The 57,532-nt window shown below is 70.7% G+C and carries 45 protein-coding genes and 2 pseudogenes (1 of these 47 running past the window's edge); 26 read left to right on the top strand and 21 right to left on the bottom strand.

Going from position 1 to position 57,532, the window contains the following annotated elements:
* The first annotated feature begins 109 nt into the window (after nt 1-109).
* A complete protein-coding gene (locus E0F75_RS24240) occupies nt 110-1,132 on the top strand; it encodes a LacI family DNA-binding transcriptional regulator (RefSeq protein WP_187624681.1) in 1,023 nt (340 codons plus the stop codon).
* On the opposite strand, the gene E0F75_RS24245 is transcribed toward E0F75_RS24240, so the two are convergent.
* Nucleotides 1,129-2,211 carry a mechanosensitive ion channel family protein gene (locus E0F75_RS24245; protein WP_229312812.1) on the bottom strand — a complete coding sequence of 361 codons (1,083 nt, stop codon included), beginning with the start codon at nt 2,209-2,211 and terminating at the stop codon, nt 1,129-1,131. The two genes, E0F75_RS24240 and E0F75_RS24245, sit on opposite strands and share 4 nt — an antisense overlap.
* A gap of 175 nt (nt 2,212-2,386) precedes the next feature.
* Here E0F75_RS24245 and E0F75_RS24250 point away from each other — a divergent pair, with 175 nt between their 5' ends.
* Nucleotides 2,387-2,611, top strand: coding sequence for a DUF6458 family protein (locus E0F75_RS24250; RefSeq protein WP_187624683.1), 225 nt, complete (start codon nt 2,387-2,389; stop codon nt 2,609-2,611).
* 127 nt (nt 2,612-2,738) lie between these two features.
* On the opposite strand, the gene E0F75_RS24255 is transcribed toward E0F75_RS24250, so the two are convergent.
* Complete coding sequence (locus E0F75_RS24255) at nt 2,739-4,643, bottom strand: glycoside hydrolase family 5 protein (RefSeq protein WP_187624684.1); 1,905 nt, start codon at nt 4,641-4,643, stop codon at nt 2,739-2,741.
* 212 nt (nt 4,644-4,855) lie between these two features.
* Between E0F75_RS24255 and E0F75_RS24260 the strand changes: the two genes are divergently transcribed.
* The gene (locus E0F75_RS24260; protein WP_187624685.1) at nt 4,856-5,794 is read left to right on the top strand and encodes a RimK family alpha-L-glutamate ligase; all 939 of its coding nucleotides are present in this window, start codon (nt 4,856-4,858) and stop codon (nt 5,792-5,794) included.
* A 227-nt stretch (nt 5,795-6,021) separates the two neighbouring features.
* Nucleotides 6,022-6,849, top strand: coding sequence for a RimK family alpha-L-glutamate ligase (locus E0F75_RS24265; RefSeq protein WP_194481627.1), 828 nt, complete (start codon nt 6,022-6,024; stop codon nt 6,847-6,849).
* 65 nt (nt 6,850-6,914) lie between these two features.
* On the opposite strand, the gene E0F75_RS24270 is transcribed toward E0F75_RS24265, so the two are convergent.
* The 3 genes and pseudogenes from E0F75_RS24270 to E0F75_RS24280 all read right to left on the bottom strand — a co-directional run bounded on the left by E0F75_RS24270 (nt 6,915) and on the right by E0F75_RS24280 (nt 9,039).
* The gene (locus E0F75_RS24270) at nt 6,915-7,181 is read right to left on the bottom strand and encodes a hypothetical protein (protein WP_187624858.1); all 267 of its coding nucleotides are present in this window, start codon (nt 7,179-7,181) and stop codon (nt 6,915-6,917) included.
* Between the two features lie 159 nt (nt 7,182-7,340).
* Nucleotides 7,341-7,853, bottom strand: a pseudogene (locus tag E0F75_RS24275) (DUF5994 family protein); the annotation flags it as partial.
* Between the two features lie 187 nt (nt 7,854-8,040).
* Nucleotides 8,041-9,039 (bottom strand): hypothetical protein, encoded by a 999-nt coding sequence (locus tag E0F75_RS24280; protein WP_229312813.1) that lies wholly within the window; start codon nt 9,037-9,039, stop codon nt 8,041-8,043.
* A 161-nt stretch (nt 9,040-9,200) separates the two neighbouring features.
* On the opposite strand from E0F75_RS24280, the gene E0F75_RS24285 reads away from it, so the two are divergent.
* The 8 genes and pseudogenes from E0F75_RS24285 to E0F75_RS24320 form a co-directional block, all read left to right on the top strand.
* Nucleotides 9,201-9,569, top strand: coding sequence for a low affinity iron permease family protein (locus E0F75_RS24285; RefSeq protein ID WP_187624687.1), 369 nt, complete (start codon nt 9,201-9,203; stop codon nt 9,567-9,569).
* Between the two features lie 139 nt (nt 9,570-9,708).
* Nucleotides 9,709-11,334, top strand: a complete 1,626-nt coding sequence (locus E0F75_RS24290) for a phospholipase D-like domain-containing protein (protein ID WP_187624688.1) — start codon at nt 9,709-9,711, stop codon at nt 11,332-11,334.
* Nucleotides 11,335-11,676: 342 nt separating this feature from the next.
* The gene (locus E0F75_RS24295; protein WP_187624689.1) at nt 11,677-12,339 is read left to right on the top strand and encodes an HAD family hydrolase; all 663 of its coding nucleotides are present in this window, start codon (nt 11,677-11,679) and stop codon (nt 12,337-12,339) included.
* 133 nt (nt 12,340-12,472) lie between these two features.
* Nucleotides 12,473-12,646, top strand: a complete 174-nt coding sequence (locus E0F75_RS24300; protein WP_187624690.1) for a CsbD family protein — start codon at nt 12,473-12,475, stop codon at nt 12,644-12,646.
* Nucleotides 12,647-12,795: 149 nt separating this feature from the next.
* On the top strand, nt 12,796-13,917 hold the full coding sequence (locus tag E0F75_RS24305) for a glutamate--cysteine ligase (RefSeq protein WP_187624691.1): 1,122 nt from the start codon (nt 12,796-12,798) through the stop codon (nt 13,915-13,917).
* A 262-nt stretch (nt 13,918-14,179) separates the two neighbouring features.
* Nucleotides 14,180-15,022, top strand: a complete 843-nt coding sequence (locus E0F75_RS24310) for a hypothetical protein (RefSeq protein ID WP_187624692.1) — start codon at nt 14,180-14,182, stop codon at nt 15,020-15,022.
* 357 nt (nt 15,023-15,379) lie between these two features.
* Nucleotides 15,380-16,903 (top strand): MFS transporter, encoded by a 1,524-nt coding sequence (locus E0F75_RS24315; protein WP_187624860.1) that lies wholly within the window; start codon nt 15,380-15,382, stop codon nt 16,901-16,903.
* A gap of 54 nt (nt 16,904-16,957) precedes the next feature.
* Nucleotides 16,958-17,389, top strand: a pseudogene (locus E0F75_RS24320) (GNAT family N-acetyltransferase); the annotation flags it as partial.
* Between the two features lie 7 nt (nt 17,390-17,396).
* Here the strand turns inward: E0F75_RS24320 and E0F75_RS24325 are convergent.
* From E0F75_RS24325 to E0F75_RS24335, 3 genes are read right to left on the bottom strand one after another with little or no spacing between them, the layout of a single operon-like run.
* Entirely contained in the window at nt 17,397-20,213 is a 2,817-nt protein-coding gene (locus E0F75_RS24325) for an ATP-binding protein (protein WP_187624693.1), read from the bottom strand.
* The gene (locus E0F75_RS24330) at nt 20,206-21,285 is read right to left on the bottom strand and encodes an effector-associated domain EAD1-containing protein (RefSeq protein ID WP_187624694.1); all 1,080 of its coding nucleotides are present in this window, start codon (nt 21,283-21,285) and stop codon (nt 20,206-20,208) included. Before E0F75_RS24330 ends, E0F75_RS24325 begins: the two co-directional genes overlap by 8 nt.
* Nucleotides 21,286-21,292: 7 nt before the next feature.
* Nucleotides 21,293-22,327 carry a trypsin-like peptidase domain-containing protein gene (locus E0F75_RS24335; RefSeq protein ID WP_187624695.1) on the bottom strand — a complete coding sequence of 345 codons (1,035 nt, stop codon included), beginning with the start codon at nt 22,325-22,327 and terminating at the stop codon, nt 21,293-21,295.
* 126 nt (nt 22,328-22,453) lie between these two features.
* On the opposite strand from E0F75_RS24335, the gene E0F75_RS24340 reads away from it, so the two are divergent.
* From E0F75_RS24340 to E0F75_RS24365, 6 genes are all read left to right on the top strand, one after another.
* Entirely contained in the window at nt 22,454-23,302 is an 849-nt protein-coding gene (locus E0F75_RS24340; RefSeq protein ID WP_187624696.1) for a serine/threonine-protein kinase, read from the top strand.
* Entirely contained in the window at nt 23,187-26,837 is a 3,651-nt protein-coding gene (locus tag E0F75_RS24345; RefSeq protein WP_229312814.1) for a serine/threonine-protein kinase, read from the top strand. The genes E0F75_RS24340 and E0F75_RS24345 overlap by 116 nt, the downstream gene beginning before the upstream one ends.
* A gap of 280 nt (nt 26,838-27,117) precedes the next feature.
* Nucleotides 27,118-27,873, top strand: coding sequence for a (5-formylfuran-3-yl)methyl phosphate synthase (locus tag E0F75_RS24350; protein WP_187624861.1), 756 nt, complete (start codon nt 27,118-27,120; stop codon nt 27,871-27,873).
* Nucleotides 27,874-27,881: 8 nt separating this feature from the next.
* Complete coding sequence (locus E0F75_RS24355; protein WP_187624698.1) at nt 27,882-29,291, top strand: aldehyde dehydrogenase family protein; 1,410 nt, start codon at nt 27,882-27,884, stop codon at nt 29,289-29,291.
* Entirely contained in the window at nt 29,288-30,400 is a 1,113-nt protein-coding gene (locus E0F75_RS24360) for an NAD(P)-dependent alcohol dehydrogenase (RefSeq protein WP_187624699.1), read from the top strand. The genes E0F75_RS24355 and E0F75_RS24360 overlap by 4 nt, the downstream gene beginning before the upstream one ends.
* Entirely contained in the window at nt 30,397-31,356 is a 960-nt protein-coding gene (locus E0F75_RS24365) for a class I SAM-dependent methyltransferase (protein WP_229312815.1), read from the top strand. Before E0F75_RS24360 ends, E0F75_RS24365 begins: the two co-directional genes overlap by 4 nt.
* Nucleotides 31,357-31,423: 67 nt before the next feature.
* On the opposite strand, the gene E0F75_RS24370 is transcribed toward E0F75_RS24365, so the two are convergent.
* Entirely contained in the window at nt 31,424-31,957 is a 534-nt protein-coding gene (locus E0F75_RS24370) for an EF-hand domain-containing protein (protein WP_187624700.1), read from the bottom strand.
* 298 nt (nt 31,958-32,255) lie between these two features.
* Between E0F75_RS24370 and E0F75_RS24375 the strand changes: the two genes are divergently transcribed.
* On the top strand, nt 32,256-32,915 hold the full coding sequence (locus tag E0F75_RS24375; RefSeq protein ID WP_187624701.1) for a hypothetical protein: 660 nt from the start codon (nt 32,256-32,258) through the stop codon (nt 32,913-32,915).
* 9 nt (nt 32,916-32,924) lie between these two features.
* Here E0F75_RS24375 and E0F75_RS24380 read toward each other — a convergent pair whose 3' ends face one another.
* The 5 genes from E0F75_RS24380 to E0F75_RS40100 form a co-directional block, all read right to left on the bottom strand.
* The gene (locus E0F75_RS24380; RefSeq protein WP_187624702.1) at nt 32,925-33,674 is read right to left on the bottom strand and encodes an amino acid ABC transporter ATP-binding protein; all 750 of its coding nucleotides are present in this window, start codon (nt 33,672-33,674) and stop codon (nt 32,925-32,927) included.
* Entirely contained in the window at nt 33,671-34,579 is a 909-nt protein-coding gene (locus E0F75_RS24385; protein ID WP_187624703.1) for an amino acid ABC transporter permease, read from the bottom strand. The genes E0F75_RS24380 and E0F75_RS24385 overlap by 4 nt, the downstream gene beginning before the upstream one ends.
* Before the next feature lie 10 nt (nt 34,580-34,589).
* Nucleotides 34,590-35,465: an ABC transporter substrate-binding protein gene (locus E0F75_RS24390; RefSeq protein WP_187624704.1), complete on the bottom strand. Its 876-nt coding sequence runs from the start codon at nt 35,463-35,465 to the stop codon at nt 34,590-34,592.
* Nucleotides 35,466-35,664: 199 nt separating this feature from the next.
* Entirely contained in the window at nt 35,665-36,501 is an 837-nt protein-coding gene (locus E0F75_RS24395) for an SAM hydroxide adenosyltransferase (protein WP_187624705.1), read from the bottom strand.
* Between the two features lie 247 nt (nt 36,502-36,748).
* Nucleotides 36,749-37,045, bottom strand: coding sequence for an SUMF1/EgtB/PvdO family nonheme iron enzyme (locus E0F75_RS40100; protein WP_374115429.1), 297 nt, complete (start codon nt 37,043-37,045; stop codon nt 36,749-36,751).
* Between the two features lie 211 nt (nt 37,046-37,256).
* Between E0F75_RS40100 and E0F75_RS40445 the strand changes: the two genes are divergently transcribed.
* A complete protein-coding gene (locus E0F75_RS40445) occupies nt 37,257-39,056 on the top strand; it encodes a S8 family serine peptidase (protein WP_187624706.1) in 1,800 nt (599 codons plus the stop codon).
* Between the two features lie 113 nt (nt 39,057-39,169).
* On the opposite strand, the gene E0F75_RS24420 is transcribed toward E0F75_RS40445, so the two are convergent.
* Nucleotides 39,170-40,174, bottom strand: a complete 1,005-nt coding sequence (locus tag E0F75_RS24420) for a LuxR family transcriptional regulator (protein ID WP_187624707.1) — start codon at nt 40,172-40,174, stop codon at nt 39,170-39,172.
* A 951-nt stretch (nt 40,175-41,125) separates the two neighbouring features.
* On the opposite strand from E0F75_RS24420, the gene E0F75_RS24425 reads away from it, so the two are divergent.
* The gene (locus E0F75_RS24425) at nt 41,126-42,373 is read left to right on the top strand and encodes a geranylgeranyl reductase family protein (RefSeq protein ID WP_229312836.1); all 1,248 of its coding nucleotides are present in this window, start codon (nt 41,126-41,128) and stop codon (nt 42,371-42,373) included.
* Nucleotides 42,374-42,410: 37 nt separating this feature from the next.
* On the opposite strand, the gene E0F75_RS24430 is transcribed toward E0F75_RS24425, so the two are convergent.
* Nucleotides 42,411-43,655 carry a PP2C family protein-serine/threonine phosphatase gene (locus E0F75_RS24430; RefSeq protein ID WP_187624708.1) on the bottom strand — a complete coding sequence of 415 codons (1,245 nt, stop codon included), beginning with the start codon at nt 43,653-43,655 and terminating at the stop codon, nt 42,411-42,413.
* Between the two features lie 200 nt (nt 43,656-43,855).
* On the opposite strand from E0F75_RS24430, the gene E0F75_RS24435 reads away from it, so the two are divergent.
* Both E0F75_RS24435 and E0F75_RS40105 read left to right on the top strand, forming a co-directional pair.
* A complete protein-coding gene (locus tag E0F75_RS24435) occupies nt 43,856-45,985 on the top strand; it encodes a SpoIIE family protein phosphatase (protein WP_187624709.1) in 2,130 nt (709 codons plus the stop codon).
* 215 nt (nt 45,986-46,200) lie between these two features.
* Nucleotides 46,201-46,335 carry a hypothetical protein gene (locus E0F75_RS40105; protein WP_267499539.1) on the top strand — a complete coding sequence of 45 codons (135 nt, stop codon included), beginning with the start codon at nt 46,201-46,203 and terminating at the stop codon, nt 46,333-46,335.
* Nucleotides 46,336-46,759: 424 nt separating this feature from the next.
* Here E0F75_RS40105 and E0F75_RS24440 read toward each other — a convergent pair whose 3' ends face one another.
* Complete coding sequence (locus E0F75_RS24440) at nt 46,760-49,432, bottom strand: SpoIIE family protein phosphatase/ATP-binding protein (protein WP_187624710.1); 2,673 nt, start codon at nt 49,430-49,432, stop codon at nt 46,760-46,762.
* Nucleotides 49,433-49,775: 343 nt separating this feature from the next.
* On the opposite strand from E0F75_RS24440, the gene E0F75_RS24445 reads away from it, so the two are divergent.
* Nucleotides 49,776-49,976 (top strand): DUF5988 family protein, encoded by a 201-nt coding sequence (locus E0F75_RS24445; RefSeq protein ID WP_187624711.1) that lies wholly within the window; start codon nt 49,776-49,778, stop codon nt 49,974-49,976.
* An 868-nt stretch (nt 49,977-50,844) separates the two neighbouring features.
* Here E0F75_RS24445 and E0F75_RS24450 read toward each other — a convergent pair.
* Complete coding sequence (locus E0F75_RS24450; RefSeq protein WP_229312816.1) at nt 50,845-52,194, bottom strand: M64 family metallopeptidase; 1,350 nt, start codon at nt 52,192-52,194, stop codon at nt 50,845-50,847.
* Between the two features lie 138 nt (nt 52,195-52,332).
* On the opposite strand from E0F75_RS24450, the gene E0F75_RS24455 reads away from it, so the two are divergent.
* Nucleotides 52,333-53,673, top strand: coding sequence for a helix-turn-helix transcriptional regulator (locus E0F75_RS24455; protein ID WP_187624712.1), 1,341 nt, complete (start codon nt 52,333-52,335; stop codon nt 53,671-53,673).
* A 360-nt stretch (nt 53,674-54,033) separates the two neighbouring features.
* Here the strand turns inward: E0F75_RS24455 and E0F75_RS24460 are convergent, their stop codons facing one another.
* From E0F75_RS24460 to E0F75_RS24470, 3 genes are all read right to left on the bottom strand, one after another.
* Complete coding sequence (locus E0F75_RS24460) at nt 54,034-54,534, bottom strand: hypothetical protein (RefSeq protein WP_187624713.1); 501 nt, start codon at nt 54,532-54,534, stop codon at nt 54,034-54,036.
* 29 nt (nt 54,535-54,563) lie between these two features.
* Nucleotides 54,564-55,790, bottom strand: a complete 1,227-nt coding sequence (locus E0F75_RS24465; RefSeq protein WP_187624714.1) for a hypothetical protein — start codon at nt 55,788-55,790, stop codon at nt 54,564-54,566.
* 147 nt (nt 55,791-55,937) lie between these two features.
* Nucleotides 55,938-56,438, bottom strand: a complete 501-nt coding sequence (locus tag E0F75_RS24470) for a hypothetical protein (RefSeq protein ID WP_187624715.1) — start codon at nt 56,436-56,438, stop codon at nt 55,938-55,940.
* A 160-nt stretch (nt 56,439-56,598) separates the two neighbouring features.
* On the opposite strand from E0F75_RS24470, the gene E0F75_RS24475 reads away from it, so the two are divergent.
* A protein-coding gene (locus E0F75_RS24475) for a LysR family transcriptional regulator (protein WP_187624716.1) crosses the window boundary here: on the top strand, nt 56,599-57,532 show its 5' portion. 56 nt of this gene lie beyond the right edge of the window; 934 of the gene's 990 nt are visible here — the first part of the coding sequence; it begins with the start codon at nt 56,599-56,601; its stop codon lies beyond the right edge, outside the window.

Below are 57,532 nucleotides of genomic sequence, written 5' to 3' on the forward strand. Positions count from 1 at the left end.
CACTGCCGTCGGACGCTAAAGTTGGCGCGGTGAGCCGGTCAACCCTCCGGTGGAGGGTTATCAAAGCGTGACCATGTCGATGGGGGGAGCGGTGCTTTATGCTGCTCAGATGCGAGATGGCGAGGAGAGCAGGCGAATCACGCTGGCGGAAGTAGCGCAGCAGGCCGGAGTGTCACTTTCGACAGTTTCGAAAGTTCTCAACGGCCGGCAGGACGTATCGTCGGCCACCCGCGTCAAGGTGGAGCAGCTCCTCGAAACGCATTCGTACCGGCGGACCACCCGCGTCGCCAGGGAGGCGCCGCTCGTCGAACTCGTCTTCCACGAGCTCGACAGCGTGTGGTCGATGGAACTGATCCGTGGGGTGGAGAACCTCGCCAAGGCGCACCAGGCGAGCGTCGTGCTGACCGAGAGCGGCACTCGTCACGCCCCGGCTCCGGACTGGATCGAAGGCGTGTTGCAGCGCCGGCCGATCGGCGTGGTCCTCGTCTTCTCCTCCCTCCCCGACGCCGTCAAGCGGCAGCTCGACGCGCGGTCGATCCCCTTCGTGATCGTCGACCCGGCGGGTGACCCCGAACCTGACGTGCCGTCCGTCGGTTCGGCGAACTGGTCCGGCGGCGTCGCCGCGACCCGTCATCTCATCGACCTCGGGCACCGGCGCATCGGCATCATCACCGGCCCCGAGGACATGCTGTGCTCACTGGCCCGGCTCGACGGCTACCGGTCCGCGCTGAACATGGCCGGCCTCGCCCACGACCCCTCCCTCGTCCGCTTCGGCGACTTCCACGTCGAGGGCGGATACGCATGGGCCATGGAGCTGTTGCAGCTGCCGGACCGGCCCACCGCCGTCTTCGCCGGAAGCGATCTGCAGGCGCTCGGCGTCATGGAGGCAGCCCGGGTGTGCGGGCTGCGCGTGCCCGAGGACCTGTCCGTCGTCGGTTACGACGACGTGATGATCGCGCGCTGGTCGAGCCCACCGCTCACCACGATCCACCAGCCGCTGCGGGAGATGGGCGAGGAAGCGGTGCAGATGCTGCTCCGCCTGCGCGCGGGGGAGCCCTCGGTGACCCGCATGGAGCTGGCGACCAGCCTCGTCGTCAGGAAGAGCACCGCACCGCCACCCGCACGTCGCTAGGGCCTGTCCGACCGCGCAGGCCGCGGCCGGTCGAAGGGATCGGCGGCGGGAGCGGTGACCACCTTCGGGAGGGCGCCCGGGTGCTCCCGCGCGAGCCAGCCGACGAGTTCCTCCCGTACGGCGCAACGGGTCGTCCACAGGTCGTCGGCGTCCTTGGCGGTCACGATCGCCCGCACCGTGATGCCGGTCGGCGAGGTGTCGGTGACGGCGAGGTCCCAGCCCCGCCCGTCCCAGGTGCCGCAGGTGGCGAGGAACTCCTGGAGGTGCGCCCGTACGAGCGCGACCGGTGTCGTGTGGTCGCAGTGGACGAACACCGAACCCGTCATCTCCGCGCCGCCGCGCGACCAGTTCTCGAACGGCCGCGAGGTGAAGTACGAGACGGGGAGCGTGACGCGGCGCTCGTCCCAGGTCCGGACCGTGAGGAAGGTGAGGGTCACCTCCTCCACGACACCCCATTCGCCGTCCACGACGACGGTGTCGCCGATGCGGACCATGTCGCCGAACGCGATCTGGAACCCGGCGAAGAGGTTGCTCAGCGTCGACTGGGCCGCCACGCCGGCCACGATGCCGATGATGCCGGCCGAGGCGAGCAGGGACGTGCCGAGGGTGCGGAAGGACGGGAAGGTGACGAGGGCCGCGGCAGCGGCGAGCACCCCGACGGCGACGGACACCACCCGCATGATCAGCGTGACCTGGGTACGGACCCGGCGGAGCCGGGCGGCGTCGCGTGAACGTCCGGCGTACCGCGCGTACGAGGACTCGACGACGGCCGCGACCGTCCGCACCGCCAGCCAGGCTCCGCCGCCGATGAGGCACAGCAGCAGGACGCGGCTCACCGCCTCCACGTGCTCTTCGAGCGGCCCCCGGCCGGGCGCCGCTACCGGGTAGGCCCATCGGAGCAGGGCGGCCAGCACGACGACGTACAGCGGTGTGCGGCAGCGGCGCAGCAGCCCCCACAGCGGGGTTTCCGGATGCCTCGCGTCGGCGAGGCGTGCCAGCAGGTCCGCCGCGCGGCAGACGACGAACGCCGCCAGCGCCGAGCCGCCGACGGAGATCGCCAGGCGGACTACGGTCTCCATGTGCTCCCCAGAGGATGAGTCGAACGGGCTCGTCCCGTACGCCTCACCGCCGGCGAGCCCGCCAAACATCCGCTGCCCCGGGCCCCCGGCCGCTCGCCGCGGAGGGGGTGAGAGTCACGGACCGGGGTACGCGAGGAACATCCGACCCCGCAAGGGCGGAGACTAGGGAGGAAACATGGGCCTGGGAGTCTGCATCATCCTGATCGCCGTCGGAGCCATACTCACCTTCGCGTCCGACTGGGAGGTCGAGGGGGTCAACCTCGATCTGGTGGGGCTGATCCTCATGGCCGTCGGCATCATCGGTACCGCCGTGTACACGAGCATCCTGCGCCGCCGCCGGGTCGTCGTTCCCCCGGTCGCCCCGACGGTGACCGAGGACGAGCGGCGGGGCCTGTACTGAGACGGAGGACCGGGGCGGCCCGGACCTGGCACGGCTGCCGGTGCCGGCGGGCGCGGACGTGTTCGTCCGGTGTCCGCCGGCACCGTGCCACCGTCCGTGTGGACGCCGGACGACGACCGACCGGCCCTCAGAGGGTCCGGCAGAGCAGGGCGGCGGGCTTGTCGCCCCTCGCCCAGGCGCCGCTGTGCGCGACGCCGGCCGCGTACTCGTCGCTGCCGCACTGGCCCTTGTAGGTGCCGAGGGCGAACTCGCCGCCGGGCGCGCCGGCGGGACGGTTGTCGCCGCGGTCGAACCAGAGCGTGCGGCCGGTCTTCGGCAGGGCCCGGGCGGCCTCGGCGCACAGCACGGCGGACACGGCCCGGCCGCGGAGGCTGTAGCCGACCATGAACTGGTTCGTGGGGCACTGGAATTTGGTGTAGCCGCTGGCCCAGTCGCCGTCGGTGACGTGTCGCTCGTCGGTCACGACGGTGAACGCGCCGGCGGGCGCGGCGAGTCCGCGTGCTCCGGTGTCGGTGCACAGACCGCGTCCGCCGTCGTGGGAGAGCCCGACGATCCGCTCGCCGTCGGGGCAGGCCGCCTTGCGGGCGCCGTGGTCCCAGTCGCCCTTCGCGCGGGCGCGGAGGGACTGGACGAAGTCGGCGTGGTCCGTGGTGAGCATGTCCCAGGAGTCGGCGACGGGTACGGCGCCGGACCTGCCGGAGGCGTCGACGAGCCGCTGCCAGTGCGGGGTGCGCCAGTCGTCGCCGTCGAGGACGCCTGAGCGCCGGCCCTGGCTGTCGTAGTCCAGCAGCTTCCACCGTCCGTGGCCGGTGAAGCCCACCGCCGGCCAGTAGGCGAAATCGACGTCGTGCTCGATGAGGTAGTCGACGAAGTTCGCGAACCAGGTCCGGCCCTGCGGGTTGGTCTCGTCGGCGCCGATGCCGAACTCACTGATCCAGACGGGCGCGGTGTAGTGACGCCGGGTGTCGTCGGCGACGAAGAGGGCCTGGCGCTGGAGGGTCTGGAAGAGCTCTTCACGGGGGAGCTCCTGGTAGCGCCAGTCGCTGGTCTCGCCCGTGCCGGTCGCGCCGGTGTGGTGGGGGCCGGTGTAGCCGTAGAAGTGGGCCGAGTAGACGAGCTTGTTCGAGGCGACCAGGGTGTGGGACAGCTCGCGGGCCGGTTCGAGGGTGGGCCGTCCGTGCGGGGTGAGATCGGTGGGTATGCCCTGCCAGTTGATGCCCTCGACGATGACGAGGAGGTCGGGGTTGGCCTCGGTGAGCAGCCGGTCGCCGACCCGCTGGGAGGCGGCCCACCAGTCGTGGTCGTTGCCCCAGCCCCAGTTGGCGTCGTCCATGACCGTGCGGCGGACCTCGTTGTAGAGGTCGGCGCCGACGACGCCCTTGTCGTCCTTGTAGCGCTTGGCGAGGAAGAGCCAGTCGGCCTCCCACTGGGCGGTGGACTGGCTGGTGTTCCAGCGCTCGTTGCCGTCCAGTCCGCAGCACCAACGGGAGGTGTTGGTGTGGTTGTTGAGGATGACCGCGAAACCTTCCGCGGTGGTCGCCGCGATCACCGAGTCGAAGACCTGGAGCGGGGTCTTGCCCTTGAGGGCCGGGTTGGCCGCGACGGCGGCGTCCGGCACGGCCCGCTGGTCGTGCAGCATCTCGTTGGAGAAGGGCAGCCGGATGCTGTTGGCGCCGAGCCGGTGGAAGTCGGCGAGGATGTTCGAGAGCGGGGCACGGTCGAGCCCCAGGGGCACCTGGTCGGACTTCTCGGCGTCGTGGTGGCCGGCGGGGTCGTTCACGTCGCCGGTGCCGTTGTACGAGCCCTGGGCGCCGTGCCAGTTCACGGACTTGAGCTTGAAACGGTCGCCACGGGCGTCCACGACGTAGCGGCCGCGGGTGCTGAGCGGCGGCTGCCAGCTCTCGGCGAGCAGGGAGCCGGCGGACGAGGGCGGGGAAGTGGGCGCGCCTGCCCGGGCCGGCGCGGCGGTGGCCGGTGTCCCGGCGACGATGAGGGCCGCGGCGAGCGCGACTCCCAGCAGTGACTTCTTCATGACGGCCTTAGGTGGGTGACGGGTGGGAGCCGTGCCGCAGTATGTTCGCGTAAACACCCCGTGGCTGACAAGACTCCGTACCCACAAGTAACCGCCGTCGGCGGTCCGTTCCCCGGTGTGGTCGTCGTGACCACCGTGAACACCTTCCGGTGGACGCTCGCCCTATGATCAGTCGGGACCGGCAGAGGGCGCCCGCGAACGAAGGGACCGGCATGTCGTCCGTGATCGAAGCACGTGCCTGGCTGCTCCTGTGCCCGGGGCTCAGCCGGGGCACGGACGGTGCTGTCGGCGGAACCCCCGGTCCGGTCACGTCGGCGCTCATGGCCGCCTTCGCCGCGGAGCTCGGGCACCAGGCCGTGGTGGTCCACAGCAGCCGGCTGGTACTCGGTGTGGAAGGCGGACGGCTCACACTCGCCGACACCAGCGGGCAACCCGTCCCCGCGCCGGCCGTGGCCTACGCCCGCCTGTCGACGCCTCAGCTGTCGGCCGACAGGGAAGTCACCCTGCTGCGACACCTGGCTGCGATGGGCACGCAGCTGATCAACCCCGCCGAGGCGGTCCTCGCGGCGGTGAACAAGTTCTGGCACCTGCAACAGCTCGCTGCCGCAGGTATCCCCGTCCCCGACACCCGCACCCACACCGACGCGCCCCTGGAGCACGTACTCGATGGGGGTGTACCGCAGCCGTGCGTGGTGAAGGCCGTACGCGGCCATCGTGGCCGACGGGTCTTCCTCGCCGCTGACGCCAAGGGGCTGCGCGCTGTGGCGGGCAGTCTGGACGACCGGCACCCCTATCTCCTCCAGCGGTACGTCGCCCACTCCCACGGCCGGGACCTGCGCGTCATCGTGGTCGACCGCCGGGCCGTGGCCGCCGCCGTGCGCACAGCCGGTGACGACCGTCTCGTCTCCAACCTGGCGCAGGGCGGCACCCACACCGTCTGCACCGGCCGGTATCCGGACGCGGAGGCGCTGGCCGTCGAAGCGGCGAATGTCATCGGCCTGGGCGTCGCCGGCGTCGATCTCCTCTTCGAAGCCGACGGTTCCTTCACCGTGTGCGAGGTGAACTGCAATCCCACCTGGCGGCCCGACATGCCCGGGATCGAGGAGGCCATCGCCGTCGCCTGCCGCAGCCGTCTCGAAACAGCAGGCTGAGCGCGCCGCCGCATCCGGCGCACGATCGCGACGGCGTCAGCTGCGCTGCTTGACCGCAGCAGACGGCGGCGCGCCAAGGGCGACCGCCTCCCCGTGCACACCACCCGGGCCCCTCACGTCGGCGTCGGCCGCACGTGCCGACGGCGTGGTTCACCCGAGACCCGGCGTCCTTGAGGTAGGGAGGGGCGGTGAGGGTTGGTGTGATCAGCGGGGATCCAGGTCATCCGTTGCTGGCTGCGACCGCGCGGGTGTTGCGGCCGGAACACAGCGTCGAGTTCATCGATCCGGAAGCCGCCCGGTCCGGTGGCGGGACGGTGAGAGGAGGCGGGGCCGGCGGCACCGGCCGTCGCGCCGACGTCGTCCTCCTCAAGACGCAGACGTCCCGGGCGGTGGCGCTGGCGGCCCGGCTGGAAGCGTGCGGGGTGCCGGTGATCAACTCGGTCCGGGCGACCGTCCTTTGCCAGGACCGGTTCGAGGTGGCAGGGGCCCTGCGGGCGGCCGGGCTACCGTTCGCGCGGACCGTGTGCGCGACCACGCTGGGCAGACTGGTGGAGCTCTGCTCGGCGAGGGGCACCTCGTCCCTGCCGGGCTTTCCGCTGATGGTCAAGAGCCAGGACAGCCGTCGGCACGATCTGGTGGTGCGGGTGGACACCCCGGACCGATTGGCCGAACTGGCCTCCGTACGGCGGCCGGGGGAACCGGTGATCGTCCAGGAATTCGCCCCCAACACCGGCTGGGACCACAAACTGTGGGTCGTGGACGGCCGTCTCTTCACGGCTCGCCGCCGCTCCCCACTGGCCGGATCGAGGTCACCCGACCTCCCTGTGCCGATCGCCGCCCTGCCGGCGGAGTGGCCCGCTGCCGCGCTGCGCACCGGCGAGGTGCTGGAACTCGACGTGTACGGAGTGGACATCCTCGACACCGGCGGTGGTGCCGCTCTGATCGTGGACGTCAACGCCTTCCCAGGGGGTGTCGCCTCCTGTGCGGGCGCTTCAAGGGCACTGGCAGCCCTGGCGCTGCGCACGGCTGACAGGGCGCAGGGGACTCTCATGTGACGCACGCTCGGCGGCGAGCCCCTTCCCGTGTGTGAGGGGCGGCCGATGCACCTCACATCTCGACCTCACACCTCGTCGACGTGCGTGGCGGTGCAAGCGCACGGTCTGCTGGTGGCGAGCCAGGGGAGGGCGGGTTCCGCGGCGGATCCGGTGTCGACGGTGAGGTGGAGCCGTGTGCCGCCTTCGGGTACGGGGTAGCTGCGCTGTTCCGCACCGGCGAAGGAGCGGCGGATCACCTCGGCGACCGCGCGGGCGGCTTCGGGGGTGGCGGCGACGATGCGGATCTCGGCGTGTCCGGCCGAGGGCAGGAGCGCGGTGTCGATGGGATGCAAGGTGTGTGGTCCCTTCACGGGTGAGCGAGAGGCCTGGCGGGTGGGTTGTCCCGGGTGTCGGGTGCCCCACCCGCGGCCTTCGGTCGGAGGAGTGGTCTTTGGGGGGATCAGGAGGTGATCAGGGGGGCGGTCAGGGGCGGCCAGGGCCAGGTGCCCGTGAACCGGTGGGGGCCGCAGCGGCGGCTGAGCGGCCCCGCCGTCGGTCTCCCGGGCGTTCGCGCTGTTGCGGGCGTCTCGCATGCGGCGGCCGGTCGCGGCCTCGTCGGACATCAGGACACCGGCGGCCAGGATGCTGCCGGGGACGGCGGCGGCGGTCATGAGCCGGGCGGCTGCGGCGGGTTCGGTGTCGGGCGGGATGACCAGCAGGTCGCAGCGGCCGACGGCGTAGGAGAGCAGGATCATCCTGTCGGGATCCTGTTCGGTGAACCAGCCGACGTGAACGGTGTGCCCGGTGACGACAACCTCGTGCGGGACGACGAGCCAGCGGGTGGGGTTCACGGTGACGCGTGTGATGCGTCCACAGTGCCCCTCGACTGCGTCGACCAGGGGCGGGATCTCGGCGGTGAGGTCACGTGAACGAGGCCACCACGCGCCGTCCAAGAGGCCGGCGGGGGTGGTCTTCGGTGTCAGCGATAGGCGCGCCGAAAGCGTGGGTGCGAGGGCGCTGGTCATGGTCGCGGACCCGTCTCCGGGCCGTCCTGCAGGGCGGCCCAGTGCCTTGATCGCCGGAAACGACGTCCGCGTGGGAGCGGGTGTTCGGGTTACTCCCGGTACGTTCAGCGTACTCCGCCCGGCGGCCGGAACACGCACGCCCTACAGGCCTACGGCACGCGGCACGCCGCACACGGCAAGCGGCGTGTCAGCGTCGCAGAGCCGTTCGGAGCGTGAGTCCGTGGTCGCGCCGCAGCCGGTACAGCTCCCAGCACGACAGGGCCGTCACCGTGACGGGGGCGCCGAGGATGAAGATCACCCGGGCACCCGTCGGGACCTGGTCGTAGGATCCGGTGATCACGTCGACGAGGGCCATCTCCCACACCAGGACACCGGCGAGGATCGGCGGCAGCACTTCATGGATGTCGGCGGTGCGGAACACGTGCACCAGTGACAGTCCGATGCCGTAGAGCGCGAAGCCGAGTGACCACAGGCACAGCACGACGATGATGACCCTCCCGGGGAGCCCCACGGCGTCCCGCAGGCCCGCCAGCTCCGGGGCCATGGCGAGGGCGGAGGTGCCCATGGACGCCATGATGGCCAGCACCGAGCCGAGGGGGCGCAGGGTCCGGCGCAGGTACACCCGGCGCAGACCGTCCCGTGCGGCTGCCACGAAGGCGCCGACCACTACGGGAAAGGTGCAGACGAGCACCAGGACACTTGACCAGCTCTGGTCGAGGCGTTCGCTCGCCACGCCCTGGACGTCGTCGGCGCTCGCGATGGCGTTGTAGGTGACCATCAAACCCACCCAGGCGACGAGTCCCAGCCCGGTCCGCCACAACTGGAGCTTGCGGACCTCCGGGTCGTTGACGATCCCGGGGCGTGAGGGACGGAAGGTCCGCTGGGCGGCGTACAGGGGGTTGTAGAGGCCGCGCAGGATGTTCCGGGCCCGCGAGGGCTCTGCGCGCGGACGCGGGACCGGTGCGTAGATCGGCGGGTACGAGTATCCCGGCGGAGGGCCGGACTGCGGGTACGGGTAAGCGGGCGGAGGGCCCGACTGCGCGTACGGGTATCCCTGCGGCTGACCGGGCGGGGAGTTCGGGTGTCCCGGCGGAGGCACCGGAGGAGCGTAGGGGTGTCCCTGCGGCAGGTTCGCGCCGCTGCTGCCCGCCGCGTCACCGTACCCACCGCTGCCGTAACCGCTCATGCCACGCACCCCCGATGTCCTGCACGTTCGAACCCAGGCATCCTAGGTCCTGGACGCCCTGCGGCGGGTCGCCGGCCAGGGATCGTTCCACGGAGGCCGGCAGCCACTCGGGGGAGATCTGGCGAGGTGCGGTCCGGGTCCCGCTGCGGTACTCACGGAGTATGACCCTGGAGCATCCTTCCGAACGGGTAAGCAAAGGGCGAGGCCTGTTCGAACGCCTCGCGGAGCGAGCGTCGAATCTGACGAGTTCCCCTTTGTTCTTCTCGTTCTGCCTGCTACTCGTCGGAGCCTTCATCGGGGTCCATGCAGCGGGTCTGTCGGTGAGCTGGCAGCTTCTGGTCGGGGACACCATGGTGTCGGTGAGCCTGCTGCTGTTGGCTCTTCTCAAGAATGCCGAGCGGCGGGCAGACCGTGCTGTCCAGCGCAAACTCGACGCGATCGCGCTGGCGCTGCTGGAGGAACGCCGACGTGCCACCGGTGAGGTGTTCGACTCGCTCGAGGAGGCCATCGGCATGGAGGAGGACTGCTGAGATACGCCGTGACGTCGCAGGCCGCCCTGGAGTGGGAGGCTGGAAGACGAGGGTGCCGACGCGGTTCGGGAGGGCCGTACGGGATTCGACATCCCTTCTGCCGCAGCCGGCGGCAGGAGGGCCTTGGAGGGCCGACGACGTGACGCGTGCAGAGTGGCTTCTGACACCCGGCGAACGTGGCAATTCCGCGACGCGCCTGGACGTGCGCCGCCGGGACGGGAAGGCCTGGTCCGAGGGCAATCGGGCGCACGCCCTGGTTCACGGTGCCGCGTACTTCACGGAGCTGCTGGAGGCCATCCGTGTCATGCGCTCCGGCGACCTGCTCCTGTTCACCGACTGGCGCGGTGATCGCGACGAGCGGCTCGCCGGTCCGGGCACCGAGATCGGCACGGTTCTGCGCGAGGCGGCCGGCCGTCACGTCGTCGTGAAGGGGCTGTTGTGGCGCTCCCACCTGGACAGTCTCCGGTTCAGCGAGAAGGAGAACCGCCGCCTCGGCGCGGAGATCGAGGAGGCGGGCGGCGAGTGCCTGCTCGACATGCGGGTGCGGCCCGGAGGCTCGCACCACCAGAAGATGGTGGTGCTGCGTCACCCCGGCCGCCCGGAGCTTGATGTGGCGTACGTCGGAGGAATCGATCTCTGCCGCAATCGGAACGACGACGCCGCGCACTCCGGCGACCGTCAGTCTCTGCCCCTCGCCTCCGCCTACGGTCCGCACCCGCCGTGGCACGATGTACAGCTCGCCCTTCGCGGCCCGGTCGTCGGCGACGTCGAGGCAGTGTTCCGCGAACGGTGGCAAGACCCCTCTCCGCTCAGTCGCAGCCCGGCCACCCGCCTGCGTGCGTTGATGCACCGGGAGGACGCCGACGCGGGCAGACTGCCGCCGCAGGCCCCCGATCCCGTTCCGTGCGGCACGCACACCGTGCAACTGCTCCGCACGTATCCGAACCGACTGTTGCGCGGCTATCCCTTCGCCCCCGACGGAGAACGGAGCATCGCACGGGGGTACCTCAAGGCGCTGCGACGGGCAAGGGCCCTGATCTACGTCGAGGACCAGTACCTGTGGTCCCCGAGGGTGGTGGCCTGCTTCGCCCAGGCTCTGGCCAGGCACCCCGGACTCCTGATGATCGGAGTCATCCCCGCGTTCCCGGAGCAGGACGGCAGGCTCACCCTGCCCATGAACCTGGTCGGGCGGATCACGGCTCTCGACGAGTTGCGTCGCGCCGGCGGCGACCGGGTCGCGGTCTACGGACTGGAGAACCACGCCGGGACCCCCGTGTACGTACATGCCAAGGTGTGCGTGATCGATGACGTGTGGGCCTCCGTGGGCTCCGACAACATCAACCTCCGCTCGTGGACCCACGACTCCGAGCTCAGCTGCGCCGTCATCGACGAGAGCCTGGACCAGCGGCGACCACGCGACCCCGGAGGACTCGGGGACGGCGCGCGTGTCTTCGCCCGAGAGCTGCGCCTGGGGCTGATGCGTGAGCACCTGGACGCGCAAGGGGCCTCGGGGCAGCGGGCGGCAGCGGCGCCGGACGCACTGTGCGACCCGGCGAGCGCCTTCGGTGCCTTCGAGGAGGCTGCCGCAGCACTCGACGCGTGGCATGACGCCGGCCGCGGTGGTCCACGCCCGGCAGGCCGCCTGCGCCGGTACACGCCTCCGGATCTGTCCGGGGCGCAGCGGGCGTTGGCGACTCCGCTGCACCACGTTCTGGTCGATCCGGACGGCCGTCCGCTGCGGTTGCGGCGCCACAACACGTTCTGAACACATCGTTCCGCCGGCGCGGTGAGGAGAGGAAGACGTGAGACGTGGGGCCTCAGACGTGAGGCGTCAGACGTGCGACGTGAGGCGTGAGGTCGCCACGGCCGCATGCCCTCATCAGGACCTTCCGTCGACGGGCGGGATTCCCGGTGTGTGACTAGCGTGACCTGTGGAACCAATCCGCAGGAAGGGGCCGGGCGTCCAAGCCGAGGTGGGTTCGCCGGCCCACCGGCTTCCGCCGCGCCGTCACCCTCGTCCACGTCGGCGGCGACCGGCAGGAGCCCTTCCTCCGCTGGGCGCAGGCAGAGCCGCTCCCCGCCCTGCGGCAGCTGTGAGGAGGGAACCATGGAACGTGCCGCGCTCTTCGATGTCGACGGGACCCTCACCGACACCAACTATCTTCACGTGGTGGCATGGTGGGAGGCACTGCGCCAGGCCGGGCACCGGGTGCCGATGCACTCCGTCCACCGGGCGATCGGTCTGCCCGGCGAGGACCTGCTCGGCCACCTCCTGGGAGGCGACCGTGACCACGCGCAGGACGACCGCCTGAGCGGCGCGCACGACACCCTGTACGCCACCTGGTTCGACCGGCTGCCCGCCCTGGCATCGGTCGCCGACCTGCTGCGCACCCTCGCCGGCGGCGGCTGGGTGGTCGTCCTCGTCACGTCGGCGAAGGACAGCGAACTCTCGGCCCTGCGCCGAGCCGTCGACGCTGACGACGCCATTGCCGAGACCAGTACGTCCGATGACGTCGAGGAAGGCAAACCCGCACCGGAACCCGTCCGGCACGCCCTTCGGCTCGCCGGGGTGCCACCCGAGCGGGCCGTGTTCGTCGGCGACACCGTGTGGGACATGCGGGCGGCCACCCGCGCTGGTGTGACCGCCGTGGGCCTCCTCTCCGGTGGAATCCCGCGGGCCGACCTGGAAGAGGCCGGTGCCGCCGCCGTGTACCGCGATCCGACCGATCTGCTGGCCCGTCTCGGTGACAGCCCGTTCTCCGCCGTCTAGACCAGAGGCGGGAGGACTGCGGCTGCGCCGGGTGCGGCGTCGAGGGATGACAGGGAGTGTCAGGTTTGCCGGTCAGAATGCCGGTCAGAACCCATGTGTAGCGTTTATTCCCATTTCAGGGGAGTGGTCAGTCGTGTCGGACAAGGAGAAGGGCCGCGCCAAGGCTGAGCAGGTCAAGGGCAGGCTCAAGGAGATGGTCGGCCGTGTGCTGGGCAACGAACGTCTGACCGCCGAGGGGCGTGCCGAGAAGGCGAAGGGGAACGCCCGCCAGGCCAAGGAGAAGATCAAGGACGTCTTCAAGGGCTGACCCGGTGGCGGTGTGCGTCGTGGTCGAGGAGCCGCCGTGGGTGCCGAGGACGGTGGGTCGACGAGAAGCTGTTCGCCGACGAACGCAGAGGACGTGCCCGTGTGAGACGTCAGTTCCCGCACAGAGAAGGGGCGAACGGCGGTGGCTCGATGAGAAGCGTGGGCGTGGAGGAAGAGCTGTTGCTGGTGCATGCCCGCAGTGGAGAGCCGCTCGCTCTGGCCGGTGCGGTCCTCGCGGCCGCGGACCGGTCCGTAGGCCGGCAGCCGGACGACGAGGGTGAGCCGGAGCACGCCTTCGAGAAGGAACTGCAGAAGGAACAGGTGGAGTTCGCCACCAAGCCGGTGACGGAGATGGGCGAACTCCAGGACGAGATCATCCGCTGTCGCGCCGAGGCCCGCCGACACGCCGCCTCCGCGGGCGCCCTCGTCGCGGCCCTCGCCACCTCACCGCTGCCCGCCCAGCCCTCGCTGAACCCGGGCGAGCGATACGCGTGGCTGGGCGAGCAGTTCGGCCTGACCGCGCAGGAGCAGCTCACCTGCGGCTGCCACGTCCACGTCTCGGTCGAGTCGGACGAGGAGGGTGTCGCCGTACTGGACAGGATCCGGCCCTGGCTCGCCGCTCTGATGGCGATGAGCGCGAACTCGCCCTTCTGGCAAGGACAGGACAGCCAGTACGCGAGCTATCGCAGCAGAGTGTGGAACCGGCTGCCCTCGGCCGGCCCGATGGACGTCTTCGGATCCGCCGATCGCTACCACGAGCAGGTCCGCGCGTTGCTCGACACCGGCGTCCTGCGCGACGAGGGAATGATCTACTTCGACGCCCGGTTGTCGGCCACCTACCCCACCGTGGAGGTCAGGGTGGTGGACGTGTGCCTCGAAGCGTCGACGCCGGTACTCCTCGCCGCCCTGGTGCGCGGCCTGGTCGAGACCGCCGCCCGGGCCTGGCGGGCCGGAGAGCCGCCCTCCCGCGTCAGTACGAGCCTGCTTCGGCTGGCGGCGTGGCGGGCCGGTCGGTCGGGCTTGGAAGGCCCTCTCCTCCACCCCGAAACCATGCGGGAGGCGTCGGCGGCGGAGGTCGTCCGGGAGCTGTACGCCCATGTCCGGGAGGCCCTGGTCGAGAGCGGCGACGACGAGAGGGTCCGCGAAGGGATCGCTGGTCTGCTGGAACGGGGAAACGGGGCCCACGTCCAGCGCGAGCTCCTGCGCACTCATGGCAGTCTCGCCTCGGTGGTCACCCACTGCGCGGGTATCACGGGCGACTCCCGAGCCTGAGCCGCCGAACCGACGAAGGAGGCGGGCGTGAGGAAGGCCCCGGGCACGAAGCCGGCTTCGTAGAAGGCGGGGACGTTTCGGCGCCGGAGGTCCGGCACAGGTCGTCGTCCATGCCCGCGACGGCCACGTCAGAACGGCCTACACCTACGGCGACGCCCCCGTGGCATCCCCCGATGAACGTGGCCGCAGGGCAGGGGAACGCGGGGGCCTCTTCTGGGTTTCGCTGCCCGCAGGGCAGAGGAGCTGAAACTAGGCTCGTGCCGTGGAACAGCCCGAGCACCGCGCCGAAGGCGCGGGACCGTTCACCACCCGGCTCACCTGGCACCGCCCCGAAGGGGGGACGGTCGTATGGGAGTCGCGGCTCGCGCGCAAGCGCGGGGCGCTGTCCGTCCGCGGCCCCGGGGGCACGGTCGCCCTGTCCCCGACTGCCGACGCCGAGGCCCTCGATCGCCTCCGGAGGCTCAACTCCGTCGCATCGGGTGCGTTCCTCCTCGGCGGAATGCTCTTCGCCCTCGGCGCCGGGGTCGCCCAGTTCGGCTCGGGCGACCCGGTCGAGAGCGCCTCGATCTACTTCGCGGGCGGGCTGTTCTTCACCATCGGCGGCTACACCGCGCTCTTGCAGGTGCTGAACGCGCCTCGCCACTCCGAACCGGGCGGCCCACCGGCAACGATCGGCTGGAGGTGGTGGGGGTACGAGCCGATGCGTCTGGACTGGCTCAGCACGTTCGTGCTGTTCGTCGGGACGCTTGTGTTCGGAGTCAACCTGCTGGACTCCTTCCTGCAGGGGCTCACCGTCCAGCAGACCAACCGGCTGATCTGGACTCCCGACGTGGTCGGGTGCGTGCTGTTCCTGGTTTCGGGTCATCTCGCGTTCGTCGAGATCTGCCATCGTTCCCGGCCCTGCATCCGCTCGCGCAGCATCGGCTGGTGGGTGGTCGCGGTGAATCAGTTCGGGTCGGTGCTCTTCATGGTCTCTGCGTTGGCCGCATTCACCCGGCCCGCGACCCAGAGCCTGGTCAACGCCGACATCGCCAACTGGGGGACGTTGTGCGGTGCGCTGTGCTTCGCGCTCGGCGGTGTACTGCAGGCTTTCGAACGTCCCTAGGGGGTGTCTTGCCGATCAGGCCGGGCTCGCGGCGCCCGGCACCGCGCCGCGCCCGTTCCCCGAGGACGCCCTCGCCCGGACCGCCTTCCCGTCCGGCTTCCCGCTGTCACCGAGCCTGCGCGCCTGCGGTGAGGCGGGCGCCGTACCCCTTCTGAGACCGCGCCGCCCCGCCTCCGCCCCGGAGTCCCGGCCGCCTCGCCCCCCTCCGGCACCCGCAAGCCCGCGCGCGGCGTGCGCGACGCCACGGACGGGCTCAGACTGGACAGAGTGAGCAGCCGGACAGAGCCTGATCCGCAGCCGCACCCCACGCAGCAGAAGGGCGCGCGGCTCCCGAACCAGACAGTGGCACTCGCGGCGATGATGTTCGCGGTCGCGATGACCTTCATCGACCAGACCATCGTCTCCATCGCCGCCCCCGACATCGTGCGCGAACTGGGACTCTCCAGCGCGGGCATGCAATGGGTGGTCAACGCCTACCTTCTCGCCCTCGCCGCGTTCTTCGCCCTCGGCGGCCGCCTGGCCGACCTGTACGGGCCACGGCGCATCGTCGTCATCGGCACCCTCGTCTTCGTCATCGCGTCGGTCCTCTGCGGGTGTGTTCCGTCCGGCGACTACGCCCAGCCCTGGCTCATCGCCTTCCGGGCCGTGCAGGGTCTCGGCGCGGCCCTGCTCTTCCCTGCCGCGCTGGCCGTGGTCGTGGCGGTGTTCCCCGTCGAACGGCGGGGCAGGGCCCTCGCCCTGTTCTTCGGGATCTCCGGAGCGCTGACCGCCGTCGGCCCGCTGCTCGGCGGCTGGCTCACGGCCTCGTGGACCTGGCGCGCCGTCTTCTGGGTCAACGTGCCGGTCGCGATCGTCGCCCTCATCCTCACCGCCCGCGCGCACATCGCGGACCGCCCGCGCCCCGGAACCCTCGACGTGCCCGGCGCCGTTCTCGTCGCCGCCGGCATGGGCCTGAGTGTCCTCGGCTTCCAGCAGGCCTGGTCATGGGGATGGGGGAGCTGGGCGACCTGGCTGTGCGTCGTCGGCGGCCTCGTGATCCTGTACGTGTTCGTACGGTACGAGCGGGGCGTCCGCCACCCGCTGATCGACCTGCGGGTCTTCCAGGACAAGGCGTTCACGGTGGACGCGGCCGTGCTGTTCTTCGCGATGCTCGCCTTCGTGCCGGTGTTCTTCTTCTCCTCCGTCTATGCGCAGGTGTCCCTCAGCGCCTCTCCCAACCAGGCGGCGCTCTTCCTGCTGTACTTCTTCGTGGGCTTCGCCCTCGCCTCCCAGTGGGGCGGCCGGATCCTCGACAAACGGGGTGCGCGCCCCGCGCTCAAAGCGGGAACGATCCTGGGCGCGGTCGGCTTCGCCCTGTGGGCCAACGAACTGACGAACCTGTCCATGCACGACCAGTGGCCCTACGCGGCGCTGGCCGGCGCGGGGATCGGCTTCATCCTGGCCCCGGCGTCGACGGACGCGGTCAACCGGGCCATCGGCACCTCGTACGGCGAGGTCACCGGCATCACACAGACCGTCCGCAACTACGCGGCGAGCATCGGCCTGGCGGTGTTCGGCACCCTGCTGTCCCGGGCCATGACGGAGAACGTCACGGACACGCTCCGGGCACGGGGCATCGAACCCGCCATCGCCGACCAGGTCGCACGCGGCATCACCGACTCCGTCTCCGGCCACGGCGACGCCACCCCGCCGACCGGCACCGGCCAGGTCGCCGAAGCCACCCGCGACGCCATGTCGTCCATCCAGATGGACTTCGCCCAGGCCAACCAATGGGTCTTCTACGGCATGGCCGTCGCCCTCGCTCTCGGCTTCCTGTGCGCCATCCGCCACCCGGGCGACCGCGCCATCCCGAAGGAACCGGACCCGACACCTCCGGAGTGACGAGGGTGTGCCGCCCCGGCGACCACGCCGAGGCCGTCGAGCCGGCCCGTGGCTTCCCCGGGTGGTGACGCCCCGCTGCAGTTCGACGTCGACGACACGCTGACCCCGGCCGACCGCGACGAGATCGGCCTGCGGCTGTTCAAGACGGCGACGGCGACCGTCTTCCCGGCGGGCGCGAAGCTGCCGGAGTACGGTCGCTTCGTCCCGCCCGACTGGCGTGAGGACCCCGCGGCCCGCGAGGTGGTCGAATCCCGCACGCGCGTGCTGGAGAGCACCGGCGCACGGCTGCCGGTCGAGCGGCTGCGGCTGCAGTGGACCCCGTCGTCCCTGCTCCCGGAGTCCAAGGCGCGTCTCGCCTTCCGCCCGTTGGCCGACCGTGAGGACCTCCTCGCCCTGATGACCCCGGTCATGGAGGGCACCCTCGACGCCCACGGCCAAGCGCATCTCGCATCCGGGCTGAGCCCGCGCGAGGCGGCGGAACGGCACTGAGAGATCAGGCTTCGGTCTGGTCAGGGGTTCCGAGTTCGAACGTCGGCTCGTCGACCTCCGCGCGGTAGGCCTCGACCAGTGCGCTGGTCCAGGTCGCCCCTTGTTCGGGGGCGCCGTCCAGGTACATGGAGATCTGGAGGCCCCGCTCCTGGCTGGTTTCGCCGCCGGCCGCCGGCGGGGAAGTCTCCGATACGGTGCGGAAATCCTGGATGTCGGAGTCGGTCAAGGTCCACATGAGCGTCCCGCCCATGGCGCCGGCGTCGTCGATGCCCAGGATCCGCGCCGCCTGCGAGACGAGCCCGGGCACCTCGTCACCCACCTCCGCGGCCAGTCCCCGGAGGAGCGAGGGATGGCTTGTGCGCTCCCGGCGGCTCATCCGTTCCGCCTCCTCGACGACGGCCCTCCGCAGCTCCACTGCCTCTGCCGACCGGTCGCTGCCGGAGCGGCGGTACACCCTCAGCCGAGCGACGCCCGCCTGCAGCCACTCCACGCGGCCGGGGATGGTGCCGGTGGCCTGCTGTGCCTGGCTCAGCAGGCCGAGCGCTTCCGAATACGCTCCGAGTTCCTCTGCGATCCGGGCCCCCAGTACCGCCACGTCCCAGAAGGTCGTGGCGTCACCGTGCTCACCGGCCCGCTCCAGCGTCTCCGCCACGAGGCGCGTCGCCTCCTCCGGATGCCCCAGTGCGGCCAGCGCCTCGATCTCCAGGGCAGCGATCTTCGGGTGCAGGTTCCCTCCGGGCCGCGCTCTGATCAGGGACAAGGCCGTGGACGCCTGCCCGTCGTCGAGCAGCGCGCGGGCCTTGCGCATCACCTGTCGGGCCCAGGCTTCTCCGTCCGCCTCGGCCAGTGCTGCCGGATCGACCGCGATGTCGAGCCGATGGGCGAGATACACCTGGCTGGACGGCGGCAGCTCGTCGAGCGCCGAATCGAGGAAGGCGCTCGCTTCCGGCACCCAGTGCTTGTCCAGCGTGGACGTGGCCTGGCCCAGGGCGAGCCGGTGGTAGAGCTCTTCGGCACGGGCCTGCGGTCCGTCGAAGGCGTGGTAGTGGCGGATCGCGCGGCGGTGGATGCTCCGCGAGGTCTCGGGATGGTCCCGGTAGAGCAGCGGCAGCGTGGCCTCTCGGACATCCTTACGGTGGACGAGCACGTCCTGACCGGGCACCGCGTCGACCAGCGTCGCCTCCGCCGCCAAGAGGCCGAAGAGCCGTCGCGCCTCTTCACCGGAGATCCTGCCCAGGCCGCAGGGGACGGCCAGCACTTCCTGGATCAATTCCGGGGTGATCCGGCGGAGCGTCAGGCCCGGACTGGCGATGCTCCGCAGAGCGGCGTCTTCGATGTCGTCCAGGATGCGCCGGTACAGCACCGCCTGGACTTCGGCGTCACCGAGGCGGAAAAGGATGCCGCGGAGCTTCTCGGGGTCTCGCAGACCCTCCTCGCCCTCGCGCACGATCAGTTCTGCGGCCAGCTCGAGACTGAGCGGGCTCGCGCCGATCTTGCGGGTGACGGAGCTCAGGAAGCCCTCGTCCGCCGTGATGCCCGCCCCGGCGAGCCGGGTGCGCAGGAATTCCAGCGCGAGATGGGGCTCGAGTCCCGACAGCGGGATCTCACGTGTCGGCCGGTGGAGAGGGGTGCGGCCGGCGAACACGACGCGCAGCATCGGATGAGCGCGCTGAAGGGCGTCGAGGAAGTCCCACAGGCGGTCCATGGCCTCGATGCCCTGGCGCTGCGCCCGCTCCACCGTGTCGAGAACGAGGAGGAGCGGGAGCGGTCGATCTTGCGACACCGCCCGTGCCAGCTGAGCGAACCGGCCCACGAGTATCTCGTCGTCGGCGCCCATGACCTGGGGAAGGGGGCCCTCGACCCCCTCGACGATCACTGCCGTCTGTGAGAGCAGGGTCGCTCGCACGGCGTGTTCCAGCGTCCCCGCTTGCTCGGCGCATGCCGGATACAGAAGGCCGAGCTGGTGCGTGGCCTCGGCCAGCAGCGTCAGGGGCTGCTGTGGCAGCAGGTCGCCGCGGTCGAAGGTCAGATAGCTGAAGGGGAACTGCCGTTGGCCCGGCGTGCCGGCGTGGTCGAGCAGGTAGCGGGCCACGAGGGTGGACTTCCCGACGCCTCCGGGCCCGTGCACGGCGACGGGCGGGGAGCTGGACAGGCCGGAGCCTCCGCCGGGGGCCTCCACGTACTCCGCGATCTGGCCCAGCTCCTTCTGCCGGCCGACGAAGACGTTGCCCGCCAGGACGCGCAGAGGCTGGAAGATCGTCGCCAGACTGATCTTGCTGCGGACGTCCTCGGCGGCGGGCAGCTCGACCCCCTGCTCGGCCAGTGCCTCCCACGCTCGGCCTGCGGCGCCCAGCCACTCGGCGACTCGCAGAGTGCCCGTCAGCTGGTCCAAGGTCTGCTCGTCGGAAGGGGGAGCCTTGCCGCGCAGGTACGCCTCCGCCATGGCGCGCTCGATGTCGGCCGGGTCGGACCTCACCTCGGCGAGGGTGTCCAGCAGTCGCTCGCGGTCGCGGAGCCGGTTCAGAGTGGTCGTGCGCACGCCGGACGACAGCCTCCAGCGGCTGCCCGCAGTGGTGCCCACCCGTTCGCAGTCCTCGATGACGAAGGTACGGAGGGCCTCGTCCCCGTCCTCGCCCGGGCCGGTTCCGGCGGTCAGCGCCCCCGCCTCGAAAGAGCCGAGGAGCACCGTCGCTCTACGGTAGGCCCAGCGGACGCTGTTGACGTCCGGGGCCGTGGGATCGAGCGTGAAGGAGTCGCCGGCGTGCACATCCTTGAGGCGCGCGGCCATTTCCCTGCCCGTGATGAGCTTGGTCTCAGCCATTGAACTCCTCCGGCAGGCCGAAGGTCGACCGGGCGATGTCCACGGCGTTCTCGGACAGTTGCGCCAGCGGCGGGGGTGACGGAAGGGGGTGGCCGTTCAGGAGTTTCTGCACCATCATGGTCGCCGCGTCCTCGTCGATCGGCTGCCCGGCGGCCGCGCCCACCTTCTCGAAGAACGACCTCAGGTGTTGTTCCTCGATGGGGGCTATGGGATCGCGCAGCACGGACCGCTCCACAGCGGGCAGCAACCGCGCGTGGAAGTCCGCAAGCACCACACGTAGCCCGAATCCGACCTCATGCCGTTCGGCGACGACGGCGATCTGCCCGACCAGCCACACCGCGGCCGGGGTCAGGCGATCCTCCGTCGGGCCGTCGAAGAGGATCCAGAGGTCGCCACCCTCCGCTCGTACGCGGCCCTTGAACCAGGCGAGCAGGACGCGGGCCTGAGTGTCCGGAGGCTCCTCGACAAATGGATCACGCATGGGCCAGCCGAGTTGATCGCAGATGTCCCGCATGACGTCCACGGGTGTGGCCTTGCTCCCGGCCCACCGCTCGAAGTCGACCACACCGGGAACGATGTCGAATTCATCGAGCACGTAGGAGATGAAGGACAAGGAATGACTCTTTCCGTATCCGTCATCGCCGGTGAGGATGAGCGCACCGCCGCCGCCCGTGCCGGTGAGATCCTGAATGTGTTTACGCAGCGTGGACCTGTCGAAGAGCACCTGTGGACGCCGTTTCCCGAACATGATGAGTCTGACTCTGTCCGTCACGGATTGCGGCGGTTTGCTGAGGAGTATGCCGAAGATGGGGTATGCCGCACTGTTCAGGTCGCGTTCGACGCACTCGACCAGGACACGCAAGCGGCCCTTCCTGGCCGCGCTTTCCAGGAGGTGCGGCCATGCGTCCGTCATGGCGACGCCGGTCCACGCGTAATCGGCGATCTTCAGCCCCGCCGCCTGGATGATGGTCTGGGTGCTGTCCGCCTTCTGGTAGATGGTCATCAGGCTGTTGAGGAGCTCCTTCCCGTCGGCGTCCCCGAACGGGAAATGCCGTTGGTCGAGGATGTTCATCGCAGCCTCACAGCACCCCAGCAGCCGTCAATCCTTCAAGGACCCGCCCGATCCTGACTCCCTGGTTGCGGTATTCCGGCGCATCGACGGATCCGTTGCGCACCCATCGATGGTGGAGGCCGACCAACCGCCAGCGCTCGTCGAACACGGGCGAACCCGAGGAGCCCCCCTCGGTGTCCGTCCAGTACTGGACGACATCGTCATCCACATGCCGCACGACGTTGTGGTGCACCCCGAACTTCTTCGTTCCTCCGCTGGGGTGCTGAATGATGTAGACCCGGTCACCGTTGGCGACCGGTACGGACGCATCCAGCTCGATCACCGGGGTGTCGTCGGGCAGTGGAGTCTCGGACCTGATGACCGCCCAGTCGTACTCCTTCACGCCCTGGATCGTGTCGGGCCTGCCCATGACCACCGTGTGGGCCAGATCCCGTCCGGCGAAATCCTTCTCGTATCCGAACCAGGCCTCCACCTTCGTGGCCGGCCCGCCCCCGTGATCGTCGTCGAACAGGACATGGTGGTTCGTGAGCAGCGTGTCGTCACCGATACGGAAGGCCGTTCCGTAGTAGCTGCCGCTGGGGAGGGTGACCAACAGCCTCGCCACGGAGGGTGCGAGTTCCACTCCGCGCCGCAGGAAGGCCACATCGAGCAGGGAGTAATCGCTGAAGATCTGCCGCTCCCGGGCATCGGGATCGCTGAAGTTCTTCCACACTCCGGCAGGCGCGGCCGGCTCGGGCGCCTCCACCACCGGCGTCGACTGCGTCAGCTCTCGCAAGCGAATCGCAACCGCCGTATCGGCGCCGGACTCGATTTGCGCGAGGAGCGCCCTGAGCTTGTCCTGATTCCTTGCCTTCTCGATCAGATCGTGCCAGACCAGAACCATCGGCCTTCCCCATCCGATGGTTCCCGGCGGTATCCCTGCTTGCGCTGCAAAACCGACAACGCTGTCTTCGCGAAAGTAGGTGTTGCTCAGATAGTCCCTCAACTCCCGTGCCGCCGGGCTCGTCCAGTTGAAGGGAAGGGTGTCAAGGAAGTGCGGCATCGCGACGCTCCGTCTCTGCAGCCCTCATGGCCATTTTAGACCGCGCAGAGCTCGTTCTGCGCATTGGTCCTCGGATGCGCCCACGGCGTCGGCGGAGGAGCATGAGCAGGAGAAGGGGGTGCTGTCATGGCAGGCGAGAACCCGTATCCCGACATCCCCGGGTGGGTGGTGGAGGGGGAATTGGGGCGGGGCGGCATGGGTGTGGTGTACGCCGCGGTGGACTCCACGAGCGGCGAGCGGCGTGCACTCAAGACCATCAGCAGCACCGTGGCCGATCCCTCCCCGGAGGCGGTCGCGCTCTTCGAACGGGAGATCCGCATTTCCATGGGTCTGCTCCATCCGCACATCGTCCGGCTGGACACCTTCGGGCAGGCGGGCTCGCTCTGCTTTCTCGTCATGGAGCTGTGCGACGCGGGTTCCCTGATGGACCGCGTCGTGGCGGACGGCCCGATGCCCGCCACGGAAGCGGTGCCGCTGTTCCTGGACGTGCTCGCCGCCCTCTCCTACGCTCACACGTCGGGCGGGACGGTGCACCGCGACATCAAACCGCAGAACATCCTGCTGACGGGGAGCCCGGGCGGCGGGAAGGTGGCCAAGATCGCCGACTTCGGTCTCGCCAAGGCCTATCAGACTGCTGGAATCAGCGGACTCACGAAGACCGGTGCGGTCGCGGGCACCCCCGCGTTCATGCCGCGGGCGCAGGTCGTCAACTACAAGTACGCCAAACCGCCTGTCGACGTCTGGTCCACCGCCGCATCGCTCTACTACGTCCTGACGGGACACACACCCCGCGACTTCGTCCCCGGTCGCAACCCTTGGCTTACCGTCGCCAACGACCCCGCCGTTCCGGTCTCGGACCGTGGTGTCCCCCTCCCGAAGGACCTCACCGCGGCTCTGGACCGGGCGCTCAGCGACGAGCCGGACGAGATGTACCCCACGGCGGAGAGGCTCGCCGCGGCGCTGGTACGCCCCTGAGCCCGGAAGCGCAGGCCCGCCCATGACCTCCGACTGGCAGCCCGGCACCACGGTGCTGAAGGAGTTCACCGTCCAACGGATCATCGGGGCAGGTGGCTTCGGCCAGGTGGCCCTCGTCCACAGCCTGAGGTCCGGGGAGCTGTACGCCGCCAAGCGCCTGCTCGACGCCGATCTCGTACACCAGGGGCACCTGATCGCCGAAGCGCAGCGGTGGATCGCACTTCCCGCCCATCCGTACATCACCGAGTGCAGGTTCACCCGGACCGTGGGAGACGAACTCGTCGTCTTCAGCGAGTTCGTCCCCGGTGGTTCCCTGGACGACCGGATCCGGTCCGGAAAGCTGTACTCCGACGACGAGACGGTCACCCTGCGCCGGATCCTCACGGTCGCGACGCAGGTGGCCTACGGGCTCGACGCCGCTCACGCGACCGGGCTGCTCCATCTCGACGTCAAACCGGCCAACGTACTGTTCGGCGCCGCGGACGCCGCGAAGATCACCGACTTCGGTCTCGCCGACGTACCGCACGAGAGCGTGAAGGTGAAGGCCCAGCTTGGGCATGCCATCGACTACATCGTGGACGATCCGCTCCTGGATACGGGACAGGCCCGGGCGATGAAGGGATCACTCGGCGCGTTGCTGTTGCCCGAGTACGAGCATCTGCCAGGGTTGACGGCGCCTCAGACACGAGGACACACCTCGGCCTACGCGTCTCCGGAGCAGACCGACGGCCTGCCGGTCGGGCCGGCGGCGGACGTGTGGAGCTGGGCGCTGACCGTGGTCGAATTGCTGGTCGGCGACCGGACATGGCAGTCCGGGGCCGTCGCGATGCTGGTACTGCAAGCAGCTCGACGGGAGCGACTCACCGACCGGTCCATCGCCGTACCGCCCCCGCTGGCCGAGCTGCTGGGGTCCTGCTTCCAGGAGGATCCGCAGGAGCGGCCGGTCTCGCTGCGCATGCTGGCGGACGAGTTGCGGACCATCGCGGAGCGGGAGACGGGTGGCCCGTTGGCGGACGATGTCCCTCCGCGGCCCTCCGCGTGGTCCCCGGACCGGCAGGCGCACGGCCGCCGGTCGATGATCGGGGTCGAGAGGGAGGATCCGCGAGAGTTCCTCCGTTACGCGTACGCGACCGCGGGCCTCGACGAACGTGAGGCTGTGAGCTACTGGCCCACCCGTGCCGGAAGCCTCAAGTCTCAGCACCTGGAGGACGTGCGGGCTCTGAACGAGGCATGGCGGGTCCTCGCGGAGATTCCCGAAGGCGCCGATCCGGGCCTGTCGATCGTACGAGCGCGGTGCGCCGCCGCGCTGGGCGAGGTGCAGGCCGATCTGGGTGATCTGACCGATGCGATCGAGCGATACCGCACCTCCGTACGCATCCTCGAGGCTCTCGCCCCGGAGGAATCCCGCGGGTTTCTCTCACCGTCGCTCAACTGCCTGGCGGTGCTGCTGCGGCGGGACGGGGACACCGAGGAATCCCTCCGGGTCTCCGACCGGGCCATCGAGGCCGCACGACAGGAGCGCGACCCGAAGGGGGCTGCCCACTCACTCAGCGCCGCGCTGCAGACCAAGGCCAACGCCTTGGCCTGCACGGGTGAGGCAGAAGCGCTGTACAGGGCGTCCGCCGCGGCCGCCCAATCGGCGGGTGACGACGAGGGGCAGGCCAAGGCCATCGCGAACCTGGCCGCTTGCCTGGAGCGGAACGGCTCGCCGGACCGCGCCGCCGAGTTGTGGGATGACGCCGACAGGAAGCTGGCTCGCTTCGACGGACCCGGGCATCGGGACATACAGGCGGTACGCGCCTGCCTCTGGCTCAACCGGGCAGCTCTGGCTTCCTCCGGCTCGGATGCCGAACTCGACTGTGCGAGAAGGGCTGTGGAGCTCTACGCACCCCTGGTCCGCGCGCACGGGATGCACACCTACGCGGGGCATCTGGGCAGAGCGCACCTCCTCGCAGGGCAAGGTCATGAACTCCGGGATCGCCTCCAGGAAGCCCTCTCGGCCTACCGTGAGGCCTCGGAGCATCTTGAGGCGGCCGTGCTCCGGAACGGAGAGCTGGAGTTCACGGCGTATCTCGCGTGGTCATACGATCACGAATCGGCCATGGTCGCGCAGCTTCACAACCCGGAGCAGGCGGTCGAACCGGCGCAGCGATCAGTCGACATGTGGCGCCACGTCGCCGCGCTGGACGGTCTGGGCACCAGCGGTCCGTCACTCGCCGAAGCGCTGTCCAAGCTCGCCGAAGCATTGCGGGATGCCGGCCGCCTCGACGAATCCGAGCAGTGGATCGCCGAAGGCCTGCGCGTCGTCGACGACCCGGAGTACTCCAGCGAGGGCCACGGAGACGTGACCAAGGCATGGGTGTACCGGAACCGAGCAGTGACACACCGCCGCCGTGGCGAATTCGACGAAGCCCTTCACTGGTGCCAGGCTGCTCTCGATGTCCTGGCAACGTCCGCAGGGCACGATGGAGTACTGACTCGCATCCTTGTCCGGCAGACCCTCACCGGCCTCTACGGGGACTGTGGGCTCCATCGTGCCGCCCTGGAGGAATGCGAGTCCACCATGGTGGAGATCGACTCGTACGTCCGACAGGGCATCCTCTCCGCCTTCGATCTGGCCGATGGATTCCACCGACTGGCCAATGCCCGGATGCAGTTCGGCCTCCCGTCCGGCAGTGCCACCGCCGCACGCTCCTCGCTGGACGCCTACGCACAGCTCATCGCGAACGGTCGGGTCGACCTCGTCTCCGAGGCCGCCAGGGCGCGGGTGACCCTGGCACTCGCCCTGATGCGGACGGGTGAACTCCACAGCGCGGCACGGGAGCTGGAGGAGGGCGTCCACGCCTTCCGGAACCTGCCTGCTACGGACGTGGCGTTGGCCAACGGTGCGCGGATTCACCTCGGTCCGTCCGGCGAGCCCGCCGAGGAGCTCTCCTCCGGTGACACTCCCTCTCCTCCCGGGGCACAGCTGCGTGAAAGCATCGTCTGCTCCTTCACCCGCCTTCTTGTGGAGGTGCGCGACACGCTCGATTCCGGACCGGGTGACATGCCGGAACGCCTGGCCCGATTCCGGACGCTCCACTCCCGCGCCGCGCATCTGGGCGGCAACGGCGCGACGGAGAAGGCCAGTCAGCTGCTGGAGAAGGCCACCGGACAGCTGACGTGGCTGGCCAGGGCCTTCCCGGGCGATGAGGTGGAAGCGCTCCGTGCCGAGACCGGACAGCTCCTGGGTTGGTACGCCATGCGATGCGGGCGGGGCGGGGCGGCAGAGCACGGATTCAGGATCGCCGTGGACAGCTACCGCACTCTGACCTCGGAGCGGGGGCGCCCGGAACACGCCGAGCGGTGGTGCAAGGCGTACATCGGCTGGGCCGCCGCACGCGTCTTCGAGGGCGACGACGTCGGCGCGGAGGATGTGGTGCGCGAGATGCGGCGGGACCTGCGGCACCTTCGGCCGGAGCAGGCCAGGGCATTCGAGCAGAGGGCGCACGACGCCCTCAGGGAGTTCAGGGAGTTCAGGGAGAGTCTCGGCTGACTCGCCCGGGGGATCCTTCGTGCCTGGTGAACGGGCACGAGGCAGACAGAGGCGCTGGAGTGCACAAGTGCGCATCGGGGGCGGTCGGCAGGGTTCGGCGGACGCCGGTGCACGCCCGGTGCACATCGCGTGATGCGCGTGCCTACACGCGCCTCCTGGGAGCCCCGCGCGCCCTACCGGTGCCCACGGGGCGACGGAAAGGATGAGCGCACCGCGCATGAACCAGGTGATCCGCACCCCTGTCCTCGGCCAGGTGGACATGCGGCGGAAGGAGCTTACGGTGTTGCTGCTCATCTCCCCGGACGGTGTCGAGGAAGCTCTCGACTGTGCGAAGGCCGCGGAACACCTCGACATCGTCGATGTCAAGAAGCCCGACGAGGGCTCATTGGGCGCCAACTTCCCCTGGGTCATCAGGGAGATCCGCGACGCGGTGCCGGCGGACAAGCCGGTGTCCGCCACCGTGGGGGACGTGCCGTACAAACCCGGCACGGTGGCGCAGGCCGCGCTCGGCGCGGTCGTCTCCGGCGCCACCTACATCAAGGTCGGCCTGTACGGATGTACGACTCCCGAGCAGGGCATCGAGGTCATGCGGGCGGTCGTCCGTGCGGTGAAGGACCACCGCCCGGAAGCGCTCGTCGTCGCCTCGGGCTACGCCGACGCCCACCGCATCGGCTGCGTCAACCCGCTCTCCCTGCCCGACATCGCCGCCCGCGCCGGCGCCGACGCGGCCATGCTGGACACCGCGATCAAGGACGGCACGCGGCTCTTCGACCACGTCCCGCCCGACGCCTGCGCCGAGTTCGTCCGGCGCGCCCACGCGTCCGGTCTGCTCGCCGCCCTCGCGGGCAGCGTCAAGCAGACAGACCTCGGTCCGCTGACCCGCATCGGCACGGACATCGTGGGCGTGCGGGGAGCGGTCTGCGCGGGCGGTGACCGCAATGCCGGGAGGATCCGGCCCCATCTGGTCGCCGCCTTCCGGGCGGAGATGGACCGGCAGGCCCGAGAGCACGCCGTCGGCACCTCGGCCGTGAACTGACCACCGGGATGCCGACACCAGAAGCCGGTCCCGTCCCTGGGCGTCGTGCCGTACGCCTCGCCGTCGTCGACCCGGCCACGGGGAAGGCCTTCGACGAGGCCCCCGACCAGCGGCCGGACGAGCTGGACGACGTGGTCGCCCGGGCCCAGCGGGCCTGGCACGGCTGGCGCACCGACCCCGCCGCCCGTACCACCGCCCTGCGCGCCGCTGCCGACGCCGTGGAAACGGCCGGCGACGACCTCGCCCGGCTGCTCACACGGGAACAGGGCAAGCCCCTGGCCGAGTCGTACGCCGAAATCGCCCGTACGGCTGCCCGGCTGCGCTACTTCGCCGACCTGGCCCCCAGGTCCCGCCGGATCGACGACGGTCGGCCCGTGCACAGCGAGGTCCGCTGGCGGCCCGTCGGGCCCGTCGCCGCGATCGTTCCGTGGAACTTCCCGCTCCAGCTCGCGGCGGCGAAGTTCGCGCCCGCGCTCGCGGCCGGCAACACCGTGGTCCTCAAACCGTCCCCTCACACCCCGCTCGCCACCCGGCTGCTCGGCTCGGTCCTCGCCACCGTCCTGCCGGAGGACGTCCTGACCGTCGTCACCGGCCGCGAACCGCTCGGTGCCCGTCTCGCCGCCCACCCCGGCATCCGCCACGTCACGTTCACCGGCTCGGTGCCCACCGGCCGGGCCGTCGCCGAGGCCGCGTCGGCCTCGCTCGCCCGGGTCACCCTGGAGCTGGGCGGCAACGACGCCGCCGTCCTCCTGGACGACGTCGACGTGGACCGGATCGCGGACCGGCTGTTCTGGGCCGCGTTCCGCAACTGCGGGCAGGTCTGCATGGCGGTCAAACGCGTCTACGCCCCCGCCCGGCTCCACACCGAGGTCGTCGAAGCCCTCGCCCAGCGCGCGAAGGCCGTCGCGGTCGGATCCGGACTCGACCCGGAGACCCGGATCGGTCCGGTCAACAACGCTCCCCAGCTGGCCCGGGTCGAGCAGGTCACGCGGCAGGCCCTGGCGGACGGCGCCCGGGCCGCGGCCGGCGGCCACCGAATCGACGGAGCGGGCTACTTCTTCGCTCCCACGATCCTCACCGACGTCCCGCCCGACAGCCCGGTGGTGACCGAGGAACAGTTCGGACCGGTCCTGCCCGTACTGCCGTACCGGGATCTCGACGAGGCCGTCCACGCGGCCAACGGCACCGGCTTCGGACTGGGCGGCTCCGTATGGGGCACCGACCTCGACCGGGCCGAGGCGGTGGCCGACCGGCTCGAATGCGGCACGGCCTGGATCAACCACCACGCCGAACTCTCCCTCGCCCAGCCCTTCGCGGGGGTCAAGGACAGCGGCGTCGGTGTCGCGGGCGGACCGTGGGGCCTCTACGGCAACCTCCGGCCGTTCGTCGTCCACCGCCCGCGGGAGGAGGAGGCGTGACGAGGAGGTTCCGGGCGGCCGTACTGCGCTCGTACGAGGACCCGTTCACGGTGGAGGAAGTGGCCCTGAGCACGGCGCCAGGCCCCGGCGAGATCCTGGTCGAGATCGCGGGAGCCGGGATGTGCCGTACCGACCTCGCGGTACGGCGATCGGCCGGCCGCAGCCCGCTGCCTGCGGTCCTCGGCCACGAGGGCGCCGGGGTCGTGGTGGCGACGGGCGGCGGCCCCGGCATCGCGCTCGGCGTCGGCGACCACGTCGTGCTGAGCTTCGACTCCTGTGGACACTGCCGGAACTGCCGCGCCGCCGCCCCCGCCTACTGTGACTCCTTCGCCTCCCTCAACCTCTTCGGCGGGCGCGGGGAGGAACCACCGCGCCTCACCGACGCGGCCGGGAAGGCGCTGGCTCCCCGGTGGTTCGGCCAGTCCTCCTTCGCCGCGTACGCGCTCGTCCCGGCCCGCAACGCCGTCCGGGTCGACCCCGCCCTGCCGCTCGAACTGCTCGGGCCGCTCGGCTGCGGCTTCCTCACCGGTGCCGGAGCCGTACTGAACACCTTCGCCGCAGGACCCGGCGACACCCTCGCGGTCCTCGGCGCGGGAGCGGTGGGCCTGGCCGCCGTGATGGCGGCCACTGCTGCCGGCGTGCGGACCGTGGCCGTCGACCGGCATCCCGAGCGGCTGGACCTGGCCGAACGGTTCGGCGCGACCCCGCTGGCCGCCGGATCGTACGGACTGCCCGAGCGGATCCGCCGATTGACCGACGGCGGAGCCCAGTACGCCCTGGACACCACGGCCTCGGCCCCGCTCATCAACGACGCGCTCCAAGCGCTGCGCCCCACCGGCACCCTCGGCCTCGTGGCACGCCTCCACACCCCGCTGCCGCTCGAACCCGGCACGCTCGACCGAGGCCGCGGCATCCGCCACATCTGCGAAGGCGACGCGGTACCCGGACTGCTGATACCCCGGCTGACCGGCCTGTGGCAGGCCGGCCGCTTCCCCTTCGACCAGCTGATCCGCACCTACCCGCTGGCCGACATCAACGAGGCCGAACGCGACTGCGACGCCGGCCGCGTGGTCAAACCCGTCCTGCTGCCGGAAAGAAGAGACCGATGAGCGAAACCTTCACCACCAAGGAGTCCTCCCACTCCGCCACCGGGGGAGACACGGCCGCCACGGCGACTCGGCGGGCCGACGCGGAAGGCGTGGACGGAGGTGTGGGGCTGACCGCCCTCCTGGTCGCGGCGGCCCGGGCGATCGAGACCCACCGCCACGACAGCCTGGCCCAGGACGTCCACGCCGAACACTTCGTCCGCGCGGCCCCGGCGAGCGCGGACTGGCCGGTACGCATCGGGCAGGTCCCGGAGGGGGACGACAACCCGCTGTGGGGCAGGTTCGCCCGCTACTTCGGGCTGCGGACCCGGGTCCTCGACGACTTCGTCCTCGGGTCGGTCCTCGACGGATCCCGTCAAGTGGTCCTGCTGGGCGCGGGACTTGACACGCGTGCCTTTCGGCTGGACCTGCCCTCCGACTGCGTGGTCTTCGAGATCGACCGGGCGGGTGTGCTGGCCTTCAAGCACCAGGTGCTCACGGACCTGTCGGCCGCCCCGAGGGTGAAGCGCGTCCCCGTACCGGTCGACCTGCGCGCGGACTGGGTCACCGCGCTCACCACCGCCGGCTTCGACCCGGCCGCACCGAGCGTCTGGCTGGCCGAGGGGCTGCTCTTCTACCTGCCGAGCCCCGCCGAGACGTACCTCATCGACACGGTGGACCGGCTGACCACCGTGGGCAGCGCCCTGGCCTTCGAGGCCAAACTGGAGAAGGACCTGCTGGCATACCGCGACAGCGCGATCTACACGGCGACGCGGGAACAGATCGGCATCGACCTGCTCGACCTCTTCGACCTGGGACCGCGCCCCGACTCGGCGGGTCACCTGACGGCCAAGGGCTGGTCCACGTCGATGCGCACGCCGTTCGACTTCACCCGCCGACACGGCCGCGGCCCCCTCCCCGAGCCGAACGACGCCCTGGAGGGGAATCGGTGGGTCTTCGCCCACAAGCCCGGACCGTGACGTCGATCGGGCCGACGGCGTCCCGGGGCGGCCGAAGCCGCCCCGGGACGCTCGCGACCGGGCCGTGTCAGACGGCCGGAGCGCCCACCAGCCGGTCGCCGGGAATCCCGGCCAGCTCCGGTGCGTAGTAGTCCTCGATGCCGGCGGCCCACGTGGCCACGGTGATGCGATCCTCGGCGTCCGGGCCGAAGGCGTCGAAGAGCGCGTGGATGTTCGCCTTCTCGAAGCCGATCGCCGTCATCAGCGAGACGAAGAGCGGGCGCTCGATCAGGCCGTCCCCGTCCGGGTCGCCGAGTGCGGAGAGAGCCTTGGCGAACTCGGTGATCGTGGGGCCGAAACGCTTGGGGTCGAGAACGAAGGGGCGGAACTCGTCGACGGTGATCACACCGTCGCCGTTGGCGTCCAGCTCGGTGGCCAGCGTCGTCCACCAGCCGCGGAACGCGGTCCGGATGGCCTCCTTGGCGCCGGCGTCCGATGCGACCGCCGCCTCCAGAACGCGTCCCGTCATGAGGTCGAAGTCGCCGGAGTCGATGACTCCGTTGCCGTTGGCGTCGAAGAGGGAGAAGACCAGCTCGACCCGCTTGGCGGCCTCAGTACGCATGTCCGTCACCTGTCTCGTGCGGCCCGTCGGTTCCGGGCCTGGCTCAATGAGTGCTTCTACGTAACCGTGACGGGGGGAGTGCCGTGACGGTGAGGCGGTCGCCGACACCGGAAGGAGTGAGCTCGTGACCGTGACCGTGACCGCCGGCTACGCAGCGACCAGGGTGCGGTGCGCCGCGTTCTCGGCGCGGCCTACGGCCGGCTGACGCACCAACGGCCGGGACCGGAAGCTCCGCGTCTCCGGCGAGCTGCGCTTTCCCCCGTACCGCTTCCTCGAACCCCGCGGTGCTCGCCATGAGTTGTTCCGCCACAGCCTGCCGGACATCCCGATCTTCGCGATCCCCCTGGGCATCGGAGCGGTCGGCCTGGTCGCCCGCATCGGCGGCGGCCTGGCCGTGTTCTACCGCTTCGGCCCGGGCGAGATCCGGGACATGGTCATCCGTGGCGCGTTCAACCCCCTCGAAGAGGACATGAACACCGAACTCGAGGCGGAGGCCCGCCTCGTGCTGCCCGCCGAAGCCGGGCTCAAGATGTTCGTGCGCGCCGGCCTCGGCGCGTCCGTGGCCATCGCCAGCGCCACCGGCGGCATCACCCTCACCGGTGGCGTGCTGCTGCGCGGCGGCCTCGATGCCAAGGCCCGGCTCGCCTACGCGAAGGGGGTCCTGACCTTCGACACCCTGGCCCGCATCAGCGTGCAGCCCGTCCTGACCCTGCGCATCGAGGCGGACATCCTCATCGAGGCGGCCGTCGGCGGATCCTGGCGCTTCCCCTACCAGCTGGCGTCCTACTCGTACGCCACGGGCCTGGAGTTCGGTCTGATGGCCCCCTTCCACTACCAGTCCGACCAGCCGCTCCGCCTTCCCGAGGCACGGGATATCCAGTGGATCGTCCCCCAGATCGATGTCGGTGCCCTCGCGAGCCGCGTGGCGAGCCAGGTCAGGGGCGGTCTCGGGTTCTGACCGCCCTGGTCACGACGCCGAACTGTTCAGTGCGCGGGCGAGGAAGCGCCGCGTGGCCTGCTCCCGCGGAGCGGTGAGCACCTGCTCCGCGGTGCCCTGCTCCACGATCACGCCGCCCTCCAGGAAGCAGACCCGGTCCGCGACCCGCCGGGCGAAGTCCATCTCGTGGGTGGCCATCAGGATGGTCAGGCCGCGCCGCTTCAGGTCGGCGACGACGTCCAGGACCTCGCCGACCAGTTCGGGATCGAGGGCCGAGGTGATCTCGTCGAAGAGCAGCACCTCCGGCTCGGTGGCCAGGGCGCGGGCGATCGCCGCCCGCTGCTGCTGTCCGCCGGAGAGCCGGTCGGGGTGTTCGTGCGCCTTGTCCGCGAGCCCGAGGCGGTCGAGCAGCTCGCGGGCCGAGGCCTCGGCCTTCCTGCGCGGGACGCCGTGGACCTGGCGGGGCGCGAGCGTGATGTTGTCCAGCACGCTCAGATGCGGGAAGAGGTTGTACGCCTGGAAGACGATGCCGATCCGGCGGCGGGCGACGTCGGGGTCGAGACGGGGATCGGTCAGCTCGGTCTCGTTCAGGTGGACGGTCCCGTCGTCGACGACCTCCAGCAGGTCCACACAGCGCAGCAGGGTCGACTTGCCCGAACCCGAGCCGCCGATCAGACAGACGACCTGGTGCTCGGCGACATCCAGGTCGATCGAGCGCAGCACCAGCCGCTCTCCGTACTGCTTGCGGAGGCCGCGGATGCGCAGCAGCGACTCGCTCATCGGCCCGCCCCCGCCCAGGTGCGCTGGGCCGCCCGCCGCTGGAGCCGGTCGGCGAAGCGGGTCAGCGGGATGGTCACCGCGATGAACAAGAGGGCCGCTCCCAGGTACGGGGTGTAGTTGAAGTCGTAGTCCGCCTTGATCTGCGCGGCCCGCAGCGCCTCGAGCGGGCCGAGGACGGCGACCAGTGCCGTGTCCTTCTGCAGGGCGATGAAGTCGTTGAGCAGGGGCGGCAGCACGTTGCGCACGGCCTGGGGCAGGACGACGTGCCGCAGGGTCTGCCGCTCGTTGAGGCCCAGGGCCCGGGCGGCGTTCCGCTGGGCCGGGTGGACCGAGTTCAGTCCCGCCCGGAACACCTCGGCGACGTACGCGGTGTAGGAGAGGGTGAGGGCGATCACGCCGAGGAGCCAGGGCTCGGAGGGGGTGCCCTGCAGTTGCAGCGCCGGTAGTCCGAAGCCGACGAGGAAGATCAGCAGCAGGGTCGGTACGCCGCGGAAGACGTCCACGTAGACCGTGGCGGCGAGCCGCAGCGGCTGGAGACCCGGTGCGCGCGTCACCCGCACCAGGGCGATCAGCAGTCCCAGGACGAGGATCAGCACCTCGGCGACGAGGAACATCTGGATGTTGAGCCAGAAGCCCCGGAGGAGGTCGGGGAAGGCGGAGCGGAGCTCGGCGCCGTCGAAGAACAGAGTGTCGACGCGCTCCCAGCCCGGTGAGGCCACCGCGGCCGCGCCTACGGCCACCAGGCCGAGCAGGGTGCAGAGGGTGGAGACCCAGGTGTGGCGGCGCTTGCGGGAGCGGCGGTACCGCTGCCGCTCCCGTTCGTGGTCGCTGGGCCGGTAGCCGGTGTCGGGCGTGCCCGGAGAGGTGGCCGACCGGTCCGGTACGGCCGTCTTGCCGATGTCCACAGCCGGCCCGTTATCGCTTCAGCTCGGGGACGTTCGCCGAGGCGGAAAGCCACTGCGTGGTGAGCCTGGCGAGCGTGCCGTCGGCCCTGAGCTCGTCGAGGGCCTGGTTGACGCAGGAGGTGTACCCGCTGTTCTTCGGCAGCAGCAGACCGAACTTCTCGGGGGTGCCGCCCGCGTAGCCGAACTGGCCGACGATCTCGCCGTTCTCCAGCTCCGCCCCGGCCAGGTAGAAGACGGTGGGCAGGTCGGTGACGATCGCATCGATCTGACCGTTCCGCAGCGCGGTGACCTCGTCTTTGGTGGTGCTGAAGACACTCGGCTGCTTCGAGGGCTTGATCTGGTCGAGCACGGCCTGGTAGCTGGTCGTCGCGACCTGCACGCCGATCCTGGCGTCCTTGAAGGCGCTCAGGGACGTGGCCTTCGCGAACGCGGATCCGTCGAGCGCCAGGATGGCCTGATTGGCCGTGTAGTAACTGGTGGAGAAATCGACGACTTTCGCGCGCTGCGGCGTGATGGAGATCTGGTTGATGTCGAAGTCGAAAGCCTTGGGGCCGGGGGCGTACGAATGGGCGAAGGGCTCGACGACCCATTTCACCTGGCCGCGTTCGAAGCCCAGCTTTTCGGCCACCGCATAGGCCACGGCGCTTTCGAAGCCCTTTCCGTTGGACGGGGTGTTGCTGTCGAACCACGGTTCATAGGCCGGGGAGTCGGTCGCGACGGTGAGCCGGCCGCGCTTGTGGAGGCTCGGACTGTCGGTCGTGCACCGGGCGGCGTCCTTGGAGCCGGCCGCTTCGGGGGTGTTCTGCGGCTGCGGCGCGCAGCCGGCCACCGCCAATGCGACGAGGGCGGCGGCGGAGGCCGCCAGGGATATGCGGGTACGGGACATCAGAGGTCCTTCGAGAGAAGTCCGGGAAAGGGGGCCGGTGCTGTGCGCTCAGCGACACAGATCGGCCGCGCAGCGCACGTTGTCCACGTGGCGGCGGCGTACCAGCAGGAGAGTTCCGGACATGCTTTCCAGCATTCCGGCTCACGGAGACCGGCGTCAATCGGGAAGACCGTTGCCGGGGTAACGCGTTGATAACATGTCAGCTGGTGGGATGGAATACCCGGTCGCCTTGACGCAGTCCGAATGCCTCCGCCGCGGAACCGCCGCGGACCACCAGTTCGGCGAATCCGACCCCGGAACTCCCGACGGTGATTCCGGGCTCGCCGAGCGGGACGTCGGGGAGCCGGTCGTAACAGCGCACCCGGATGTCGCGGCCGTCGAGCCGGTTGCGCACGAGAAGGCTCTCGGCGGTGTCGTAGCCGGGCAGTTCGGTGGCCGGGCGGTCCAGCTTGCAGTTGCCGAAGTTGTCGACGACGGCGATCCGCACGTCGTCGGCGACGGACGGGCGCACCGCTGTCGGCTGCGCGGGAACAGGGTGGCCGTCCACCAGCCAGCGGGCCAGCAGGGGCGCGTACCAGAGGCTTCGGAACTGGGTCCGTACCATCTCCTCGATCTCGGTCGGCGTCAGCTCGGCCCAGTCGGCGGCGGCGGCTTCCAGCACCTCGCGGACATCGGTGACCTGAACCTCCGTCAGGCCCAGGTAGGTCGCCAGCGGGGCGAGGACCCGCTGGTTCAGCGTGCTGACGACCAGGTGGTTCCCGTGGCGGAAGGAGCAGAAAGGCACGCCGTTGGGCCAGTGCCCGTCTCTCGGCGCGATGTTGACGACGACCACGACCGGTCGGCTCGGGCCGCCGATCAGGTCCGTGGAGCGGAGCAGGTCGAGCAGGGTGAGGGCGGCGGCGCCCTCCGGGTCCGGTCCGCCGAGCGGCAGGACGGTGGGCGTGGAGCCGAACAGGGCGGCGATCCGGGTGGACTGGCGGGCGAGCGCGTTGGGGTCGGCGCAGTCGGTGAGGGAGACGACCGAGGGAAGGGGCATGGCGGTACTTCGCCCTTCTGTCGAGGGAGGACACGGGGTGGGTGGGGTTCGAGGTGCAGGGGTCGACGGGCTCGGTGGCGAGCCGGGACGACAAAAAACGGACCCTCCGTCTCCGGAGGGTCCGTCGCGTTCTGCGCGCACACGGCTTCGCTAGCGAAGCGCCTCCGGGGGCGGGGGCATCATTCGCATCATGGCGAGGGTGGCGGTGTGCTGCATGAGGCGCACGCTAGCACCGGGTGGGATCGTCTCAGGCACCCTTCCACATAGTGGACAGGCTTTTCCGGTCGCTCGCTTGGTGGGGCGGGTCGCTCAGCGCTTCTGCGAGCCGTGACCGGCTAGCGCGTCCTCCGACCGCTTCCACCGGGTGGACCGAGCCGCAGCCAGGCCCCCGGGGGCAGTCCACGGCGAACCGGGCGGCGTACTCCCACTCGGCCTCGGTGGGCAGCCGCCGCCCCGACCCGGCGCAGTAGGCGGCCGCGTCGTCCCAGGCGCCTCGGACGCCGTGATCACGCGGCCCAGCGCCCACGCAGCCTGGCCATCGCACAGATCCGTCCTGCCCCCGGGCGAAGGCTTCGCTCCACCCACACCCGGGTGTTGGGCCGGCCGAAGTCCTCGATACAGCTTCGACAACCGCCGTGTTCCTGCTCTCAGTCGTGCTGTCGGATTGGCGACAGTGCCGGGAAACCGGTGTACCCGTTCGCTCGTGCTGCCCCTACTGTCTGGGCCGACATCCCCACCCCCACTTGGGAGGAAGCATGAGGCGGTTCGCGATATCTGCGGGCCTGACGGCGGCAGCCGCTGCGGTGTTCGGCACTCTTCCGGCGGTCGCTCAAGGCGTTGAAGCGGCGCCGCAGGAAGGTGCGCGGTACGTCGTCGTCCTGAAGAACGGCACAGACGTCGATCCGGTCTCGGTCGCCCGTTCCGCCGCGGGCGTCGAGCTCGGCTCGGTCTACCGCTCGGCGCTCGAAGGGTTCTCCGCCGAGCTGACGCCGACGGCCGTGGCCGCGCTCCGGGCCAACCCGAACGTCGCGTACGTGGAGAAGTCCGCGGTCGCCCACGCCCACGGTCAGGCCACGCCGAACGGCACCGCCCGGATCGGAGCCACTGCCAACTCCGGGCTGAAGGTGGGTGACGGGCGGGACGAACGGGTCGACGTGGACGTGGCAGTCATCGACTCGGGCATCGACTACACCCACCCGGACCTCAACGTGGTCCGCCGGGTGAACTGTGTCGCCGTCACCTCCTGCGTGGAGAACGCGGGGATGGACGACAACGGGCACGGCAGCAACGTCGCCGGCATCGTCGGCGGCCTCGACAACGGGATCGGGTACGTCGGTGTCGCCCCCGGAGCCCGCCTCTGGTCGGTCAAGTCGCTGAACAGCAAGGGCAGCGGCAGCACGGAGGAGATCGTCAACGGCATCGACTGGGTGACCGCGCACGCCGACGAGATCGAGGTCGTCAACCTGAGCCTCGGCTTCGACGGCACCGTCCAGGCCGTCAACGACGCCGTCGACCGGGCCATCGCCAAGGGCATCGTGGTCGTCGTCTCGGCCGGCAACGACAAGCGCGACGTCGCCGACCAGAGCCCCGCCAACGTCGCCGACGCCATCACCGTCTCCTCCCTCAGCGACGGCGACGGCAAGCCCGGCGGCCTCGGCGACTTCGCCTGGTGCAACGCGAAGAACACCAACAAGGACGACACCCTCTCCAACTTCAGCAACTTCGGGCGCGGCGTCGACCTCACGGCACCCGGCGACTGCATCCGCTCCGCCTTCAAGGGCGGCGGCTACTCGAACTACAGCGGTACGTCCCAGGCGGCGCCGCACGTCGCCGGCGCCGCAGGCTGGCTCACCCGTGGCAGCGCCAAGCCCACCAACAGGGCCGGCGTCCTCGCCGTCCGCGACCGGCTCGTCGCCACCGGCAACGCCGGCTGGACCGACAGCTCCGGCGACGGCGCCAAGGAGCCGCTGCTCGACGTGACCGACACCGCGGCATACCCGGCCGGCGGCACCGGCGCACCCCAGGCGACGTTCGTCTCCGACTGCGACCGGGCCACCCGGGCCTGCACCTTCGACGCCTCACTCACCGGTGGCAGCGGGCTCTCGTACCGCTGGGACTTCGGCGACGGCACCACCGGCACCGGCGTCAAACCCACGCACACCTACGCCGCCTACGGCACCTACACCGTGAAGCTGACAGTCGGTGACTCCTCCAGCCGTACCGGCCGGAACCAGACCACCTTCCGTCTGCTCGCGCCCAACCACAACGACAAGCCCACTGCCAAGGTCGACGGGTTCTGCACGGTCAACGGGCACTGCTCGCTGAACTCCGCGGGCTCCTACGACCCGGACGGCACCCTCGCCTCGTACAGCTGGAACTTCGGTGACGGCACGACGGGCACCGGTTCCGAGATCAGCCACCAGTTCCCCGCCGGCTCCTCCGGCACCTACCGGACCACGCTCACCGTCACCGACGACAAGGGCGGCACCGGAGGCGCCTCAACCACGGTCACCTGCACCAAGCAGCAGTGGTACACGACCTGCTCGATCGGCTGACCCACCCCGCTCGATCCTCGGCAGGGGCGTTCCTCCTTCCGAGTCGCCCGGTACGGCGCGCTGCCGTACCGGGCGTTTCCCCTGTTCGCCGGGGGAGAAGGGCAGCCCCGGCTTCAGGTCTCCCGGTCGCCGAGATATCCCTTCAGGCCGGCCTGGAGACCGGCCTGGAAGCGGGTGCGTGCGCCGAGGGCGTCCATGATGCGGCGCATGTGGCGTTCGATGGTGCGTTGGTTGAGACCGGTCTTGCGGGCGGTGACCTCGTCCGTGCAGCCGACGGCCGCGTAGCCGAGCAGCAGCCTGTCGAAGTCACTGAGCCCGCCGGGCTGTTCGTGCCGACCGGTCGGCCACAGGGGAGTGGCCCGCTGCCACAGGAGCTCGAAGAGGGAGACGAGCGCGTCGAGCAGCGGCGAGTCGCGCAGAACCACGGCGTGCCGGTCCTCGGTGAGCTGGACCGGGACGAGGGCCGTGGTCCCGTCGGCGATGAGGGCCTTGAGGGGGACGCCGTCGAGGACCCGGGCCTGTTCTCCGTGGGCCGCGAGCTCACGAGCGAGGGCGTGCTGCTCCGGTTCGAGCAGCGACTCCCGGTCGTAGAGGGTGCGATAGCGCACCCCCTGGGCCATGCGATCGCGCTGGACCTCGGCCTGTCTTCCGACCCCCTCGACGACGTACGGGGGCTTGTCGAAGGTGAGGATCTCCTCGCGGGCGGATCGCTGCGTCTGCAGGAAGAGCTGGACGTTGGCCTCGGCTCCCTGGACGACCTCTACGGCCGGTTCCCGGCCCGTCCCCTCTTCCCACAGCTGGGTCAGCTCCTTCGCCTCGGAGCGGGTCCGGTCCAACTGCTCCTGTCTGCGGGCGATCAGGACGTCCACGGCGGGTCCGGGGGCCGCCGGACGGTAGCGGACGGGCCGGGTCGGGGTACGGGAGACGAGCCCGGTGTCCTCCAACGCCCGCAGCCGCCGACGCAGCGGCGCCTGCGGGGCGCCCAGCGCCTCCGCCAGGTCGGCCAGTGTCCGGTCGGGACCGGACAACAGGAGTCGGTACAGGCGCTCCTCCTCCTCGCCGACTCCCAGTGCCTTGAGCGCTCCCACCGCGATCTCCTCCTGTCGGGTTACCGACATCGACGGTATTCCGGCGGTTCTTTTTCCGCCAGACCCTCGAAGCGGGGGAGCGGCGAACCGGCACGTACACCGTTGTCGCAGAAGACGGCAGGTTCCGGCAGTCCCAGTTGCCGTGCGTAGTCGCAGAGCGCCCACCTGTGACCGTTCATGCTCCACATGTCGTAGGGGAAGCAGCGTAGGTATATGGCGCTTCCCGCGGGGGCGCTCTGGGTTTGGACTGCTGGGACTCGGGCCATCGTCATCCGCCTCCAAAGTGGGGCAATTCGCTTTCTCGACGGACATCGAAACCCCCGGAGCGGGCGCGTATCAATGCGGGAACGGTAGGGGATCGGGCCGGCCCCATTGAATAAGTGGTGCGTCGCCCTCGGGCAAGAAGGCGATTCCGCAGGCCGACGCCGCTCCGGCGGCCCGCGGGATCTCGCGTGACCGCCGCCGGTCCGGGGCGGAGGGCATCGAGGCGCTGGAGGATCGTGGAGATCAGGGGAAGGGGCCTGCGGCGGAGCCGGCCAGGTCAGGCGCCTCTTTTCCTCCCCCTGGAAGAACCCGAGCTTCTTCGGCGACTAGCTGACCAGCAGGTTCTTCGTCTGCTGGCGGTCCGGTCCCGACATTTCTCTGGCCAGGGGGAATGCTGGTCCAACGCGTCGGCGACGAGGCACCGGACCGCGAATGGTCTGGTTCTAGGTGAGGGCCGGTGGCGATGCCGGCGACGGCGAGCCGCGGGCTCCGCCTTCTCGTGGCCGGCGGCGGAGCAGGGTGCCACGAACGCTCCCTCCGGGGCGGCCTCGGGAGACCTGGTCCGTACGGGGCGGCCGCTTCGGCCGTGCCGCACGTTCCACCGAATCCCGCCCTGGGCATAGTGGTGGGGTGATCACCAAAAGTGGCGAGGCCGGCGACGGGCGCGACGCCGGCAGCTCGGGCCCTGAAGGCGCCGGTGACGAAGAGGCACAGGTCATCGTGGTGGGGGCGGGTCCGGCGGGTTCCTCCGCCGCGGTGCACCTCGCGAGAGCGGGGGTGGACGTGCTGCTCCTGGAGAAGGGCGGTTTCCCCCGGGAGAAGGTGTGCGGCGACGGGCTGACACCTCGCAGCGTGTACCAGTTGGTGCGGATGGGCATCGACATCGATGCACCGGGGTGGATGCGCAACAAGGGCATGCGCTGGGTCTGCGGCGGCCACCAGGCGGAGCTCGACTGGCCGCGCCTGGGTGCCCTTCCCGATTTCGGACTCACCCGCAGTCGACACGACTTCGACGACCTGCTCGCCGCTCACGCCCGCGCCAGCGGAGCGCGCCTCCGTACCCACGTGAAGGTGACGGGCCCGCTGACCGACCGGGCAGGACACGTCATCGGCGTGTCCGCCTCCCGCGGACCCGGGCAGGAGCCGGTCCGCTACCGGGCGCCGTTGGTTGTCGCCGCCGACGGAGCCTCGGCGCGCACGACTCTCGGCCTGGGCTTCGAACGAGACGACAAGAGGCCCGTCGCAGCCGCTGCCCGACGGTACTACCGCAGTGAGGCCCGCACGCACGACCCCTACCTGGAGCTCTGGGCCGACCTGCGCTGTCCTCGTACCGGACGGGATCTGCCCGGATACGGATGGGTGTTCCCCCTGGGGGACGGGCGCGTCAACGTGGGCCTCGGTGTCCTGCCGCAGCAACGGCGGCTCAGGCCGGTGGACCTGCGAGCGGCGCTGGACCACTGGCTGCCCCGCCTGCCCGCAGACTGGGGGCTGGACGAAGAGACCGCCGACTCGCCGCTGCGCAGCGCGCCGCTGCCGATGGGACTGAACCGGCGCCCGCAGTACCGGCGGGGCGTGCTGCTCGTGGGAGACAGCGCCGGCATGGTCAGTCCGTGGAGCGGCGAGGGCATCGCCCAGGCCATGGAGGCCGCCGAGGTGGCGGCGGACATCATCGCCCTGGCACTGGCCCGCCCGGCCGGACCGCGCCGGGAACACGCGTTGCACCAGTACCCGGCCGAGATCCAGCGCCGATGGGCGCGCTACTACCGGCTGGGCAACCTCGCCGGGGATCTGGTCTTCTCTCGTTACGGCTTCCGGCCCGTCCTGCACCCCCGTGTGATGGCCTCACCCCACGTGCTGCGCACCCTGGCCCGCCTGCTCACCCATGTGACCGATGAGCCCGCACAGGACACCATCGACGCTGTCCTCCACGGGCTGCTGCGCCTCGTTCCCACTCCACGGAACTAGACCGCTCCACGCCGACGTTGCCGGGCGTTCCGCGGGCTCAGACGCGGACGATGACGAGGGCGATGTCGTCGCGGGCTCCGCTGGCGACGCCGAGTCGCGCGAGCAGCGCGTCGGCCAGCTGAGCCGGGTCAAGGCCGGCGAGGTCTCCCAGGGCGGTGGTGAGCCGGTCCAGGCCGGTGTCGATGTCCTCGTCGCGGCGTTCGATCAGTCCGTCGGTGTAGAGGACGAGGGTGTCACCCGGGCGGTAGGCGGTGCCGGCCTGCGGCCGGGGAACGTGCTCTGGTCTGGCTCCCAGCGGCGGGTCGGTGGCCTGGTCCAACAGCTCGCACGTGCCGTCCGTGTGCAGTAGCACCGGCGGCGGGTGCCCCGCGCTGGAGTAGACGAGCAGTTTGGAGCGGGTGTCCACGAGCACGCTGACCGCGGTCGCGGCGAGCGCGCCGTCCACGGAGCGGGCGTACATGCCCAGCACTTCGAGGGCCCCGGCCGGCCCGGCCACCGCCCGACTGGCCGCGGACAGTGCGCTGCGGAGCATGCCCATGACGGTGGCCGCCTCCAGCCCGTGCCCGACGACGTCGCCCACGGCGACGGTGAACCGCCCCTCGGCCAGGTCGACGGTGTCGTACCAGTCGCCGCACACGTTCAGCGAACCGACCGCCGGTAGATAACGCACCGCCACGTCACTGTGCCGGGCCAGGTCCGGGGAGTGCAGCATCGCCTCCTGCAAGGTGACGGCGACCTCCCGCTCACGGGCATGCGCCGCCCGCAGCTCCTCGTTCAGCCGCTGCAGCTCCCGCGCGCGCACATACAGCTCGGCCTCCATCCCCTCCTCGCGCTCGGTCATCCGCCGCCCCTCGTTCGGGCCCCGGAACCGGCGGGACCGCATGAACGCCGTCACGTCCTCCACACGGTGGATGATCCACGCGACCCGTCCGTCCGCCTTCTTGACCGGGGTGTTTACCGGGGACCACCAGCGTTCCTCGAACACACCGGGCTGCGAGACGACGGGGATGTCGTACTTCTGCACCGCCATGGTGTCGGCCTCACCGGTGGCCAGCACCCGCCTCAACGACGCCCCGAGGTTCTTCACCCCGTCCGCGCCCGGGTCGGCGGGGTTGTCGGGGAACGCGTCGAACACGTGCTGCCCGAGCAGATCCTCCCGGGTGCGGCCCGTCGCCCGCAGGTACGCCTCGTTGACGTCCACGATCACCAGATCCGGTGCCAGCACCAGATACGGGCTGGGCGTCGCGGCGAACAACGCACCGTGGTCGATCTCCGGCCTCACAGACGTTCCGATCCTCGTCCCGAGAGGAGCCCCCTCTCACCAGCGTACGCAGCGCTCCGGTCGACCGCGCCTCAGCAGGCCGGTCCGGCGGGACCGGCCGCCATCACCCGGCCACTCCACTGCGGTGGCCGGGTGGGTGGGGTGGGCGTTGCATGGGAGGCAGCGCGGTCCACCCGTCTCGTCGAATGGGCGTTCACACAGTGGTTGGTGAAGAGCATCCGGACAGCCGGTCCGTCCCCGAGGGGCTGGGGGACGCCGTTCTGGACGCGCTCTTCTCCCAGTCGCCCATGGGCCTGCACGTGTACGACCAGGAGCTGCGTCTGGTACGGGTGAACACGGCGGCCCGGCTGATGCGGGAGTTCCCGGTCGACCGGTTGCTCGGCCGTACGCTGCCGGAGATCCTGCAGCACTTCGACATCACCGACCCCGCGGCCGTGGAGCGGGCCGCCCACCGGGTGCTGGAGACCGGCGTGCCCGAGCTCGATATGAGCATCCGGTTCCGCGACCGCCGTGTCCCTTTGGTCGAAACCGTCTCCTCGGCGTCCGTGTTCCGCCTGCAGCGGGCCGACGGCACTGTGCTGGGGCTGGCCGCCGCGCTGACCGACATCACCGCCCGGGTGCGGGCCGAAGCGGAGGTGCGCCTGCAGAACGAGGCGGCCGCTCGGATCGGAACCACGCTCGACATCTTCCGTACGGCGGCCGAGTTCTGCGAGGTCGTCGTCTCCCCGGCCCTGGCCGACACCGTGACCGTCGACGTCTACGACGTGGTCCTGGGCGGCCGGGCTCCCATCGCGGACGCTCTCGACCGGGATCAGACCGTTCGACGCGTGGGATACCGCTCGGTCGCCGGACCGGACCAGCAGGGCGTCCCCGCCGTCGGCGAGGTGGACGTGTACCCGCCCGGCACGCCCTACCGAACCGCCCTGGACGCCATGGCCCCCAAGCTGATCCGACGCCTGCGCCCGGACGCCCATTGGCTCGATCCCCGGCGTCGGCGTGATGCCCGGATCCTGAGCTCGCGGGCGCATTCCATGCTGCTGGTTCCGATCCGAGCGCGGGGTGTGGTGCTCGGCCTGGCCTGTTTCTACCGTTGGCGCGAACCGGCCCCGTTCGACCACCGGCATCTGAGGCTCGCGCAGCAGCTCACCACGCACGCGGGCCAGTGCCTGGACAACGCTCGCCTCTACGGGCGTGAGCGCTCGGCCGCCCGCGTCCTGTCCGGTGGTTTCGCCCAGGCGCAGGCATCCGTCGTGACGGCCGTCGAACTCGCCCGCACCCACCTGCCGGCCGGCACGGGCGGCGGCTGGTCCGACGCCATCTCCCTCTCCGGGTCCAGGGTCGCCCTTGTGGCCGGGGACACCACTTCCGGGACTTCGCGTCCGGCGGCGATGAGCGAGCTTCGCGCGGCGATCGAGGCGCTGGCCGACCTCGACCTGCCGCCCGACGACATCCTCCAGCGTCTTCACGACCTCGCCAGTCGCCCGAGCACCCCGCCGGACACGGCTGCATCCGACGCAGGTGGCGGAGCGCCCGCCACCTGCCTCTGCCTCGTCTACGATCCGGTCACCCGCCTGTGCACCGCGGCGAGCGCGGGACACCCGTCACCGGTGCTGGTGCATCCGGGCGGCGCCGTCGAACTGGTGGATGTCGCGGCCGGACCACCTCTCGGGCAGGGCCTCGCGGAGTACGCGCTCACGGAACGCGTCCTGCCCGAAGGGAGCACCCTGCTGATCTGCAACACCGCTCTGCTGACCGCGGCCGGCGGCCGGGAGGCGCTGCTGAGTCGGGTGACCGACCTGTTCGCCGAATCGCAGCCCGCTCTTCAGGCCGCGTGCGACAGGTGTGCCGAGGCTCTCGCGCCCGAGCAGCCGCTTCGCGACGCCTATCTGTTGCTGGCCCGCACCCGCACGTTGGGCGACTCCCAGACGAAGGCGTGGACCTTTCCCAACAGTCCGGAGAGCGCCGGGCAGGCGCGCAGGAGAGCCGTGGACCAACTCGCGGAATGGGGACTGGCCCAGGACGTCATCGACGACACCGCCCTCGTCATCAGCGAGCTGGTCACCAACTCCGTGCGCTACGCGAAGGGGCCGATCCAGTTGCGCCTCATCCACGACGGCACGCTCGCGTGCGAGGTTACCGACGACAGCAGCGCCAGTCCGCACCTTCGCCGTGCCCTGGACACGGACGAGAACGGCCGGGGCCTGTTCATCACCGCCCACCTCACCCAGCGCTGGGGCGTGAGGCCCTCAAGGCGAGGCAAGACGCTCTGGGCGGCACGGACGCTCGCACCGGCTCCTGCCCTCGGTCACGACCCCGCTGCCGAGGCGTGACTGGGCGCCGGTCCGGGAAGGGTCGGGATCTTGGAGCGCGTGGTGCCCAGGCAAGGCCGGGACTGGTGCGATGGGACGCTGCCTTGACGAAGGCAGCGACGTCCTGGCGGCGCAGGCACCGGAACTGACGCACGTCCTGGAACGATGCCGGCGTGAGGGCCTGCCGTACGTGATCCTGGACGTCACGCGACGCACCCTGGGCGATCTTCTCCACCATGGCGATCACCCTCTGGGCCCTCCAGATGACCGCGTGCTTCTTCGCCTATCGGGCGTTGCACCATCACAACGCACAGGTCGACGGCGATCGGTCGAAGGTTGCCGCGGCGTCATACGACAGCCGTAGCTCGTGATCATGGATGCGGAGGCCGCCCGCCGAGTCGGAGTGGTAGGACGGACTGCGCGCCGGCCTTGCTGACATCAGCGGACAGCCTCACTATGCGCAAGGACGAGCTGGCCGCGCGCTGGACGGCGGCATACCGGGACTGAGCCCGTCCGACGCCGGCTGCGGCGGACTTCGCGCAGGAGACGCTCAACCTCGACTGGACCGGCGTCACTTGGCGAGCTCATGCACGGTATGGCGCCGGTCATGAACGGGCCTTCCCAGTCGGCCCGGCGCCGGCAACGGAGCGATCAAGTCCCGCCTCCACTCTGGGGTGAGTTGACGCTCCAGGCCAGGCGCACGGCCGTCAGCGCAAGATCGACGGCCGACGTGCGTGCCCGTACAGGCGGACGTGGGGAGCCGGAGCGGCCGGCGGTCGTAGGCGCCACCGATCATCACCGGTCGTTGTCCGACGTGCCGGTGAGAAGTGGCTGTTCGGTCCAGATGACCTTGCCGTCCGCGGTGTAGCGGGTGCCCCAGCGGTCGGCGAACTGGGCCACCAGGAACAGGCCCCGCCCGCCCTCGTCGGTGGTCGCCGCGCGCCGTAGGTGTGGAGCGGTGCTGCTGCCGTCCGAGACCTCGCAGATCAGGGCGCGATCGCGGATCAGACGTACGCGGACGGGCTCGGCGGCGTAGCGGATGGCGTTGGTGACTAGCTCGCTGAGGATCAGCTCGGTGGTGAACGACTCCTCCTCCAGGCCCCACTCGGCCATCGTGCGGGCGACGGCGGCTCGAACCCGGCCGACGGCCGACGGATCGGACGCGACGTCCCAGGCGGCTGTACGGGCGCTGCCGAGCGCACGCGTGCGGGCGACCACCAGCGCGATGTCGTCCGAGGGCTGCTCGGGCAGCAACGCGTCCAGAACAGCGCTGCAGGTCTCCTCGGGCGTGCGGCCGGGGTGAGCCAGGGTGCGCCGCAGCAGTTCCAGCCCTTCGTCGATGTCGCGGGTGCGGTCCTCCACGAGACCGTCGGTGTAGAGCACGAGGCCGCTGCCCTCGGGGAGCTGGATCTCGGCGGTTTCGAACGGGAGTCCAGAGAGCCCGAGAGGTGGGCCGCCCGGTACGGCGGCGAACGCCGCGCTGCCGTCGGGGCGCACGATGACGGGCTCGAGGTGGCCGGCGCGGGCCATCGTGCACAGTCGGGTGCCCGGGTCGTAGAGCGCGTACAGGCAGGTGGCGCCCGTGACCGGAGCGCCGTCGCCGCTCTCGTCCTGGTCGATCCGAGTGACCAGTTCGTCGAGGCGCCACAGGAGTTCGTCGGGCGCCAGGTCCAGGGAGGAGAAGTTGTGGACCGCGGTGCGCAGCCGGCCCATGGTGGCGGCGGCGTGCAGCCCGTGGCCGACCACGTCCCCCACGACGAGGGCGACGCGGGCGCCGGGTAGCGGGATGACGTCGAACCAGTCCCCGCCGACACCGCCGCTGCCCGCATGCGCGGGCAGGTAGCGGTGGGCCACGTCGAGCGCGTTCTGCTCCGGCAGGGCGCGGGGGAGCAGGCTGCGCTGCAGGGCGACCGCCAGGGTGTGCTCGCGGGTGAAGCGGCGGGCGTTGTCGATGGTGACCGCCGCACGAGCGCCCAGTTGCTCGGCGAGGGTCACGTCGTCGTGCTCGAACGGCTCGGGCTTGCGTGACCGCCAGAACGTGACGACACCCAGGATGACTCCGCGGGCGCGCAGCGGAGCCGCGATCATCGAATGGATGCCGGCCTCGACAAGTCTCCGGGCCCGTTCGGGGTCTTGAGCCTGCCAGCCGGAGAAGGCGGTCATGTCCGCCTCCAGAACCGTCTCGCCCGAGCCGTAGCCGAGGCTCTGCGGGGTGGACGGAACGAAATGGATCAGTTTGCCGGGTGGGTAGAGCGGTGTGTCGTCCCGGATACCCCGGAACGCGACACGGCGCATTGCCGCACCGGCCCCCGACGGCTCCTCGCCCCGCAGGACGGGGTCGGCCAGGTCGACGGTGACGAAGTCGGCGAACCGGGGGACGACGAAGTCCGCCAGCTCCTGGGAGGTGCGCTCGACGTCGAGGCTGGTGCCGATCTCCAATCCGGCGTCGAACAGCAGTTTGAGGCGTTCCTGCGCCATATCGGCCCTGCCGGTGACCGTCTGCAGCTCGGTGGTGTCCCGCAGCGTCGCGACACAGCCGGACGGCCCGCCTCCGGGGTCGGTCGGCCGCTGGTTGACGGCCAGCAGCCGGTCCCCGGCCGGGTACACCTCGTCGGTGGCCGAGCGCCCGGAAGCCAACAGTCGGGCTATGTCAGGGGCGAGGCCCAGCTCACGGGCGAGCAGGCCCTCCGCGTCCGGGCTCAGACCGAGCAGTCTGCGTGCCTCGTCGTTGGCCAGCTCCAGCCGGCCGTCGCCGTCGAGGATCAGAACGCCCTCGCGCACGGCGTGCAGCACCGCGTCGTGATGCTCGTACATGCGGGTCATCTCGGCGGGACCCAGGCCGTGGGTCTGGCGGCGCAGTCGCCTGCCGACCAGAGCGGTACCGAAGGTGGCGACTGCCAGCGCGGCCGCCGCGGCACCGAGCAGCAGGGGCAGCTGATGATCGACGACTCCGCTCACGGCTTCGAGCGTGACCCCGGCGGAAACCAGAGCGATGACGTCGCCCTCGGCGTCGGTCACAGGGACCACGGCGCGGGTGGACGGGCCGAGGGTGCCGGTCACGGTCTCCCTGACGATCCCGCCTGCCGCAGCAGGGCCGATCGTGCCGATGTAGTGCCTTCCGATCTGTGCCGGATCGGGGTGGGTGATGCGGATCCCGTCCGTGGTCATCGCCACGAGAAAGTCGACGCCGGACGCCTTTCGTGCTTCTTCGGCGCGTGGCTGGAGCACTGCGGTCGGGTCGGGACCGGCCAGGGCCTCCTCGATTCCCGGCGCGTTGGCGAAGGTCTCGGCCACGGCGAGGGACCGGTTGCGCGCTTCCCGCTCGCTGTCCGCCCGGGACTGCAGTACGAGAGCCATCACGGCGGCCACGACGAGGAGCACCACGATCGCCGCCTGCAGGGAGAAGACCTGGCGGGCGACGGTGCGGACGCTCAACGCGGAGCGCAGGCGGCCGAGGAGTCCGGCCATAGTCCATGTCTAGCACCGGCCCGAACGGCGGGCGAGCGGGCGGCCCCGGCACGGAACGGACCGACCCGGGGGCACGTACTGCTGATCGGCCTGAACCGCCCGCCAGGCCCACGCCTTCACGGAGCAGATGAGCAGCGAGCTGTCGGCCGTGTACGGTCCGGCCTGATGCAGGAGCCGGCGGCCACCGGACCGGCCGCCGGTGCGTGCCCCCGAGCTCGCCACCCTCATCGCCGAGAAGCCTGCGCCGCTGGGGTGCGCTCCGCCGGGCACCTGCGTCAGAGGCTGTAGACCCGGCGGGCGCCTCCCGGGTGCGATGCGCAACGAGGGTGGTGACACTGGTGCCATGGCGCACAAGGTATTGCTGGAAGGCGGGCCGGACGATCTCTCCGAGCGGATCGTCACGGTCGAGACTCCCGGCGAGGACGTGAAGATCCCGCACCTCGGCGGATACGAGCACTTCAGGGAGACCGAACGTCGGCATGACGCCGCAGAGGGAACCCTGCGGGTGTACGAATGGTGGGAGCGCACGGAGATCGCCGAGTAGGGTCGCCAGACCACGCCGCAACTGGTGCTGTGGAGTCGGAACGAGCGAGGACGTGGCCGGCATTGCTCGCCGGTCGGGGATCGAGTGACATCGGTGGGCGTCGCTCGGCGGGGCGAGTATCCGCCCGCCAGTCGGCGGCGGCTCCTGGGTCCACGATCTCCAGGGCCTCGTCGACCCGGCGCTCCGCAGCCCGGTGGCGCGGGCCAGGAGCGCGAGGTGTGTGCGGCTGCGGCGGCCGGCGGGTGGATGTCCTGGCCTGGCGTGCCCTCGCTCGTCGGCCGTCTTCCGGGCGACGTTGTTCCAGGTGGAGCCAGCCTTGTCGACGAGGATGCGCAGGCGCTCCTAAAAAGGTACCTCGTCCGGGGAAAGGCCCAGGTCAGACGCCTTTCGTGCCCTAGTTGAACCCGAGGTTCTCCGGCGAGTACGACACCAGAAGGTTCTTCGTCTCATGGTGGTACACGCGTTGCACACCCGCTGACCAGCCAGAACGGCGGTGACGGTCCTCTTCGGTGGAGTGCTGGTCCGCGAATGGCCCGGATCCTGGTGTCCGTTGCCGCTCGGTGCGGAGGCGGGTTCGACCGCGGTCAGTCGTGCCACCACGCAATGATCGTCGCCGCACGAATGGACCTGGCTGCCCCTTGGGTGACCCCAGCTGGCTACGGCCCGGCCGCGGCCGGAATCACCGCCGAGGGTGTTCGTTTCGGGCGGGCCGACGCCTTCCACCGGGACATGCTGAGGCAACGACGACGTCCCCACGAGACGGCTCGCATCTCTGAGCCTCCGGAGCCGCAACGGCCGTCAATGCGGCAGGTTCCTCGGCAGCGTCCGCGAGTCGGCCGCGAACCGCGACGTACGCCCGCCGGAGCCGTCAGAGCCGGATCGTCCAGGTGACGGTGGACCTCATCGTTCGGGCGATGCCGCGGTCCCGCACCGAAGGTGAGCGGTCCTCGGCCGTGAGGGACAGGGTGTGCTTCCGGAGGTCGAGCAGCCGCAGGGCCAGGTCGGACACCCGCACGTGGGTGCGGCCCGCGAGGGGCTTCATCTCCCGCCCGTCCAGGTACCAGCGGATCGTGAGCTGACGCCCGTCCGCCCCCGCCAGCCGGGGGACGAGGGCCTTGGCGGTGTCGCCCGCGCGGAGGGTGCGGTCGGTGGCCGTGACGGGAGAGGCGATGCGCGCCTCGCGGTAGAAGCCGGCGATCATCGCCTCCACTCCGGGCAGATTGAAGGGCTTGCCCAGGGAGCGCATCAGGGAGTCCTCGGTGGGGCGCTGCAGCCCGGTGACGTAGTAGCCGCCGCCCTCGTACGCGCCGACGATGCCGCCGTCGGGAGACTGCTCGCCGAGCCAGCGGTGCCACTTGGTGCCCCGGTCCGCCATGTCGTCGGCGGTGAGGGTGGTGATGTTGGAGTCGGCGGGCTCGGGGCCCAGGTACCGCTCGTAGCCGGGGTAGTCGGCGTAGAAGTACTCGTCGGCGAGCTTGCCCAGGGAGTGACCGGTCTCGTGGATCGCGACCTGGCCGGACTTCTCGTTGCCTGCCGAGGCCGTCGAAATGCCCTCGTAGCCGAGGGTCTCGCTGCGCTCGTTGTAGCCCGCGCCGCCGTACTTGGTGCTGTTGGCGAGGACGAGCACCAGGTCGGCCTCCGGCGCCTTCGCGACGTATCCGTCGACCTTGTCCTGGTCGATGCAGAGCAGGCGCTCGATCTCGTCGCACCAGAAGTACGAGCCGAGGGCCGTGTCGCGGACGGTGTCGGGAGAGGGGTCGCCGGAGACTCCGGACTCGTTCGAGACGGCGTCGACGGTCCACACGTTGAAGAGGTTGCGGTAGGTGGTGTACGGCTCGACGGCCGTCAGCTCGGCCCACTTCTTCTGCGCGTCGGCGTGGAAGCGGGGCAGTTCGGCGACGGTGTAGCCGTCTCCGACGACGACGATGTCGAGCCGGTCGGCGGTGGAGCCGTTGTCGACCATCTTGGCCACCTCACCGTCGGCGGCCACCTCGGTCGACGTCAGGCGGGAGGCAGGCCGGTTCCGGCCTTCCAGCGGCACGTGCGTGTGGCCGGAGCCTGCGAACGTCCCGTCTTCAGGCCCCGGTATCTCGACCTCGACTCCGGACGTGCGAGGTGCGGGCGGCTCCGCGGCGGCGCTGCCGGGTGCGGCGGCGAGTACGGCCGTGAGGGCGACGGCCACTCCGACCGCCATGGCCGCTCGTCGTGCTGAACGCATGAAATCAGTCCCTTGCCAGGCGAGTTAAGTGAGGGAGTAACTACGATGAACGAGTCGCTTAACCTAGGGGGAAGGCGAGGGCGTGCGCAATGCCTACTGCTTCTGGATACTGAGCAGTTCACGAACCAGGGGGTCCTGATGGACGATCCGGCCGCGATCGGTCGCCGAGTGCAGCGACTGCGAGCTCAACGCGGGCTGACGCAGCGGCAGTTGGCCGAGCCTTCGTATACCCCCGCGTACGTGTCGACGCTGGAGTCGGGCCGGGTCAGACCCTCGGAGACCGCCCTGCGCTTCCTCGCGGAGCGGCTCGGCACGTCGTACGAGGAGCTGGCCACCGGCAGGCCTGCGCACCTCGCCACGGAACTGCGGCTCGCCCTCGTCGAGGCGCGCCGACAGCTGGCCACCGGGACGGCGGAGGAGGCCGCCGTGCGCTATCGGTGCCTCCTCACCGACGCGGAGCACCTGGGCCTCGTGCCCGAGCAGGCCGAGGCGCTGCTCGGACTCGGCGACTGTGCCCTGGAGACCGGTCAACTGGTCGACGCGGGCCACCACTTCCAGGCCGCCGAGCGACTCCTCGCCGATGATCCGCTGCCGCGCCGCGTACACGCGATCCGCGGCCGTGCCGTCGCACACCTCCTGGCCGGCGAGCTGCGTTACGCCTGCTACCTCCTCGAATCCACCATCGACGAGCTCGGCGCGAGCGGACTGGCCGACCCCGAAGCGCTGGTCGTCCTGTACGCCGCCGTGATCGGCCCCTACATGGACATGGGCGCCCATGCCCGCGCCGCGCACGCCGCCGGGCTCGCCCTGGCGCTTGCTCCGCAGGTCGACGACCCGGCCCTGCTGGCCGGCATGCACCGGCAGGTGGCCCGCACCCTCCTCGCCGAGGGGCGCACGGCCGACGCGGACGCCTCGCTGGCCAAGGCGCAGGCGATCTACCAACAGCTGAGCCTGCGCACCGACCTCGCGCACTGCCACTGGATGCGCGGCTACGTCCTGGCTCAGAGCGGAGAACTCGCCGCAGCTGAGACGGAGTTGCGCGCCGCCCGGGACATGCTGAACGTCAGGCGTGCGGCGCTGTTCACCGCGCAGGTGGAGGTGGAGCTGGCCGATGTCCTCCGGCGGCTCGGACGGCACGACGAGGCGTCGGAGCTGCTCTCGGCGTTTCTCGAACTGGGTGACCGGCACGGCGCGGTGCACGCTGGGGGTGCGCACCGGCTGCTCGGGCTGATCGCGGAGGAGCGGGGGGACACCGAGACCGCCGAGGAGCACTACGTCATGGCCCTGGGCCTGCTGGAGCGCAGCGGAGCGAGCGGCGACCTGGCCGACCTGTGCCGTCTGCTGGGCGACCTTCTGCGCCGCGGCGGCCGTACCGAGGCAGCCCTGGACGCCTACCGCACGGGGCTGGGCCACCGGTCGGCCCCCGGCACGACGACGCTGGGGCCGGCTCCGACGGCACCGGTGTTCCCGCCGCGCTGAACGAGCAGCCGACCGTGCTTCGATGAGTTCTTGATTTCGTCGCGGATCGGCCGGGCGGCCTCGACTCCCTGGCCGGCGGATCTTCGAGCTGCCTGTCGAGGTCGAGGCCGTCCGCGTGCCGTTGTCAGCGTCGGTCCGCCGGGCGAAGCAGGACCGGAAGAAGGCGGGATCGGCCCGCCCCTTCCGTTCGAACTCCTCCATTCACGCCGTGCGCGCGCCGGAGCCGGATCGCCCCGCCGCCGGCCTGAGCCGGTCCGTCCCGGGTGGTCACGCAGGCCGCCCGGTGACCGAGGCCGCCGAAGGCGACCACGGTCACCGGGCGGAGCCGTCCGGTTCCCGGACGGTGTCGACGCACGCCGCTCAGCAGTTCCGGATGGACCACACGGGCGTCCAGTCGTACGTGAAGGGCGTGGGCTCCGGCAGGACGACGTCCAGCACCTGGCCGTTCTGACCGTAGAAGAACGCGGCGGCGCCGACCTGGTTGTTCACCACCTGGCCCACGCCGTTCCAGTGGGACAGGGCGTACTGGTGGCACCGGTAGAGGAAGAAGACCTTGTACTTGCCCACCACCGGGTCCCAGACCCCGGTGCAGAGATTCCCCGACGCGCACGTGACGGGGCTGCCCGACGTCGTGTGCACGTAGTCCGCCCAGGGCGAGACCGTCGGCGATACGGCCGCCACGGCACGCGAGGTCATGCCCCCGGCGCCCCGGGGCGCCGGGGGCATGACCATGGTGTGGCCGCCGCCCTCGTGAGGCCCGTCCGAGGCCGCCGCCTGGGCCGGGCCCGCCGCGAAGGCGGACACCAGCACCCACAGGAAGGCACCGACCACACCGAGGGTGGAACGCCAAGAACGCGACATCGTCACTCCTTCTCCGGGAATCCCCGGGTTCACTTCTGACTCGTGCACAGCGGTACGTCCGGCAACTGGTTGTCCGGATGGCTGATGTAGATGTTGGTGATGTAGCCCCCGTACTGCGGCAGATACGCCCACCAGTCGTTGGTGTACGGCGGGACGGAGACGAGCTGCCCCTTCTTCTGGCAGCCCACCAGCACCTCCACGCCGGCCGGGAGTCGGGTCAGCAGGTTGTCCCCGACGACCGGTTCCGTCCGGACGGCGACGTCCTGACCCCACGTCCCGTACCACTTCCCCTTCGGCGCCGTTCCGCCGGGAACGTTCAGGGAACGGGTCAGCCGGCCGAGGTCGGTGTACGCCTTTCCGTACGACGTGCCGTCCGGGTGCAGTGTGAGGACGGCCACGATCGAACGGTCACCGGCCCCGACGGTGCCGGACGTGTGCAGCGCCGGTCGGCTCAGGTCGACGCTCGCGTCACCTGCGCCGACGGACGACGGGGCCGAGGCGTCGATGCCACCAGCCGCAGTGGTGCTTACGGAACCGCAGTTCCCCTTCGCGTACCTCCCTGACCAGCCCTGCTTCACGGCCCACGGGCGGTCGAACGCGGCAGCGATGCCGAAATGCTGGTCGAAGGAGTCCGATGCGCACCGGGTCGACTGGCGCAGACGCTCCATGATGAAGTCACGAACCGGCGCGGGAGCGGACTCCAGGATGTGTCGGTAGGTCTTCACGGTGTCGCGGGCCGACATGGCCGTGTAGCCCCAGTACCCCTCGTAGGCTGCCGGTGGGGGAGCGGTGTCGGCGAGCCCGAGCCGCGTGACCATGCGCTCGACGATCGCCGGCCCGCCGTAGGCCGACCAGTAGTGGTTGGCGGCGGCGTCCTGACTGCTGCGGAGCATGACGTCCAGCCGCGTGCGGTCGGCGGCCGGGATGGTGTCGGGGCTGCGGTTCCACAGGAAGTCGAGGGCGATTAGGAGCTTGACGACCGACGCGGACCGGAACGTGGCGGCCGGGGCGAGCTGTTCGGTGAACGTCCCGGTCTGCCGGTCGAACACGGCCACGCCTGCCGTGACCCCCGCGGGCACCTGAGGGCTCGCGGGCGTGACCGACACGGAGCCACCCGTCGGTTCCGTCGCGGCCGCGACGGAGTGCGGGAGCGCCGCGCCGGTGAACGAGAGGGAGAGGAAGGCCGCGGTCGCGGCAAGCAGGCGCCGAGGCGTACGGCGAGCGGTGATGTTGGAGTGCCTGGCGATGCGGAGCATGGCGTGAGGGGTCCTCGCTTGGTGTGAGAGCGGGCTGCCCGGGGCTCGGAAAGGGTTGGCGGACGAGGGCGGCGGGACCGAGGCGCGGAGCTTGGCGGGACGCGAGGGGCTCCACCGGAGCGGGCCGGGCGGACGACTCCCGGCGGCCTACGGGATGTTGCACTCCGTCATGCCGGGCCAGGGATCGGTCGACGTCCACACGTCGACGGCGGGGATGAAGCCCCACCCGTGATTGCCGTCGCGACCGGGAGCGATGCGGTCACCCATGGTGTAGTACCAGATGTTGTTGCCGCCGCTGTGCGCGGCGCCGCTGGCCCAGCACACGAACCAGCTCGTCGACGTGTCGATCCAGCCGATCACCGGGCACGCGGCGATGAAGCTGCCGCAGCCGTACAGCGGGGCGCCGGCACGATTGCCGCACACCCAGTCACGCGTCCAGGTACGCCTCGTGTACGCGTCGTAGTGGCTGACGTTGCGGGCGGTGCACGACGCCTGGGCCGCGAGGGGCGCGGCCTCGGCCGTAGGCGGCGCGCTCCGCACCGCGCGGGTGGTCGTGCCGGCCTGCGGCGACGCCGCCTGCACGGCGCCGGCGCTGAACAGCACGGCCAGGAGGGCGGCGAGCATCGCCACCGCTCGTCTCACAGACATGTTTCGGCCCCCGTTGTCGAGAAAGCAATGGTCGGACGGCCCTGCGGAACCGAGGAGTTGTCACGGGGCGTCGCTTGAGAGCCGAGCCTTCCACTCGCACTCTGTTCATGTCATCGCTTGTGACCATGCGACATGAAAGACGATCGATAAGGGATTCATCATGGTTACTGGCGAAACGGCCGCTGGAGGCGCCGCGCCGACGGGCCCCGACCCGCGGACGCCGAGCGCCCATCAACTCCGGCTGTTCGTCGCCCTCGCGGAGGAACTCCACTTCTCGCGCGCCGCCGCCCGGCTGTTCATCACGCAGTCGGCGCTGAGCCAGCAGATCAGAGACCTGGAAAGACGCCTCGGGGTGCGGCTGTTCGACCGTTCGAGCCGGGCCGTGACGCTTACCCCGCAGGGCCGGGTGCTGTTGGCGGACGCGCGCAGCGTGGTGGCGGCCATGGACCGGCTGAGCCGCAGCGCTTCGACGCAGGCGCGCAGGATCTCCGGACGGCTCGTCGTCGGCACCATCGGCGCGGAAGCGGCGATGCCCTATACGCACGCCGTGCTGCGTCTGCTCCACGAACGGCACCCGTTGGTGCAGGTCGACGTGCGCAGCCTCCACTTCGCCGACCACTTCGACGCACTGTTCCGCCATGACATCGATGTTGCCTTCCTCCGCCCACCGGTCCCGCCCGGCGTCGAGGTGCAACACCTGGCCACGGAAACGCGGTTGGCCTGTCTCTCTGCGAGCGACCCGCTCGTGGACCGCGACCGGATCAGCCTCGCCGAGCTGGCCCGCCACCCGGTGATCGACGTCCCGCCGCAGGTGCCACGGCTCTGGTGGGACTTCTGGGCCGCCGACCCGCGACCCGACGGCACCCCGGTCCGCTACGGACCCGTCGCCTCGGACCTGGAGGGCCTTCTGCACCTCGTGGCCCAGGGCAAGGGCATGTGTTTCCTGCCGGCCGCCGCGCGCGACCTCTTCCCGCGCCCCGGCATCCGCTACGTCGAGGTCACGGACCTGCCCCCGTCAACGGCGGGCCTCGCCTGGCTGAGGGAGAACCGCACGGAACCGCTCATCGAGGCCGTGGTGGCAGCTGCCGGACACG

This window comes from Streptomyces sp. CB02980, assembly GCF_014451325.2.
Taxonomy (GTDB): Bacteria; Actinomycetota; Actinomycetes; order Streptomycetales; family Streptomycetaceae; genus Streptomyces.

Bases quoted from the DNA above. Each gene is read 5' to 3' on its own strand.
- E0F75_RS24240 (WP_187624681.1), top strand. From the start codon at position 110: ATGCGAGATGGCGAGGAGAGCAGGCGAATCACGCTGGCGGAAGTAGCG.
- E0F75_RS24245 (WP_229312812.1), bottom strand. From the start codon at position 2,211: ATGGAGACCGTAGTCCGCCTGGCGATCTCCGTCGGCGGCTCGGCGCTG.
- E0F75_RS24250 (WP_187624683.1), top strand. From the start codon at position 2,387: ATGGGCCTGGGAGTCTGCATCATCCTGATCGCCGTCGGAGCCATACTC.
- E0F75_RS24255 (WP_187624684.1), bottom strand. From the start codon at position 4,643: ATGAAGAAGTCACTGCTGGGAGTCGCGCTCGCCGCGGCCCTCATCGTC.
- E0F75_RS24260 (WP_187624685.1), top strand. From the start codon at position 4,856: ATGTCGTCCGTGATCGAAGCACGTGCCTGGCTGCTCCTGTGCCCGGGG.
- E0F75_RS24280 (WP_229312813.1), bottom strand. From the start codon at position 9,039: ATGAGCGGTTACGGCAGCGGTGGGTACGGTGACGCGGCGGGCAGCAGC.
- E0F75_RS24285 (WP_187624687.1), top strand. From the start codon at position 9,201: ATGACCCTGGAGCATCCTTCCGAACGGGTAAGCAAAGGGCGAGGCCTG.
- E0F75_RS24295 (WP_187624689.1), top strand. From the start codon at position 11,677: ATGGAACGTGCCGCGCTCTTCGATGTCGACGGGACCCTCACCGACACC.
- E0F75_RS24305 (WP_187624691.1), top strand. From the start codon at position 12,796: ATGAGAAGCGTGGGCGTGGAGGAAGAGCTGTTGCTGGTGCATGCCCGC.
- E0F75_RS24315 (WP_187624860.1), top strand. From the start codon at position 15,380: ATGATGTTCGCGGTCGCGATGACCTTCATCGACCAGACCATCGTCTCC.
- E0F75_RS24325 (WP_187624693.1), bottom strand. From the start codon at position 20,213: ATGGCTGAGACCAAGCTCATCACGGGCAGGGAAATGGCCGCGCGCCTC.
- E0F75_RS24330 (WP_187624694.1), bottom strand. From the start codon at position 21,285: ATGAACATCCTCGACCAACGGCATTTCCCGTTCGGGGACGCCGACGGG.
- E0F75_RS24335 (WP_187624695.1), bottom strand. From the start codon at position 22,327: ATGCCGCACTTCCTTGACACCCTTCCCTTCAACTGGACGAGCCCGGCG.
- E0F75_RS24340 (WP_187624696.1), top strand. From the start codon at position 22,454: ATGGCAGGCGAGAACCCGTATCCCGACATCCCCGGGTGGGTGGTGGAG.
- E0F75_RS24355 (WP_187624698.1), top strand. From the start codon at position 27,882: ATGCCGACACCAGAAGCCGGTCCCGTCCCTGGGCGTCGTGCCGTACGC.
- E0F75_RS24365 (WP_229312815.1), top strand. From the start codon at position 30,397: ATGAGCGAAACCTTCACCACCAAGGAGTCCTCCCACTCCGCCACCGGG.
- E0F75_RS24370 (WP_187624700.1), bottom strand. From the start codon at position 31,957: ATGCGTACTGAGGCCGCCAAGCGGGTCGAGCTGGTCTTCTCCCTCTTC.
- E0F75_RS24380 (WP_187624702.1), bottom strand. From the start codon at position 33,674: ATGAGCGAGTCGCTGCTGCGCATCCGCGGCCTCCGCAAGCAGTACGGA.
- E0F75_RS24390 (WP_187624704.1), bottom strand. From the start codon at position 35,465: ATGTCCCGTACCCGCATATCCCTGGCGGCCTCCGCCGCCGCCCTCGTC.
- E0F75_RS24395 (WP_187624705.1), bottom strand. From the start codon at position 36,501: ATGCCCCTTCCCTCGGTCGTCTCCCTCACCGACTGCGCCGACCCCAAC.
- E0F75_RS40445 (WP_187624706.1), top strand. From the start codon at position 37,257: ATGAGGCGGTTCGCGATATCTGCGGGCCTGACGGCGGCAGCCGCTGCG.
- E0F75_RS24420 (WP_187624707.1), bottom strand. From the start codon at position 40,174: ATGTCGGTAACCCGACAGGAGGAGATCGCGGTGGGAGCGCTCAAGGCA.
- E0F75_RS40105 (WP_267499539.1), top strand. From the start codon at position 46,201: ATGGCGATCACCCTCTGGGCCCTCCAGATGACCGCGTGCTTCTTCGCC.
- E0F75_RS24440 (WP_187624710.1), bottom strand. From the start codon at position 49,432: ATGGCCGGACTCCTCGGCCGCCTGCGCTCCGCGTTGAGCGTCCGCACC.
- E0F75_RS24445 (WP_187624711.1), top strand. From the start codon at position 49,776: ATGGCGCACAAGGTATTGCTGGAAGGCGGGCCGGACGATCTCTCCGAG.
- E0F75_RS24450 (WP_229312816.1), bottom strand. From the start codon at position 52,194: ATGCGTTCAGCACGACGAGCGGCCATGGCGGTCGGAGTGGCCGTCGCC.
- E0F75_RS24455 (WP_187624712.1), top strand. From the start codon at position 52,333: ATGGACGATCCGGCCGCGATCGGTCGCCGAGTGCAGCGACTGCGAGCT.
- E0F75_RS24460 (WP_187624713.1), bottom strand. From the start codon at position 54,534: ATGTCGCGTTCTTGGCGTTCCACCCTCGGTGTGGTCGGTGCCTTCCTG.
- E0F75_RS24465 (WP_187624714.1), bottom strand. From the start codon at position 55,790: ATGCTCCGCATCGCCAGGCACTCCAACATCACCGCTCGCCGTACGCCT.
- E0F75_RS24470 (WP_187624715.1), bottom strand. From the start codon at position 56,438: ATGTCTGTGAGACGAGCGGTGGCGATGCTCGCCGCCCTCCTGGCCGTG.